The sequence below is a fragment of the Streptomyces erythrochromogenes genome, assembly GCF_040684695.1.
Classification (GTDB): Bacteria; Actinomycetota; Actinomycetes; order Streptomycetales; family Streptomycetaceae; genus Streptomyces; species Streptomyces erythrochromogenes_C.
In genome coordinates this window covers 283669-341339 of record NZ_JBFBGM010000003.1, presented here as the reverse complement: position 1 = coordinate 341339, position 57671 = coordinate 283669, and the positions used below count along the sequence as shown (strand labels likewise).

Here is a 57671-nt window from a genome sequence, read left to right as displayed (position 1 = left end):
CCGCCCCGCGGTCGCCGACGCCGACTACCGCACCCGGTCCGACCACTGGCGCAGCGGTCCGCAGGCCGACGCCGACCTGCGGGCATGGCGGGAGGGCCGCACCGGCTACCCCGTCGTCGACGCGGCCATGCGCCAGCTCGCCCACGAGGGCTGGATGCCGGGCCGCGGCCGGCTGCTCACCGCCTCGTTCCTGACCAAGACGCTCTACATCGACTGGCGCGCCGGAGCCCGCCACTTCCTCGACATGCTGGTCGACGGGGACGTCGCCAACAACCAGCTCAACTGGCAGTGGATGGCGGGCACCGGCACCGACAGCCGCCCCAACCGGGTCCTCAACCCGGTCATCCAGGCCAAGCGGTACGACCCCGAGGGCGCCTACGTACGCCGGTGGGTGCCCGAACTCGCCGCACTGCGCGGCCCGGAGATCCACGAGCCGTGGAAACTGGCCGGCCCCGGGGGCTCCCGGTTCGACGGCTATCCCGATCCGCTGATCGCACTCCCCGAGGGGCTGGCCCGCTTCCGCAGGGCCCGCGGTCAGGACTGAACCACGGCGGCGGGCCGTCCCGTATCCGCACCCGTACCCGCCGCCGTGTCGCACAGCCCCCGCAGCAGGGCCAGGGCCTCCCGCAGCCCGCGGGGCCGCAGAGTGCCCGGGGCGAGGGGCTGACCCGCCCAGCCCGGGCCCGCCGGCAGGACCGCCGGCCGGGCGCGGGCGCCCTTGACGCCCCACACGACCTCGGCGAGGTGCCGGGCCAGCGAGGGGTTCGCGGTGGCCCGGGCCTGGGACCACAGGACGACCGCGGCCGGGCCGGTGCGGCGTACGGCCTGCTCCAGGGCCTCGGGCGGCACGGCCGCGCCGAACATGAGCGCGGGCAGGCCGAGCCCGGCCAGCCCCGCGGCCAGCGCCTCCAGCGCGAGGGTGTGCTGCTCGCCCGGCACACAGGCGAGCAGGACCGGGGGCACGTCCGTCCCCGGCCCGCGGGCCGGGGGTGCGGCGGCCCGGCGCAGGGCGCTCGATACGTGCCAGGACAGCAGGTGTTCCACCTCGACGTACCGGTCGCCCGAGGTCTCCCACTTGCGGCCCACGGCGTGCAGGGTCGGCGCCATCACCTCCTCCCAGGCGGTGACCAGGCCGTACTCGGCGATCACCGCACCCAGCACCTCGTCCACGGTCTGCGCGTCGAGGCGTACCGCGGCCCGCCCGAGCCCGCGGCACTCCTGCCGTACGGCGCCCAGCGGCAGACCGTTGCCCGAACCGGGCCGGCGGGCCGGCCGGGGGAGGGGCTCCGGGTCGGTGGGCTTCGGTGCGGTGGGCTCCGGGGTGGTGGCAGGATCGGGCGCGACCGCCGGAGCGGGTCGAGCGGCACGAGCGGGGGGAGCGGCCGAGGTGGGCGGACCGGCCGGAGCGGGTGCCGGACCCGCCAGGGCGGCCCGCGCGGCCTCCGCGGGCGGGATCCCCGCCGAGGTCAGCCGGCACATCTCGTGCAGGACGGCGATGTCCCCGGGGGTCCACCGCCGGTGCCGGCCGTCCTCGCGGGCCGCAGGTCCGATGCCGTAGCGCCGGTCCCAGGTGCGCAGGGTCGTGGGGGCGACCCCGAGACGGCGGGCCACCGCCCCCGTGGTCAGGCCGTGTGCGGACTGCGTCATGGATCCATGATGCGACGCACAAACGATGCGAGTGGTGCCGAAGCGCACACGGGCCGGAATCTGGAGGAGCCCCCGCCCCGGCACACCACGGGGCGGGGCCCCGTCCGCAGACCGGCCGGTTCCGGTTCCGGTCCCGGCCCGAGGAGCAGCCGCCATGACCGCCCTGAGCGCCACCGCCCAGCCGTCCCGCGACACCGGGGACCGCCTCCTCGACCACGAGGTCGCCGAGGGCTTCGTGCGCGGCGACGAGCAGTGCCTGACCGCCGCCTACCGCCGCTGGGGCGGCCTCGTCCAAGCCCTGGCGGCCCGCACCCTCGGGGATCCCCGGGAGGCCGAGGACGTCAGCCAGCAGGTCTTCCTGGCCGCGTGGCGCGGCCGGGCCGGATACCGGCCGGAGCGCGGCGCCTTCCCCGGCTGGCTGGTGGGCATCACCCGGCGGAAGATCGCCGACGCGCTCACGGAACGCACCCGGCGCCTCGACCTGGTCACCGCGGCCGGCGCCGCCCTGACCCCGCCGGACGAGCCCGCGGAGGGCCCCGAAGCCGTCCTGGACCGGCTGATCGTCACCGGCGAGCTGGCCAGACTGCCCCGCCCGCAGCGGGAGGTGCTGGCCATGGCCTTCTACGGGGACCTCACCCAGACCCAGATCGCCGAGCGCACCGGCATGCCGCTCGGCACGGTCAAGAGCCACACCCGGCGCGGTCTGCACCGGATGCGCCACCGCTTCGCCGCCGCGGCCCCCGCGGGGGATCCCGCCGCGGCGGGATGCGCGTGAGCCCTGCCGGGAGTGCGAAAATGGCGGCGCTGCGCGGCGATGCGCGGCGATGCGCACGTGGAGGCGTACGGCGGAGGGAGCAGCGGTGGCGGAGGCGGACGACCGGGTGCCCGGCCCGGCGCCGGTACGGGTGGACGGCCGCACCGAGCGCGGACGCCGCACCCGGGACAAGATCGTGGACGCCCTGCTCGACCTGTTGGACGAGGGCGTCGTGGAGTTCCCGGCCGAGCGCGTCGCCGAGCGCGCGGGCGTCTCCCGCCGGCTGGTCTTCCACCACTTCGCCGACATGTCCGAGCTGGTGGACCTCGCCATCACCCGGCGGCTGGAGCAACTGGCCGAGCAGATCAGGCCGTTGCCCCGGACCGGACCGCGCCGGGTCCGGGTGGCGGCGCTCGCCGAACAGCGGGCGCGGATCCTGGAGTGGATGACCCCGGCGCGGCTGACGCTGATGCGGATCGACCACCCCTCGCCGCGCATCCAGCAAGTTACGGACGAGGCGTTCGCGGACGCCCGGCGCCGCGTCGCCGAGATCTTCGCGGAGGAGCTCGGCCGCCTGGACGAGGGCCGGGCGGCCGAACTCCTCGACGGTCTGGACGCCGTCACCACGTGGGGGGCCTGGAACCACTGGCGCTCCGGCGGCAAGAGCCCGCAGCAGGCCCGCGCGGCGATGGAGGCCACCGTGCTGAACCTGCTGGCGGCGTGCGACCACCCGCACGGCTGACCGCCGGGGTGCGTCCCGCCGGTCAGGCGGGGGTGACGTCCTCGGCCCGCGCGGTCACCGTCACGCCGTCCGCGCCCACCGAGACGCCCGACGGCCGCAGGCCGAGGGGCAGTTCGGGCAGGGTCCGGGTCTGCCGGGCGAGCGCCTGAGCGATGAGCGGGCTCGCCGGATCCATGGCCCGGCCGGCCACCGAGGCGGCCGTCGGGCGCAGCGAGACGACCCCGTCGTGGAGTTCGACCCCCGCGGTCAGGACCACGGGCGCGCCCAGCACGGTGCGCCGGATGAGCAGTTGGCCGTTGCCGGCGTCGGAGACCAGGGTGTCGCCGTCCGGCCCGCCGCCGAGCGAGGAGTACGGGGCGGTGAAGCGGGCGGACGCCGAATCCGCCCGGTAGCCGTCGCCCTCGCGGGAGACGTGGTCGAAGGTGACGTCGGCCTTGACCGGGCTGCCGCGGTCGGTCTTCGCGTCGGCCCGCACCCGCACCTCGGGGTAGGTCTCACGGGCGGCCCGGAGGAGGAACGGAAGCCCCTCGATGGAGACGTCCGGACGCCCCACGAGGTTCGTCTGCTTCAGCTCGATCCGGTCCGCGAGCCGTTCCTCGGCCAGTCGGCGGGCGACCGAGTCGGTGACGGGCAGCGCGAGGAGCAGGACGCCGGCCAGGCCGGCCGCGATCAGCGCGCGGCGGCGCCGGGGGCGGGCCGGGCGGGCGGCGGACCCGCCCGGGCGGCGGCCGGCGGTGTCGCCGGTGCGAGGGGTGCGTGGGGTGGTGCGGGGGGTGGTGCGCGGCGGCATGCGGAACCTCACCGGGTGGGAAGGGGGCTGGTGGCGGTGGTCGCGCCGGCCTCGGGCGCGGGCAGGTCCCCGGGTCCCGGAGCCGGCAGGGTGTGCGCGCTGCCCTCGATGTCGAGCTCGGGCAGGATCCGGTCCAGGCGGCGGGGCAGCCACCAGCCGCGGTCCCCGAGCAGGGCCATGGTGGTGGGGACCAGCAGGCCGCGCACGACGGTGACGTCGAGGGCGACGGCCGCGGCGAGTCCGGTGCCGAACATCTTCACCACGGGGTCGTCCGAGAGCAGGTAGGCGAGGAAGACGCTCACCATGATCAGCGCGGCGGAGGTGATGATCCGGCCGGTCGAGGCGAGGCCCGCGACCACCGCCCGGCGGCTGTCCCCGCTCGCGAGCCACTTCTCGCGCACCGAGGTCAGGAGGAACACCTCGTAGTCCATGGAGAGCCCGAACAGGACGGCGAACATCAGCAGGGGCACGTAGCCGGGCACGGGCACCGGCCCCTCCAGCCCGATGAGCCGCGCGCCCCAGCCCCACTGGAACACCGCGGTGAGCACCCCGTAGGCGGCGGCCACCGACAGCAGGTTGAGCACGGCGGCCTTCAGCGCGAGGAGCGGCGAGCGGAAGGCCGCCAGGAGCAGCAGTCCGGCGACCAGCACCACGGTCCCGATCACGGCGGGCAGCCGCTGCGCGAGACGGTCGTTGAGGTCGGTGACCGCGGCCGCGGCCCCGCCGACGTGGGCGCTTCCCGAGCCGCCGGCGGTGGCCGCGGGCAGGGTGTCGCCGCGCAGGGTGTCGACCAGCCGGGCGGTCGCGGGGTCGCCGGGGGCGGTGGAGGGCGTGACCTGCCAGCGGACGGTACGGCCGTCCGCGGTGAGCCGGGCCGGGCTCACCGAGGCCACACCGGGGGTGGCGGCCAGGGCGGCGCCGACCTTGGCGACGCGGGCGTCCTGCGGGCCGGCGGCGGGCGTCGCGAGGGTGTCGGTCACCTGTAGGGGGCCGTTGACGCCGGGGCCGAACGCGTCCGAGAGCTGCTCGTAGGCGGTGCGGCTGGCCGAGCCGGCCGGCTTGTCGCCCGCGTCGAGCTGCCCGAAGGACAGCTGGGTGGCGGGGGCGGCGAGCAGCAGGAGCAGGGCCAGACCGGCCAGCAGATGGCGCCAGGGGCGGTCCGTGACGCGCTCGGCGATCCGCTGCCAGCCGCGGCCCGCGGGCGTGGGCGCGTCCAGTCCGTCCTGCGCGGTGGCGCCCTCCTCCCGGGCCTCGCCGAGGAACCGGGCCAGCAGGCTCAGCAGGGCGGGCAGCAGGGTCAGGGTCGCGGCCACCGCGACGAGCACCGCGATCGCGGGCGCCAGCGCCAGGGCGCGCAGCAGCGGCAGTCCGCCCAGCGCGAGCCCGGCCAGCGCGGCGATGACGGCGCATCCGGCGAAGGCGGAGGCCTTCCCCGCGGTGGCCGTGGCCAGGGCGGCGGCCTCCGCGGCCGGCACGCCCCGGCCGCGGAACTCCCGGAACCGGGTGAGGCAGAAGAGCGTGTAGTCGATCCCCACGCCGAGGCCGATCATCGCGGCGATGGTGGTGCCGGAGGACGGCATGTCCATGAGGTGGCCGGCCAGGCCGATGGCGGCGAGCGACGCGATCAGCCCGGTGACGCCGATGACCAGGGGGAGCCCGGCCGCGGCCGCCTTCCGGAAGCCGATGAAGAGGATCACGGCGGCGGCCGCGAGTCCGATCAGCTCGCTGTGCCCGGTGTCCGGCCGGTCCACGGCCGCCGCCAGGTCGCCGCCCGGGGTGACCTGGATGCCGGCCGCCGAGGCCGGTCCGGCCGCGTCGGTGATCCGCTCCGACAGTTCGGGCGTGATGTCGCGGCCGGTGACGTCGAGGCCCACGGAGAGGTAGGCCGTGTGCCCGTCCCGGCTCATCGCGGCGGCGCCGGCCGGTTCGTAGGGCGAGGTGACGCTGACGACGTGCGGCACCTCGGCGATGGCGCGGGCGCTGCGCTCGACGGCGGCCCGGGCGCTCTCGCCGGTCAGGCCCGGGCCGCCGGCTCCGGTGTGCAGGACGAGCGGCTGGTTGCCGGAGGCGGGGCCGGGGAAGGCCGCCGCCGCCGTGTCGAGGGCGGCCTGGCTGTCACTGCCCGGGATGGTCACCGCCTCGCTGGTCACCCGTCCGTACGCCATGACGGCGCCGCCCAGTACGAGGAGCAGCAACAGCCAGGCCCCGATCACCCGTTTCGGCCGACGGGCGCACCAGCGCCCCATCGTCAGGAACATCCGGGCCCTCCGTGATCCGATGAAAACATATTGCACTCATCGTGCAGCTTTACGCTTGCACTTGGAGTGCAAGAATGTCAATCGGGGATGCGGCCCCGCGGGTATCGGTCCGTCCGGCGCCGCCGCGGACATCGCGGGGAGCCCGCCCGGTCCGGACGGCGGCGCCGCGGATTCCGGGACGTTCCGCCGCCCGCCGTCCTAGAGTGGCCCGTACGACCGGCTCCTCCCGGGGGAGGGGGCAAGGTCCTTGATTCCGGCCGGAGTTGCCCGGCCCGCGGCGTCGCGTGTCCGGCCCGTCCGGCGGCGCCGGCCGTCCCACCATCGACCCTGTGAGGCACTGTGGCACGTCGGCACCTTCTCGTCTTCCTTCCGGGCATCGGCGGCAGCGTGCTCGCGACCCACCCGCGGGGGGCGCACCCGCCGGAAACCCTGTGGACGGCGCGGATCCCCAACATCGCGAGCACGCTCCGCAGCCCGGACCGGCTCAGCGTCGAGGAGTCCCCGGACCTGGTGCCGACCGGACTGGTCCGCTCCACCACGGTGCTGCCCGGGCTGTCCATCCTGCCCGGCTACGAGAGGGTCGCCGCGAGGCTGGCGGCGCTGCCCGGCGCCGTGCCGGACGTCTGCCGCCCGGACCGCCCCCGGGTACCGGGCGCCAACGTGCTGATGTTCCCCTACGACTTCCGCCGGGGCGTCGCCCACGCCGCCGTGCGCCTGCGCGACGAGATCGACGCCCGGCTCCACGGGCTGAGCCGGTCCGAGCGGGCCGGCCGGGTCATCGTGGTCGGGCACTCCATGGGGGGCCTGGTCGCCCGGCACTGGCTCGGCCCGCTCGGTGGAGCACCCGACTGCCGGGCCCTGATCACGCTCGGCACCCCGCACCGCGGCGCACCCAAGGCGCTGGACGTCCTGGTGAACGGCGCACGGTGCGCGGGCCTGAACTTCCGCGGGACCACGGAGGTGATCCGCGGCTGGCAGGGCGTAGCGGACCTGCTGCCCCGCTACCGGATGATCCTCGACACGACCACCGGCCGCCCCCTGTACCCCCACGAACTGGCGGGCCTCGCCCCGCGCAGGCCGGGACCGCCCCCGGCCCCCGTACCGGGTCTCGGCCTCGCGGCATCGGCCCGGGACATGCACCGGGACATCGAGACCGGCTGGGCCCGGCTCGGAGCCGAGGGTCAGCCTCCGCGTCCCGAGGTCGTGGCCAGGATCGGGTTCGGCCACGCCACCGCCTCCGGAGCCGTCTGGGACGGCAGGGAACTCAAGGTCGACGACGTCCACCCGTACTGGCTGCCGGCCCCCGGCTGGGAGGAGGACCGCGGCGACCACACCGTGCCCGCCGTCTCCGCCCTGCCGCTGGAGCTCTCGGGCCACAGCCCCCAGGGATTACGGGTGTCCCAGCGCCACGGGCCCATGGGGGAGGCGAAGTTCATCACCGACCTGGTGGAGGCGTACGAACGGTACGGGTCCACGGAGTCGGTCCAGGGCACCGAGCGCCCCGACGCCCTCGGGCTGGACCTGCCCGACGCCCACGCCGTCGGCACCACCCTGCGCGTGACCGTCCGGCTGCCCGACGGCGCCCGCGACAGGGTGCTGGCCGACCCGGGCCTGCTGCCCGCCGCGTGGATCTGGATCGCTCCGGAACCGGAGCCGGGCGAACCGGCCGTCCCCACCGACCCCGTGCAGCTGACCTGGGATGCCGGCACCGGCACGTACGTCCACGACTGGAAGCCGGGCACGCCGGGCTACTACGGCGTCCGCATCCGCGCCCGGGCCGTCCCGGGCGCGGGGGACCTGTCCGTCCACGACGTACTGGCGGTGGTCGAGTGAACCAGTGGCCGCGCTGGCAGCGCAGCGCACCCGCCACCCTCGTCCAGTACGTCCTGCCCACCGAGGTGGCCGCACTCCTGACCGTGCCCGGCCGCTCGCAGGCCAGCCCCGTCGACCGGCTGCGCGCGGTGTACGAGGCCATGGCCCGGGCCGGTGTGAGGTACTCCCAGCCGCAAGCCAGTGACATGTCGGGCCGCCAGCGGATCGCGGAACCGTACGAGGTCCTGCACTCCCCGAAGCAGGGGACCTGCATCGACCTCGCCGTGGTGATGGCCGCCGCGGCCAGGCACGCCGGTCTGACCACCATGATCGTGGTGGCGGACGCACCCGGACCCGGCGCCGTGTCCCACGCCCTGCTCTGCGTCCACGTCGACACCGAGGAACCCTGGCCGTTCGATGCCGCCGCCGACCCCCGGTCCGCCGCCACCGGGGTGTGGCCCGACCCGCCACCGGGCCTGCGCCGTCTCATCGGCACCGACTCCCGCTCGCCCCACCCCCTGCTCGTGGTGGATCCCGTCGGCGTCTGCCTCCCGCTGTCGTCCTCGACCCCCGAAGCGGGACTCGCCGTGTCCTTCGACCGGGCCTGCGAGCAGGGGCGCCGCCATCTGGAGGACGGCGGCATGCGCTGGGCCTTCGGCGTGGACGTGGACGCCCTGTGGAGCGCGACGGACCAGCAGGAGCCCTACACCTCGGCGCGCCGGGCCGGGTTCGGCCGCGAACACGAAACGGCCCTCCTCATCGGCCTGATGCAGGCGGACCTCGCCGATGACACCGGGAAACAGGGCCTGCACCAGCCACTCGTGATGCGGGTCCACGAACCGGACCCGCACGAGGCACCAGGCGTCCCGGAGGGGCCCGGCCGCCCGCTGTCCGCCCTCCTCGACGAGGTGACCCGCTCGCCGCTGCCCCGGCTGGTGCTCACCGGCGCGGCGGGCAGCGGCAAGAGCACGGCCGCGCGCGAGCTGGCGCTGCGCCTGCTCGGCGTCCGCCAGACCGGCGGACCGGTCCCCGTCCTCGTCAACATGTCCACCTGGAACCCCGAGCGCGACCATCTGGACACCTTCATCGGCCGTCAGCTCGAACTCAACTACGCCTCGGGGAGCGGGGTGCGCAAGCGCCGGTGGCTGAGCCGGCTGCGCGGACACCCCCAGCCCACCGGATCCCTGGTCCGCGAGCTGGTCGAACAACGCCGGCTCCTGCCGCTCCTGGACGGACTCGACGAGCTCCCGCAGCAGCTGTGGCCGACCGCCCGCCGGGAACTGGCCCGCACACTCGGGGCGGCCGACCGCGCCTTCGTCCTCGTCTGCACCACCGAGTCCGCCGAAGAACTGATCCCGTGGGAACTCGCCGGACGCGAGGACGTCCGGGCCGTCCGGATGACCCCTGTGGCCCCGGTCTCCTCGATGGCCTTCCTCCGCGGCGCGTCGGGCGGCGGCGCCGCGCGCTGGGACGGCGTCGAGCAAGAGATCGCCGCGGACCCCGACGGCCCCCTCGCGGCCGCGCTCGGCACCCCGCTGATGATCGACCTCGCCCGCACCGTCTACGCCAAGGGCCCCGCCCGGCCCGACGAGCTGTGCGACCGGCAGGCGCTGGCCACGGAACAGGACGTGCGGCAGCGGCTGTTCGAGCGGTACCTGCCCACCGTGTACGCGTCGTGGACCGAGCGCCTCGACCAGCGGACGCCGACCCTGCGGCGCAAGCCCTACCCGCCGGCCGACGCCCAGCGCTGGCTCACCTTCCTGGCCCGCCAACTGGACCGGATGGAGGCGACCCAGCTGTTCTGGTGGCAGCTCGTGGCCACCACCAAGGTGGTGGAGCCGGTCAGGCCGACCAGGCTCACGACCCGGCCCCGCCCGCGCCCCTTGCTCATCGGCCTGCTGCTCACCGCCGCGGCGGTCCTGGTCTCGGCCCTGTGGGAGCGCCCGGCCCACGCCCGGTTCTCGACGGGTTTCCTCGCGTTCGAGTTCCGGACGAGCGCCCGTGAGCAGACCACTGTCTGGCGGCAGGGGGGACACCTGTGGGTCATCGTCACCTCCTCACCGGTCCTGACCCTCAGCATCGCCCTCGGCCTGACCGGCGCCCTACTGAGCTGGCTGATCGCGTCCAGGGAGCCTCCGGAGACGGTTAGGACGACGGCGTCCCCCGCCGAGGAACTCGCCCTGGACAAGAAGGCCTTCCTGACCCGGGTGCCCGTCGTCGCGGCCGTCGCGGCGGTGATCGGGGTCGTGGTCAGCCTCTCCACCGCCGCCCTGGGCATGTACCCGGACGGGGACGGGCTGACGCTCGCCGAGGCCCGGGCCCGGGCCGGGGCGCCCCCCTGGTGGCTGGGCGTCGAGGACACGGCCATGGCCGTGCTCTGCGGGGTGCTGCTGCTGTTCTTGTCCTCGGCCTGGTCACGTCTGTGGGCCACGGGGCTGCTGCTGAGCCTGAGCCGCCGCATGCCGCGCGATCCGCTGGCCTTCCTGGAGGACGCCCACGCGCGGGGCGTCCTGCGGCGCAACGGCAGCGCCTACGCCTTCCGCCACCGGCTGCTGCAGCGGCACCTGACCGCCCCGAACCGGCGGGCCCCGGCCCTGCCCGTACTGATCGAATCGGCCCGGCGGCGCGAGGAGGCCGGGGCGTACCGCCAGGCCGTGGCTCTGCTCCGGCCCCTGGCCCTCTACGAACCGGCGGCCCGCCGCGAGCTGGCCCTGCTCGCCGAACGCCAGTCGGTCCGCGTCGCCGGGGGCCGCTTCCTGCGCTACTACCGGTGGAAGAAGCTCTGCAACCGCGCCATCGCCTGGTGGAACACCGCGATCGCGGAGAACGACGAGGGCGCCCGGCAGGGGCTCGCCGGGCTGTACCGCCGGGAAGCCGCCAACACCTTCGGCTGGAAGGTGCTGGGCCCGCTCAAGGCCGCGACCGCGGCGGTACGGGAGGTGGAGTTCTGGGACGGGCAGGAAACCGCCGGGTTCCCGGGCGCCGAGGAGGAGGTGCTCCGCCTCCTGCTCGGCCGTGCGCAGGACGTCCGTCCCGGCCTGCGGCGGCAGACGCTCCGCGACGACGCGCGCAAGAGGCTCGACGCACGCGGAGTCGCCTGGCAGAACCCCGCACCCTCCACGCTCCCCGCGTCCCCGTACGGCCGGCCGGCCGCCGCGATCCACCTGGGCGACACGGTGCGCCGCACGCTCGACGCGGCGGCCCGCGCCGGCGGCGTCCTGCACACCGGCCGGGTCCTCGCCCTGCTCGCCGAGCAGGACGCGGCCTTCGGCGACTGGGACCGGCTGTGGCTGTACACCGGCGACCCGCCCGCCACCGGTCTGGCCGCCGCCACGGACACCGGCGACGGAGCAGGGTCGGCCCCGCCGGGGGAGGTTGCGGCCCGCGCCGCGGCCCTCGGGCTGTCCTGGCCCGGAGACACGGAAATGTCACCGGCCGTGTCGGAGAGCCTGCGGGTACTGCACCGCATGACCCAGACCTACCCGGTCGAGTCGGTGCCGCCGGGCTGGCTCGCGCTGGCACTCGTACGGTCCCCGGACTCGGGGGCGTCCCGGGCGCTGACCGGGCCCAGCGGCCTCACCCACGTCGCTCTGCTCCGGCACGTCATGGACGACATCCTGCTCGCCAGGCTCCCGTGCTTCCTGTCCTGGACCTCGGAGTCCCACCCCGGCACCGTGCCCGGGTGGGAGCCCGCCGAGCCGGAGGCCGTCGACACGCGATGACGGTGCCGTCCGCCCGCCGTTCAGCGCGGCAGGTCCACCGACACGTACGGAGCCAGCGCCCGCAGGAAGTCCGGCGCGTCGAACATCGCACCGGCCGAGGCGACCCCGGTGGCCCGCGTGCGCCCGGACAGCACGCGCTCAAGGGCCTCCACCACCAGGGGCGCGGTGACCGCGTAGATGTCCCGGCCGCGGGCCGTCGCACGGCGTTCGACCCCGCCCGAACTCACCACGGCGTCGACGACGAACGTCTGGTCCGACCGCCCCAGGGCGTCGGCCGGCTCCGGCGCCGGGGTGTCCTCGGCGGCCAGGTCCCTCGCGGCCTCGACGGTCATGTAGGTCCGCACCTCCGGCACCGCCACGTGGGTGGGCACGGTGACGGCGTCGGCCATGGTGAACTCCGCGATCACCGACCGCCGGCCCAGCGGTTCCGGGAAGAGCCACTCCTGCTCCGCCACCGGGTCGTCGTGGTACTGCAGCGCGCCCTCGGCGAACCGCACGCGGCGGCCCGCACGGCGCTCGTGGGACACCCGGCCCGCCGCCCGGGTGCCCGACGTGGGGTGCCAGCTGTTCAACCCGTACGCGACGTGCACCACTTCGGCGGAGGTCCAGTCGCCCATCGCGGCCGTCACCAGCAGGTCGCCCAGGCCGCCGAAGAACGCCATCGCGGGCACCACGGGGGTACCCGACGCCGCGGCCGGGCCCGTCCGGTCGGCGAACGTCGCGACGTTCGCCTCCAGTTCCGCGGCGACGTCCAGGTACGGCACGCCCGCCCGCAGGGCCGCCCCGACGACGGGCCCCGCCGTCACCGCGAAGGGCCCGGCGCAGTTGATCACGGCCGCCGCGCCGGCCAGGGCCCGGTCCAGCGCCGCCGCGTCGTCCACGGGGGCCGGGCGCACCTCCACGTCCCCGATCCCCGCGGCCAGCGCCTCCAGCCGGGACGCGTCCCGGCCCGAGAGGATCACGGCGAATCCGCGCCGCCGCAACTCGGCGACGACGAACCGCCCGGTGTGCCCCGTCGCCCCGTAGACCACCACTGCCGCCGTACCCATGGTTCCCCCTGCTCTCGACCTGCTGACGGGCCCAGTCTCGCCGCCTCCGCAGCCCCGCCGTGATGGTCCGGAACGACGCTGCCCGTACACTTTCGGACATGCCAACCGTCGTACTGCCGACCGCCGGTGACCTCCTGCACTTCGAACTGGCGGTGGCCTGTGAGATCTTCGGCAACCCGCCGCGCGAAGCGGCGGACGGCTGGTACGAGGTACTGCTCTGCGGACCCGGCCCGGTGCGGGTCGGCCCCTTCACGGTCGAACCGGACCACGGACTCGACCGGCTGGCCACCGCCGACACCGTGATCGTGCCCGCCTGCGCCGACGTGGACGTCCCGCCGCCGCCCGCGCTCGTCGAAGCCGTCCGCGCCGCCCACGACGCCGGAGCCCGCGTCGCCTCCCTGTGCACCGGGGCGTTCGTGCTCGGCGCCGCGGGCCTGCTCGACGGCCGCCGGGCCACCACCCACTGGGCCCACGCCGCGGAACTCGCGGCACGCCACCCGCTGGCCGTCGTCGACCCGGACGTGCTCTACACGGACAACGGCAGCGTGCTCACGGCGGCGGGCAAGGCCGCCGCCGTGGACCTCTGCCTGCACCTGGTCCACCTCGACCACGGCGCCGCCGTCGCCAACTCCGTCGCCCGCCGACTCGTCATGTCGCCGCACCGTCCGGGCGGCCAGGCCCAGTTCGTCGGCACTCCGGTCCCGACCCGCGGCGACCACCGGCTCGCCGACCTGCTCGCCTGGGCCCAGCAGCGCCTCGACCGGCCGCTGACCGTGACGGACATGGCGCGCGAGGCGCACACCAGCCCCCGCAACCTCGGCCGGCAGTTCCGGGCGGTGGTCGGCCAGACCCCGATGCAGTGGCTCCTCACCCAGCGCGTGCGCCGGGCCCAGGAACTGCTCGAAGCCACCGACGACAGCATCGAGACGGTCGCCGTCGCCACCGGCATGGGCACCGCGACCACCCTGCGCCGCCAGTTCAAACGCGTCGTCGGGATCCCGCCCGCCGCCTACCGGCACGCGTTCCGCAGCGACGGGTCCGCCTGACCCCCGCCCGGCGCCCCGCCGCAGGGCGGTGAAATCGGCCTCGGCCGGCCGACGGCCGTCCGGGACGTGCCTTTCTGGCGTGCACCTGCTGGGGCAAAATGCCTGGTGTCACTGGCAATTGCGAGCTTCGCGGCACATCCGTCCCCTCCGGCACACCCCGGGGGACCCCGCGCTGCCCGCGGCTTTGGGGAGGAGTGGTCCTGGCGTTGCAGTCCTTACCGTTACGCCGCATACGGGCGCTGCGCGGAACGACCTCGGTGGGGTCGGGGACGCACCGGGCCCAGTCCTTCCTGATCGTGGCCACCCTCCTCTACCGGGGCAGCCACCTCACGGTCGCCGTCATGGCCGTCGCCCACCGCCCGTGGCAGCTTCCCCTCCAACACCTCGGCCTCGCGGCGGCCCTGGGCCTCAGCGTGCTGACCTACGGCACCGCCCTGCGGCGGGGCCGGTTCGACCGCCGGCACATCTGGGCCGACGTCGTCGTGACCGGATGCGTGCTGCCGCTGGCCCTGTGCGCCTGGGGAGGCGTGCGCGAACCCCCCACCATCGCCTGGGCGATGCTGCTCGGAGGATCGGCGAGCGCCGCCGCCGCCATCGCCCTCGACCGCCTCCACGCCCTCGCCGTCGTGGCGCTCCTCGTCGTCACCCACTTCATCGGCTACCAGGCCGTCGGCGCGACCCCCGCCGTCGTCGTCGGCCACCTCAACTCGATCGTGTCGTCCGCCCTGATGACCTACGCCTTCCGCTGGTACCTGCTCCGCCAGGGCCGCCTCCTCGACGAGGCCAACGCCCGCGCGCTGGCCGCCGAAGGGCACAAGGCGCGCTACGCCGAACGCCTCGAACACCACCGCGCCCTGCACGACACCGTCCTCGCCACCCTGACCACCCTGGCGGCCGGCACCGTCGACGCCAACGCCCCCGAGGTACGGCAGCGGTGCGCCCGCGAGGCCGCCTACCTGCGCCGGCTGATCCAGCAGACCGCCGACGAGGTCCCCCACCGGGAGATCGGCGAGGCCCTGGAGGAAGCCGTCGGATCCGTGGAGAGCCTCGGACTGCGGGTCACCGCCCAGTACCACGCCCTGCCGCGGGTACCGCCCGAGGTCGCCGCCGCACTCGGCCACGCCGTGCGCGAAGCCCTCAACAACGTACGCAGGCACGCCGGCACCGGGCACGCCTACCTCACCGCCACCGGCGACCCGGACGGAAGCGGCGCGGCCGTCGTCACCGTGGTCGACCGGGGCCCCGGATTCGACCCGGCCCGGTGCGAGCCCGGCCTCGGCCTGCGCGGCTCGGTCCACGGCCGGATGACCGAGGCGGGCGGCCGCGCCACGGTGGACACCGCCCCCGGCGAAGGAGTACGCGTGGAGCTCAGATGGCCCGGGTGATCACGGTCGCGGTGGTCGACGACGACCGGATGCTCCGCGACGGGCTGCGGGCCTGGCTCGGCGACGTACCGGACCTGCGGCTCGTCGCGACGGCCGCCACCGTCGGCGAACTCCTCGCGGACCCCGGCCCCTACCGCGCCCACGGCCCCGGCGAGACGGTCCCGCCCCCGCCGGACGTCGTCCTCCTCGACCTCGTCCTGCGGGACGGCTCGGACCCCGCCGACAACATCCGCAGGGTGCTGCGCACCGGCAGCCGCGTCCTCATGATCAGCACCGTGCCGGACCGTTCCCGGATCCTGGAGGCGATCCGGGCCGGCGCCGACGGATACCTGACCAAGGACCACGACCTGCCCACCCTGGTCGCCGCCGTCAAGGACCTCGCGGAGGGCCGGGGCGCCCTCTCCACGGAACTCGCCTTCGCCTGCGCCTACGACGACAGCCCCGCCCGCCCCCGGCTCTCCCCCCGGGAACGGCAGATCCTGCTCGACTACGCGTCCGGCATGACCCTCAAGTCCGCCGCGCGGCGGGCCGGCATCACCGTGCACACGGCCAAGGACTACCTGGACCGCGTCAAGGCCAAGTACCAGCAGGCCGGCCGCCCCACCTACACCAAGCTCGACCTCGCCCTGCGGGTACGGGAGGACAGCCTCGACGGGGGCTGAGCCCGGCGCAAGCCCCCCAAACGGACGGCTACAGGGGGGCACCCGAACCCCCTTACCGTCGACCCGGCGGTGTCCGGGACGGCCCGCCGGGAAGGGGACGAGCCGGTGACCGCACTCAGGCCGGCACGGCCGGCACAGCCTGCACGGACTGCCGAAGACCGCACCGCCACCGCCACCGCCACCGCCACCGCCGCCAACGCCACCGCCGGCGCCACGCGTCACGCCTGCGGCCCGCACCGGGGGCGGGCAGCCCTGATCGGGCGGACCGCCGAGACGGAGCGGATCGCGGCCGCGCTGGCCGCCGCCGGGTCCGGGCGGGGCGGAGCCCTCTTCGTCACCGGCGAGCCCGGCATCGGCAAGACCCGCCTGGCCACCGCGGCCCTCGACACGGCCGCCGCGGCGGACATGGTCACCGTACGCGGGCGGGCCAGCACCGTCGGCCCGCCCGTCCCCTACCGGCCGCTGGTCGAGGCACTGCTCCTGCTCGCCCGCGCCGGCCTGCTGCCCGACCCGGACGAACTGGGCGCCTACGGCCCCGTCATGGCCCGCCTGCTGGGCGACGCCCCGGACGCCGACGGGCGCGCCGCCCCGCACATCGCGGTCGCCGAGACCGTGCTGCGCGTGCTCGCCGCCGTCGGCCGGCAGCGGGGCTGCCTGCTCGTCCTCGACGACCTGCACGACGCCGACGCCGGCACCCTGGCCGTCGTCGAGTACCTCCTCGACAACATCGGGCAACAGCCCGCCGTGATCCTGCTCGTCGCGGGCCCCACCCCCCGCGCCGCCACCGAACTGGCCCTGCGCGCCCGCCAGCGGGACGTGGCGCAGATCCTCGACCTGGCTCCCCTGACCCACTCCGACGTGCGCCTCCTCGCCGCGGCCGAGCTCGGCGTCCCGCCGGTGGCGGTCTGCCCCGACCTCCTCCACCGCGCGGTGACCGGCGGAGCCGGAATCCCCTTCGTCGTCAAGGAACTCGTCCACGACCACGCGGCCCGCGCCGCCCACCGCGGCGAGCGGACCCCGTCCGTACCCCCCACCGTCGCCGACGACGTCAGGCGCCGCACCGAAGCGCTCGGGCCCCTCGGCGCGCGGTTCCTGGGCACGGCAGCCCTGTTCGGCGGGCGCTTCCCCCTGCCCGTACTGGAGCACGCGATCGGCGCCGACCACCCGGCCCTGTCCGAGGTCCTGCGCGCCGCCCTCGCCTCCTGCCTGATCACGCCGGACGGGCCCGGCACCCAGTGGTACGCCTTCCGCCACCCGCTGGTCGGCGAGGCGCTCCTCGACGACCTCGGGCCGGGCGAACGCGCCCGGTACGCCCGGAGCGCCACGCAGGCACTCGCCCGCCTCCACCCGGGACTGCCCGGAACCTGGCGCGAGCACGCCGCCCGGCTGCACGAGCACTCCGGCGAAGCACACGAAGCCGTCCGCCTCTACTGCGAAGCCGCGCGGCGGGCGATGGACGAGGCCGTCCCGGAACGGCCCCTGGACCGCGCCCTGGAACTGCTCACCCGGGCCCGGGCCCTCCTCGAACCCGGCGCCGCGCCGCCCGAACTGCACGCCACGGTGCTGGAACTGCTGCTGGACACCGCCGCCCGCTCGGCCCGCCTCGACCTGCTGCCCGACCCGCCCGCCCCCGACCACGGCATCCCCGCCGCGCGACGGGCCGGGATCCACGCCCGACTCGGCGGCATCGCCACGCTCACCGGCCGCCCCGCCGAAGCCCTGCGCCACCTCGACACCGCCCGCTCGCTGCTCCCCGCCCACCCGGCCGACGGACACCCCGCCGAAGGCCACACCGCCCTGGTGGACCTCGCCGCCGCCCACGCCGAGCTGGGCCGGCTCGCCCCCGACCGGCTGCACACCGCCGGCCGGCTCGCCCGCAGGGCGCTGGACGCCGCCCTCGCCGACGACCTGCCGGAGGCGGCCTGCGGAGCCCTGCTGCTGCTCGGACAACTCGCCCGGCCCGAGGACGAGCCCGCGGCGACCGCCCACTTCGGGCGGGCCCGCGCGATCGCCCTCGCCCACCGGCTCCCCGGCCCCCGCACGGCGGCCGACGTACAACTGGCCATCACCGCGGCGGGCCACGACGAGCAGCCCACCCGCCTGGAACAGGTCCGGCAGGACGCCCGCCGCCGGGGCCTGCTGCCGCCGGCCCACGAGGCGGGCTTCGCGCTCGCCGTGGAGCGGATCCGGCGCTGCGCCTTCGACGAGGCCCGCGACGGGATCATCGAGGACGCGGCCGAGGCCTCCGCGCTCGGGCTGGGCCGCTCCCTCGCCCTGCTCCGGCTCGCCGACGCCGTACGGTACGCCCACCAGGGACGCCGCGCCGAGATGACCGGCGCGCTGGAACGCCTGGAACCGCTCCTCGACGCCGCCCCCGGCCTGCGCGCCATGGCGTACGGGTCGGCCCGGGCCTTCTGCTCGCTGCTGGAGGAGCGGCACGGGGCCGCGGAAGCCGAGCTCGCGCAGGCGCTCGCCCACGACACCGAGAACCCCTCCACCGAGGACTTCGGACGGCACGGCATCGCCGTGCTGCTCGGCGTCCTGGCCGGACGCATCGGCCGCCGGCACTGCCCCGACGCCGGGGCGGGCGCCGCCGGCACCCGCTGGAACCGCCAGTTCACGGGCCTCGCCCACGCCGTGCTGCTCGGCCGCGAGGGGCACCGCGAGCAGGCGACGGCCGTCGCCGCCGAGGCACTGGCAGCGGCCGGCCCGTACCCCGCGGCCCGCCGCCTGGGCATGCGGCTGGTGGCCCGGCCGGCGTACGAGGACGGCTGGGGCGCGCCGGTCGAGTGGCTGCGCGAGGCCGAGGAGTACTTCCACGGCGCCGGCCTCCACCCGGTCGCCGCCGCGGGCCGGGCCCTGCTGCGCGGCATGGGCGCGTCCGTGCGGCAGCGGCGCACGGGCACCGAGCAGGTCCCGCCGGACCTGCGCAGGTCCGGCATCACCGTCCGCGAGTTCGAGGTGGCCCGGCTGGTCGCGGAGCGGATCAGCAACAAGGACATCGCCGGCCGGCTCCACATCTCCCTGCGCACCGTCGAGAAGCACGTCGCGAACGTCCTCCACAAGACCGGCCACCCGAACCGCCGCGCTTTCGCCACCGCCTCCGGCGACCTCGTCGGCGCGGGCCACGGCCGTCCCGCCGGTCAGGGCGGCCCGATCTCGTCCAGCAGGAAGTCGGCCGTGCCGCCGGAGCCCGCACGGTGGAGCACCCGCAGCACACCCGCCGAGCCGGTCAGGTAGTCGGTGGAACAGCGCAGCAGGCCCTCACCGGGCACCCCCAGCAGGGGCCGCCCGTCCGCGTCGCGCAGACCGAAGCGTTCGGCCGGCTCGAAGAGGAACACCCGCCGGACGAAGTCGAGCTGCCGCAGCGCCGCGTCGCGGTAGGCGGGGTCGCCGGTGAACTGCGCCGCGTCCAGCAGCGTGTCGGCGATCCCGCACATCCCGGTCGCGTACCCGGGCCGCGGCGCGTACCGCAGGTCCAGGCCCCGCAGCAGCGCGCGGGCCGCGGTCAGGTCCCCGTAGCGCAGCAGGACCTTCGCCACGCCCGCCGCGCCCGCCTCGACGGACGGATCCGCCTCGACGGAGGGACCCGTGCCCGCCTCCTCGCCGTTCGCCCCCTCGCGGGCCGTCTCCCGGCGGGCCGTCTCCCGGCGGGCCGTCTCCCAGGCGAGTGCCTCCCGCCCGAGCGCCAGGTGGTGCTCCTCGCCCGAGATCTGGTGCAGCCGCAACAGGAACACCGCCACGCCCGCCTGTCCGGAGCCCAGCCCGGTCAGCGGCCCCCGCGCACCCGCGCCGGTCAGCCAGTACGCCTGGCCCTCGTCGCGCTGCGCCGTCTCGTGCAGTGCCCGGGCGCAGTGCTGCGCCGCGGCGAGGTCGCGCGGGTCGCGGCTGCGCAGGAAGAAGTGCAGGTTCGTCATGCCCACCCCGGCGAGCCCGTGGTGGAAGGTGTGGTCGCCCCTGTCCACCACGCGCCGGTTGGCCCGGTCGAGCAGTTCCCCGGCCGCTGCCCCGAGCCCGAGCGAGTCGGCGGCCCAGGCGATGCCGGCCAGGCCGTTCATGAGCCCGTCCGGGTACCGCGCCGGGTCGAGGCCCGCCAGCTCGGCGCGCAGCCGGTCGCGCCATTCGGGCCGGACGGGCACACCGCAGGAGTTGAGCGCCCACAGGACGCCGCTCGCACCGGATCCGAGCCCGAGAGGGTTGGTGACGTGCGCGAACGGGTCCACGGGGAAGAGCGTGTCCCGGCCGGTGTCGGCGGCGGCCCCGATGAACGCGGCCACCGCGGAGGCCGCGGCCACCGCCCCGGCCGGCCGCAACCGCTCCTCGGCGGCCGGGCGCGGCGGGGTCGTGGCGACCGGGCCGAGCGGCTCCGCCGCGTCCTCCAGCACGTCGAGCAGGCCGACGAGGCCGATCCGGCCGCGCGCCAGGTCCACGAGCAGCCGGTGCACCCGCTCCGGCCAGCCCAGACCCTCCACGACGGGGATCCGGTACAGGTCCAGGAAGTCCTCGCGCAGGTACGACATCGCCGTCACCGGGAGGACGAGGTCCGCCATCACGCGGGCGAGGGCGTACCGGTCCCCGGCCTCGGTCGCGCCGCCGCCGGTGGTGTTCTCGGACCCGGGGCCGGCCAGCCGGCAGGACTCCAGACCGACGATGCTCACCTCGTGGGTGTCCGGGTCGACGAGGACGTCCGAGGTGGTGAAGCCGCCGAGGAGAACGCCGCGGTCGTGCGCGGCCCGGACCGCGCGGGCGAGGCCGCGGAAGACGGTGAGGAACGTCCGCAGGTACTCCCGCGACCGCTCGGCGTCGAAGCCGGGCCGCGCGAGCGGGCTGCGGGCGAGCAGCAGCGGGCCGAGGCCGGTGCCCTCGACGAACTCCCTCGCGATGTAGTGGTGTTCGCCCTGCTGGAACTTGGCCACGGGAGCCGGGTAGGAGCCCGCCGCGGCCAGCAGGTTCAGGAACATCCACTCGCGGCCCAGGAGGTCGGCGGCGTCGTGGCGGGCCTCCTTGAGGAGCACCTTCCGGCCGTCGCGGGCGGTGTCCTCGGCGGTGTGGACGCCGCCGTCGTGGGAGGACCGCAGCGTGTCGGTCACCCGGAAGCGGCCCCCGAGCAGCCCGTCGCCCGCGTCCTCGTCGGCGGGCTTCCAGTCGTCGAACGGCCAGGGCGCCCAGTCGGGTGCGGGCGGCTGCGGGCGCCCGAGGACGTCGACGGTGCGGGCGTCGTGGAACGGGCCGTAGCGCAGGTACAGCGCCCCGCTGTCGCGGTAGCGCACGCCCGAGGGCACGCACGGGCCGTCCACCCCGTCCAGGAGGCGGGCGAGGCCGGCCAGGCAGCTCCTGAACTCCGCGACGTCGTGCGGGTAGACGGTGGCGAGCAGGCCGTCGGCCCGCAGGGCGAAGACGGTGGGGTCGAGGACGATCTCGAAGTCGGTGCCGCGGGCGGTCAGGTGCCCGACCACCGAGGCGGCGATCTCGCGCGCCTGCCGCTGCCCCGCCGAGACGTGGATCTTCCAGCCCTGCTCCGGCGGGGCCGGGTCGTGCCGGTGGCTCCAGCTCGGGCCGCGGCGGACGAACCGCGCGCGCGTCCGCGCGTCGAGCCCGGCGAGGAAGTGGTCGGCGTCCGGCTCGTGGTAGGCGTCGAGAGGGTCAAAGAACAGCGTGTCGTTCCACGTGAAGAGGGAGCGGTGGACCCATCGTCCGTTGCGCATCTGAGCTGTCAGCCTCTGTGATCGTCCGCGGGGCCGCCGCCGGCAGCGGCCGGCGGGAACGACGGGATCCGGGCGGGGGCACGGGGGAGCGCCCCCGCACGGATCCGTCGGGTCAGTTCGGGTATCCCGGGCCGCGCTGCGTCCTGCGGGCCTCCGTGTTCTGGGGCTTGAGTACGCTCACCCGGTTCACCTCCTAGAAGGGTCGAATGCGCGGGATGCGCGGCTGGAGTCGGACTGGCGCCGGCCGATCGGCACCTCCGACTCAACGCCATCCGCGCCCGGCGCGCATGGGCGCCGGCCGCCCGCATTCCGCGTGGGCACCACCCATGACCCCACCGCTCCACCGCGGTCGAAATGGTGGTGGTCCGCCCCCTGCCGCCACCGGCCGCGCTGTGGTAGCGCAGGCGGGCGGGGGCTTCTCCGCCGGGCGTCCGGGGGGACCACTGGATAGAATTCCTGCTGAGGAAGGGGGGCGCCGGATGGGCGCGGACCTGAGCCAGTACAGGGGCCGGCCCTCCGGGCTGGTCGGGCAGCGGATCGCCGGATACAAGATCGAGCGCATGATCGGCCGGGGTGGCATGGCCGTCGTCTACTGCGCCAAGGACCTGCGCCTGGACCGTACGGTCGCGATCAAGCTGATCGCCCCCGAACGGGCCCGCGACGACACCTTCCGGCGCCGCTTCACCCACGAGTCGAGGGTGGCCGCCTCGATCGAGCACCCGCACATCGTGCCGATCTTCGAGGCCGGCGAGACCGACGGCGTCCTCTACATCGCCATGCGGTACGTACCCGGGCTGGACCTGCGGGGACTGCTGGACCGGGAGGGCCCGCTGCCCGTCACGACGGCCCTGCGGATCGCCGCCCAGGTGGCGTCCGCCCTGGACGCCGCCCACGACCACGAGCTGGTGCACCGGGACGTCAAACCCGGGAACATCCTGGTCGCGGCGGGCCCCGACCGGGACCACCCGGAGCACATCTACCTCACGGACTTCGGCCTGACGAAGAAGTCCTTGTCGCTGAGCGGGTTCACCACGGCGGGGGAGTTCGTCGGCACGCTCGACTACATGGCGCCCGAGCAGATCTCCGGCCGGCCGGTGGACGGCAGGTGCGACCAGTACAGCCTGGCCTGCGTCGTCTACGAGACCCTCGCGGGCGGGCCGCCCTTCGTGCGGGAGGAGGACGCGGCACTGCTGTGGGCGCACCAGTACGATTCGCCGCCTCCGCTGACCGAGCGGCGGCCGGACATCGCCCCGGCCGCCGACGAGGTCTTCTCCAGGGCCCTGGCGAAGGTGCCCGAGGACCGGTACGGCTCCTGCCTGGAGTTCGTGGCGGCCCTGCGGGTCGCCACCGAGGACGGGCCCCGGACGGAGCAGAGGCCCCGGCGCAGCCAGGAGGAGACGGCCCCGCCCCCGGAACCCCCGCAGTGGGCCCTGCCGGTCTTCCGTACCCCGGCCGACCGGCCCTAGAAGCCGCCGCTCGGCCGCTCGGACCTAGAAGCCGAGGAGCGACTGCTCGGCCCAGATCGTCTTGCCGACCGGGGCGTGCCGGGTGCCCCAGCGCTGGGCGAGCTGCGCCACCAGCAGCAGACCCCGCCCGCCCTCGTCGAAGGTCCGGGCCCGCCGCATGTGCGGGGCGGTGCTGCTGGCGTCGGAGACCTCGCAGATCAGGGTGTCCTTCTCGTGGATCAGCCGCAGCTGGATGGGCGGCTCGCCGTACCGGATGGCATTGGTGACCAGCTCGCTGACCAGCAGCTCGGTGACGAACGAAGCCTCCTCCAGCCCCCACTGCGCCAGCTGGTCGGTGGTCCGCCGACGGGCCTGGGAGACGTCGGAGGGATCCGAGGTCAGGTCCCACACCACGACCTTGTCGGCGTGCAGGGCCCGCGTCCGCGCGACGAGCAGGGCCACGTCGTCGTCGGGGCGGTGCGTCAGCAGGGCCGTCAGCACGCGGTCGCAGACCGTGTCCAGGGTGGAGGCGGGCTGGGCGAGCGCGGAGAACATCGTGTCCAGCGCCTCGTCGATGTCCCGCTCGCGGGGCTGGAGCAGCCCGTCGGTGTAGAGGGTCAGCACACTGCCCTCGGGAAGGTCCACGTCCAGGGTCTCGAAGGGCAGGCCGCCCAGGCCCAGCGGCGGGCCGGCCGGGACGTCGAGGAGGTACACGGAACCCTCCGGGGAGACCACCGCCGGCGGCGGGTGCCCGGCCCGGGCGAGCGTGCAGTGCCGGGTGACGGGGTCGTAGACCACGTACAGGCAGGTGGTACCGATGCCCCCGGCGCTCTCGTCGACCGCCTCCCGGCCGCCCTCGTCCGCGGACAGGTGGATGATCAGGTCGTCGAGGTGGGTGAGCAGCTCATCGGGCGGCAGGTCGACGTCGGCCAGCGTGCGCACCGCGGTGCGCAGCCGGCCCATGGTCGCCGAGGCACGGATGCCGTGGCCGACGACATCGCCCACCACCAGGGCCACCCGGGCGCCCGACAGCGGGATCACGTCGAACCAGTCGCCGCCCACACCCGCCTCGGTACCGGCCGGCAGGTAGCGGGAGGCCGTCTCCAGCGCCGGGTGGTCCGGCAGCGTCTGCGGCAGCAGGCTCCGCTGCAGCGTCATCGTGCTGGTGTGCTCGCGGGCGGACCGGTGCGCGCCGTGGATGCTCGCCGCCGCCCGGCCCGCGAGCTCCTCGGCCAGGCTCAGGTCCTGCCGAAGGAACGGTTCCCGGCTCTGGCGACGGCCGAACACGGCCACGCCGAGGCTGACACCGTCGGCGTGCAGGGGCACCACCAGCATCGAATGCGTCCCGTGCGCCCCGAGCCAGGCGGCCGCCGGGTCCTGCGCCATCCACTGGGCGACGGCCGGGGCGGTCGTCGCGTACACGGCACCACGACCCGCGGCCAGGCACTCCGCGGGCGGCGACAGCGGCGGATAGACGGCCGTCTCGCCGACCGCGACCCGCCCCTCGGAACTCCCCTCGACGGCCGAGCGCACGGCCGTACGGCACACGGTGACCGGCCCCGACGGCGGTCCGGAGGCGTGGTCGTCGCCCCGCGGGAGCGGCTCGATCAGGTCGACGACCGCGAAGTCGGCGATCCGGGGGACGGCCACGTCGGCCAGCTCCTGCGCGGTGCGGGTGCTGTCCCCGGTGGTGCCGATCCGCGCGGCGGCGGCGTCCGGTACGAACATCTGCTGCGTCTCGACCTCGGCCCCGGTCCGGTCGTGCGCGGCGAGGCACACCGCCCGCACCCGGCCGTCCGGGTCCCGCAGCGGGGCCACCGAGGTCGCCCAGCCGTGCTCCGCGCTGACGCCCGTGGCACGGACGAAGGCCTCCATGTGCTGCGGCTCCCCGGACTCCAGCGCCAGGCGCATCCGGTGCTCGGTCTCCTCGCTCACCGGGTCCGGGGCGATCTCCGGCAGGCGCAGCCCGGCCATCTCGGATTCGGTGAGGGACAGCGTGCGCTCCATGCCCGCGTTCGCCCGTACCAGCCGCAGGTCCGCGTCGAAGATCGCCAGGAAACAGGGGGACTGGGAGAACGACCACTCGTGCAGCGGATCACCCCACGAGGAGCCGTCACCGCCCCGCCCGCCCGCCACCGCGGACACCACGTACCACTTGGTGGCGCCGCCGGTGGAGGTCCGGCGGTGCGCGAGCAGCCCCTGCTCCAGTCGGCTGCCGTCCCGGCGGCGCAGTGCCACCGTCCCGCTCCACCGTTCCTGTTCGGGCCGGATGCGGCGCGCCGCATCGCCCGCGGGATCGGCCAGCAGGAATTCGGCGGACCGCCCCACCACCTCCGCGGACGCGTATCCGAGCAGCCGGGCGGCACCCTCACCCCACTCGATGACGACGCCCTGCTCGTCCACGGCGGCCGTCGCCGTGTACGCGGGCTCCTGGGCGGCGTCGGTCGGCTCCGGCCGCTCACCGGGAGAGGTGGGAAGTTGCTCCATCGCCGCTCATCTCGCCCTCGCTAGATCCGTCGCTGCCGTCCCACGGGACCTGCACGGCCAGGGGCCCCACTGACAAGCATCATCCGGCGGGGCAAGGAGCACCAACGCAGTGCTGCCGGCGGGGGCGCACGACGCGGCGTACCGCGCCGGCCGGGGCCGTCCCACGCCCCCTCCGGCGGGACCGGTCACGGGTGTCAAGTCACGCGTTCACGTGGCGTGACGCCCGCAGGCGTGCCGGGTGTAGTGGACGTACGCCTTCACCGGGACGTCCCGGAGGCTCCTGCGCCGGGCGGAGAAACGGAGAACGGTCGTGTTCGAGCATTCCTGGATCGGCGGTGTCGTTCTGGCCGCGGTTTCCGTGGCCCTGGTGGGCAGCGGTATCGGCCTGCTGGCGACCTCGACGGGTACCCCTGCCACGGCCCCGCGGCCGGCCGTCCTGCTCCTTCCCCAGGACGCCGGGGGCGCGCTGCACACGGGCCGGTCCACCGTGACCGTGCAGAAGCCGGGGTTCGAGGAGCGGCTGAAGGGGAGCCCCGGGGCGAAGCCCTGAGGATGACGCTCCCCGGACTCGGGTAGAGGTGGCGACGCACGCCCAGAGGGCGGCTGCGCGGTCGCCGTCCATCCGATCGCGGGTCCGGTGTCGGCGGGTCCGGCACCCGCAGGTCCCACGGGGGCAGGCGGTTCACCGGAGCAGTTCTGCCGCCCGGACGCCGTCCGTGCCAGTGGATTGGGCGGCGGCGGCGAGGAGTTCACGCCGCTTGGCGCCTCCCGAGACGCGGTGCAGGCCGTACGAGCCCGGCTCGCGGGCCTCGCCGGCCAGGTGCTTGACGATGCCCTGGCAGACGAACTCCTTGAGCTTCGCGCCGGGGCGTCCGGCGATGTGGAACCGGACCGCCACATCGTGGCGGCGGGCGAACTGGAAGATGCCCGCGCGCCGGCCGAGGCTGATGCACTGGCCCGCGAACACCGCGCTGAGGGGCGCCGGCCGCTCGCCCGCGATCCGGCTCAGCACCGTGTCGGCGGCCCGCGCGCCCAGCGGAATCGCGGCCTGGCAGCTCATCCGCAGCGGCAGGCCCGAGGGGGCCGCCGCGTCGCCTGCGGCGACGATGCGGTCGTCGTCCACGCTGGTCAGCGTCTCGTCCGTCAGCAGGCGGCCCACGGGGTCGGTGCTCAGCCCGCTGCGTACGGCCAGGTCCGGCACACCGAAGCCGGCCGTCCAGACGGTCACCTCGCTGGGCAGTTCGCGGCCGTCCTCCAGACGCACGGCGTCACGGGACACGGCCGTCACCTTCGTGCCGGGGCCTTCCACCACGGTGACACCAAGCCCGGCCAGCCGCCGGGCGACCGAGCGCCGGCCCCGCGCGTGCAGGTACGGGCCGAGCGCCCCGCCGCAGACCAGGGTCACCGCCCGGCCCTGCTCCGCCAGTTCCGCGGCGGTCTCGATGCCGGTCGGACCGGCCCCGACCACCGTCACCGCCGCCGTCGCGGGCGCGGCCAGAAGCACCGGCCGCAGCCGCTGCGCCTCCTCCAGGCTGCCCACCGGGTAGGAGAACTCCGCCGCACCCGGCACACCCGGGTCGGCACTGGCGCTGCCCACGGCGTAGACGAGGTAGTCGTAGGCGGCCGTTCCGCCCGACGCCAGCCTCACGCGGCGCGCGGCCGCGTCGATCCCCGCCACGGTGTCGACCCGCAGGCGCACGCCCCGGCCCAGGACGTCCGCGTACGCGACGACCGCGTCGTCGGTGCCGCCGACCAGCTGGTGCAGGCGGATCCGTTCGACGAAGGAAGGGCGGGGGTTGATCAGCGTCACGGTCACACCGGCGTGCTGCGTCAGCCGGTTGGCGGCCATGACGCCCGCGTACCCTCCGCCGATCACGATGACTTCGGTGTTCTCGGTCATGGTGGGCTCCCCGTTCTCTCGTTGTCGGCTTCCGGGCACAAGACACCGGTGCCGCCACCGCTGTGACAGGGGGAGTCGCGTGACCTGCGCCACACCGGCCGCACGCCGTCGGCGGGCGCCCGAAGCCGCTCAGCGCAGGACGGCCGCCAGCAGGTCGGCGCCCAGCGCCGTCAGATCGGGCAGGTTGAGGGTGTAGCGGACGTAGCGGCCGCGCCGCCGGGCCGTGAGCAGGCCGGCGCGGCGCAGGACGGCGAGGTGGCGGGACACCTCCGGCGGTGACAGCTCCCAGGCGTGGGCCAGCTCCCGGGTGGTGTGCGGGCCGCGGGCCAGGGTGCGCAGCAGCCGCAGCCGTACCGGATGGGCCAGTGCCTCCAGCCTGAGCGTGACCGTCTCCAGCGACACCGGCTCCGGGGGATCCGGCTCGGCCACCGGGTACTGCACCACCGGCTGCCAGCCGGGGGCGTGCACCACCGCCAGGTGCGGGCCGCCGAAGACGCTGGGGATGAAGGTGACGCCGGTGCCCTGTGCGGTGGTCGCCTTGTCCGGGAGCTTGTCCACGACGATGTGGCCGCCGTCCGGAGCGAGGGAGACCGCGCCGGAGACCGCCGCGAGCGCCGCCCCGGTGCCGTGCCGCCTGAGCAGGTCGTTCTTCACGCGCAGGTCGGTGGCCAGCCGTACGGCGACGTCCGCCCAGGCGGTGTCGAAGAAGGCCTCGGCGCACTGTTCGAGGGTGTCGCGCACCCGCGCCCGTACGGCGGCCGGGTCCGCGAGCAGCCGTGCCGCGAATGCCTCCTGGCGCACCCCGCGGGCCTGCGCCAGGTCCAGCGCACGCTCCCGCGCGGCCGGGTCGGTCAGCGGCGAAGGCGCCCCGAAGCGGACCCGGTTGCTGCCGCAGGTGGTGACGAGCGCCGCCGTCACGTACTTCTCGTCGTCGATCCGGTCCACATCGTCCAACTCCTCGGCGAGGGTCGGCCGGGGCCGTGCCGGGAGCAGGAAGTCGGCCTGTGAGGAACGCCAGAGGAAATCCGCCTCCCGCAGGCCCTCGGCCAGGCCCTGCGGCATGCCGGCCCACACCTCACCGGCCCAGCCGGCGAGGTGCGGATGGTGGCCCGGCTCGGCCAGCACGTGCAGCACCGCGGTCAGTTCGGCCAGCGGCGAGGCGGCGAACCGCAGCCGTCCGGACGGCAGGCCGCCGATGTCGATCCTCAACGTCACCCGCCCAAGCATCCCCGACCGGAGGGCCCGCCCCGCCACCGGGTTGACGATGTCCGTCAACCCGCGTGCCCGGCCCGGCGGGCGAACACAGGGTGACGCCATGGAAACCACCACCAAGATCCGGCCCCGCGCCCTGGTCATGGCCTCCGGAGGCCCCCGCTACGCCGTCGCCCTGGTCGTGGACGCGCTCGGCACCGGCCTGCTGCGGCCCTTCCTGCTGCTCTACGGGGTGATGGTGCTGCGGCTGTCCGCTCCGGCGACCGGCATCGCCATGACGGCCGGCATCGTCGTCGGCCTGGTGTGCATGCCTGCCGTGGGCCGCTGGCTGGACCGGGGCGCACGCAGCACGGTCGTGGCGGCGTCGATGCTGGTGCGGGCCCTGGGGGTGGCGCTGCTGCTCGCCACCCCGGCGGGGCACGTCTGGCCGTTCGCGACGGCGGCGCTGTTCCTCGGCGTCGGCAACCAGGCCTGGCCCGCCGCCCACGCGGCCCTGGTCGCCACGGTCGCCCACGGCCGGGAACGCGACACCGCCCTCGCGGCGGGCCGCGCCCTGCGCAACGCGGGCCTGGGCGCGGGCGCGCTCCTCGCCACCGCCTGCCTGGCCGGCGGCGCCCCGGCCCTCCGGGCGATGGCGGCCGCCACCGGGATCGCCTACCTCGCCGCGGCGGCCCTGGCGTGGTCGGTGCACCTGCGCGCGCGTCCGGCCGGCGCCGCGGCCGAGCACGCCGCCGAGGACGCATCCGAGGGGCCCGTGCCCCGGCTGCGCGCACTGCGCGCCGCGAACGTGGTCTACGTCTTCTGCCTCAACGTCCCCGAGATCGCGCTCCCCCTGGTGCTGGTGACGCAACTGCACGCCTCCCCGGTGTGGCCGGCGGCCGTGTTCGTGGCCAACACGGTGCTCGTGGTCACCCTCCAGGTGCCGGTCACCGTGTGGCTGGCCCGCTTCCCCCGGCGGACCGCGCTGGCCCTCGGCGGGGTGGTGCTCGCCGCGTCCTACGCCGGGTTCCTCGCGGCCGCCTCACTGGGGGGCGGCTGGGGCGCCCCGGCCGTCGCCGCGGTGTCCGTGGTCTGCACGATCGGCGAGATCGTCTACGCCGGCAGCGCCACGGCGCTGGTCACCGCCGTGGCCCCGGCCCACGCCCTCGGCCGCGTCCTCGCCCGCTTCGAGCTCTCCACGGGCTTCGGTCTCGCCGTCTCCCCGGCGGCCATCACCGCCCTCGCACCCCACGGCCCGGCGGCCCTGTGGGGCAGCCTCGCCGGTGCGACCCTGCTCGCCGCCTCCGCCGTCGCCACCGACAAGGACGCCGCCGCAACCGGGCCCGGCATCCGCTGACTTGCCCCGGCGGACGACTGCGAGGTCGACGACTGCGCCCGGACCGAGGTGGCGCCGAGGCCGGGGGGCTCGGGTCTACCCGGCGGCACCTGCCGGGGAGAGGCGGGCCGACCGAGCCGCCGCCGGGCCGCCGCGGGCCCGATGGCGCAGGACGGAACGGGCCAGGAAGTGGCCGTCGGCGTCCTCGTACGCCTCCAGGTGCCAGCCGGCGCCTTCCAGGGCCGCGCGGAGGTTGCCCTCGGCCAAGAGGTCGGCGGGGTCGAGCGGGCGGCCGTGCCGGGCGGCGCGTTCGGCCCGGCCCGAGGGATGGAACAGCAGCAGGACCCCCTCCGGCGCGCTGACCCGGGCCCACTCGCGCAGGGCCGCGTACGGGTCCGGCAGGTGGTCGAGGAGGCCCGCCGAGAAGATGCCGTGCACGCAAGCGCCGGGCAGCGGGAGCCGGGTGCAGTCCGCCGCCAGCAGAGCGCCGTGGCGGGTGCGGCCGTACCGGGCGGCGGCCGCCAGCATGGCCGGGGTGACGTCGACCCCCAGCACCCGGCCCCCCGGCCCGACCTGCTGCCGCAGGGCGGGCATGGCCCGCCCGGTGCCGCAGCCGAGGTCCACGGCGACGCCGCCGGGCGCCAGGCACATCCGGGCGACGCCGGCCTCGTACGCGGGGGTCTGGTGGGCGAACCGCTCCTCCCAGGCCTCGGCCCGCCGGGTGAAGAACGCCCGCGCGGCGGTGTGTTCGGAGCGGGCGGTCACGAGGGCCGCGAACCGGCTCAGGAGATCGGCGGCCCAGGGGTCCGCGGCCCAGCGGTCCCCGGCGACGTCCTGCGCGAGGAACCGCACGCCCCAGGCGCTCGCGCCGATACGGAACGCCTGCTCGGGAAGGCCGTCGCAGGAGGCCAGTACGACGGCGTCGGCGGGCAGGCGCAGCGGGTCGCGGGCCGGCCGCAGACCCGGCGACGGCCGTGAGGCCCCCGCGAAGAGCGGGTCGGTGCCGGCGGCCGGGGTGAGCCGCACCGCCCGGTCCGCGCCGCCCGCGGCGGAAGCGGTGCGCGCGGCCGGGCCCGCGTCCGCGGCCAGCATGCGCGCTCCGGAGCCGAGGGCCAGTACGGGCACCTCGGCGGCCAGGGCTTCCCGCAGGAGCGCGGGCCCGCCGGGCGGCTCGCCGGATGCGCGCCCGCCCAGCACGATCAGACCCTCGACCCCGTCGAGATCGGCGGCCGGGCCCTCGGCGTCCGTGAGCGGCAGCGTGCGGGTGTCCACACCCGCGGCGGCGAGCACCCGGCTCACGGTGGACGGAGTCTCCCCGGCCGAGTGCTGCACGACGACGGCCATCCCGCTCTCCTTACGTTCGAGCCATCCTGGCTGGTTCGGATGGCATCTACGCAAGAATGCGGCAATCGGGGCCGCATATGCCAGACCGTCTCCGGGAGTGGGATCGGGGCGGGGGTGCGCGGGCGGGCCCCCGCACGCCGAACACCGCGATCGGCGTGCAGGGGCCTCCTGCCGGTGGTCCCCGAAGCGGTGAGAGCCGCTCGACCGTCGGGGGCCGGTGCGTGTCAGTCAACCAGGGGAGCCCCGCCGGGGCGACTGGATCGAGACACGGAAGCAGACCGGAGTGGCCTGCGTGACCACAGTGAATCATCCAAGAGGTGAAAGCGCCACATTCGTCTGCAGACGCGAGCCATTCACGGGATATGGCTCGCACATGCCGGTTGGAGTGTGCATTCCTCCGACGCGCCGCGTGCCCGAACTGGAGGTTCCCCAGAATCTTTCAGGAAGCCCTGGCAGATTCGATTTGTTCGATATCTTTCTCCCTGCATTTGCCACCTGATCGGGTCCTCTCAGGGTGCAGGAGCGGTGGCGCGGACCGACTCGCGCATCCGCCGCCACCCCGCGTCACGGCCCGCCGAGAGAGGAGTTCCGCCGTGAACCGTCGCACCCCGCTCCCCGCCCTCGCCGGCGTCGCAGCCGCGGTCCTGGTGCTCGCCGGCTGCGGCGACAGCACTCCCGAGGACGCCAAGGCCGCACCGGCGCAGTCGGCGCCCGTCGCGGGCACGGGCTCCTCGGCCGCGACCTCCCCCGCCCCGGCCCCCGCCCTGAAGCCCGGCGAGGTGCGCATCGCGGGCCAGGTCGACAAGCCGTCCACGGTGACCCTCGCCTCCCTGCGAGGCCTCCCGCAGACCTCGGTGGAGGTCGAGTACACCAGCGCCAAGGGGCAGCAGAAGCACACCTACCAGGGGGTCCTGCTGCACGACGTGCTCAAGGACGCCCAGCCGCGCTTCGACGCGTCGAAGAAGAACGGCCAGCTGCGCGGCATCGTCGCGGCGACCGGCGGAGGCGACTACCGGGCGGTCTTCGCCTGGGCCGAGCTCGATCCGGGCTTCGCCAAGTCCCAGGTCCTGCTGGCCGTCTCCGAGGACGGCAAGCCCTTCGACGACGCCGCCGGGCCGCGCCTCGTGGTCCCGCAGGACACCAAGGGCGGCCGCTACGTCTCCGAGCTGAACCAGCTGTGGGTCGGCACCGTGGACGCCACCGTCGACGGCGCCGGCGGAGCCCCCGGTGCCGGGAACTGACCGCGCTCCGGCCGTCCCGCAGGACCCCCCGGGACCGGGGCGCCGGCTCACCCGGCGGACGCTGCTCGGCACCGGTGGCCTCGCCGCGCTCGCCGCGGGAGGCGCGGCCGCCGCCGCAGTCCGCCGGGGCCGCGGCGAGGCGGCCGCCGCCCCCGCCGTTCCCTTCCACGGCCCCCAGCAGGCCGGCATCCTGACCCCCCGCCAGCACCACGTCCGACTGGCCGCCTTCGACCTCGGGACCCGCACCGACCGGGGCCGGGCCGCCGCCCTCCTGCTGCGCTGGACGACCGCCGCGGAGCACCTCACCCGCGGCGAGCCCGTACCCGCCGCCCTGGAACCGCCCGGCTCCCGGGCCGCCGACACCGGGGCCCTCGCCGACACCGGACCGGCCCGGCTCACCCTCACCTTCGGCCTCGGCCCGGCCTTCTTCGACCGCACCGGCCTGACCGCCGCCCGCCCCGAAGCCCTCGCCCCGCTGCCCGCCTTCCCCGAGGACCAGCTGGACCCGGCCCGCGGCGGAGGCGACCTGCTGGTGCAGATCGGCGCCGACGACGCCTTCGTCACCACGCACGTCCTGCGCACCCTCCAACGCCTGGCCCGCGGCGAGGCCCGGCTGCGGTGGGCCATGACCGGGTTCACCGCGGCCGACGGGCGACGCAACCTGATGGGCCAGGTCGACGGCACCAACAACCCGGATCCCGCCCGCGCCCTGGTGTCCGCGCCGGACGCGCCGGCGTGGCTCGCCGGAGGCTCGTACGTCGTGATCCGGCGCATCCGGATGCTCCTCGACCACTGGGACGCCCTCCCGCCCGCCCACCGCGAGCAGGCCCTCGGTCGGCGCACCTCCGACGGCGCCCCGCTGACCGGCGGCGGCGAACGCGCACCCGCCGACCTCGCAGCCGCCCGCCCCGACGGCGTTCCGGTGATCGCCACCAACGCCCACATCAGGCTGGCGGCCCCCGCCTCCAACAATGGCGCCTCCATGGTCCGCCGCAGCTGGTCCTACCACGACGGCCACCGCGCCGACGGCACCCCGGACGCCGGGCTCCTCTTCACCGCCTGGCAGCCCGACCCGCGCACCGGATTCGTACCCGTCCAGCAGCGGCTCGCCCGGGGCGACGCCCTCTCCCGCTACCTCGTGCACGAGGCGTCCGCGGTGTTCGCCGTCCCCGGCGGCATCCGTCCCGGTGCGTACGTGGCCCAGTCCCTGCTGGAGGCCTGACGCGGGGCGGCTCACACGGGTGGCACCCTTCCCGTGAGCGGTTCGGTGCGCCGCCGCAACCGGCCCGGAGGCGCCCCGAAACGCCGCGCGCCGACAGTCGTCCCATGCCTGCCGCAACCGCGACCGCGACCACCGTCACGCCCACCCCGCCCGTACCCGTACGGCACCGCGAACCGCACCGCGAACCGCCCTGGGAGCTGGCCCGGACCCTCGCCCACGCGGCGCCGCGCCCGTCGCCCTCCCGGACGGTGCCGCTCGCGGCCGCCGTCGGGCTCACGCTGGCCGAGACCCTGCGCACCCCGCAACCGCTGCCCTCGTTCGACACGGCCGCCATGGACGGCTACGCGGTGGCGGGCACCGGCCCCTGGCGGATCCGCGGTACCGTCCGGGCGGGCACGGTGTGGGAAGGCGCGCTCGGCGCGGGGGAGTGCGCGGAGATCTCCACCGGAGCGCAGGTTCCGGCGGGAGCGCACGCCGTACTCCCAGTGGAATCGGCCCTGTCCGGCGCCGACGGCCTGGTCGCCGGACCCGTGCCGCCGCCCGGCCGGCACATCCGACGGGCGGGCGAGGACGCCCCGGCCGGCAGCGGTCTCGTCCCGGCGGGCACCCGGATCGGCCCGGCGCTGCTCGGGCTCGCCGCGTCCTGCGGCCACGACGCCCTGCCGGTCCGGCCCGCGCCCCGGGTCCGGGTCCTGGTCACCGGAGACGAACTGGACCACGCGGGCCCGCCCGGTCCGGGACGGGTGCGCGACGCCCTCGGCCCCGCCCTGCCCGCCCTGGTCGCCGCACTGGGCGGCGAGAGCCGCGGGGTCCGCCACGTCGGCGACCGGCCGGGTGCACTGGACGCGGCCGTGCACGGCGCGCGGGACACCGAGGTCGTGGCGGTCACCGGCTCCACCTCCGCCGGCGCCACCGACCGGCTGCGCCGGCTGCTCGCCGGAGCCGGGGCCCGGATGGTGGTCGACACGGTCGCCTGCCGCCCCGGCCACCCTATGCTGCTCGCCGAACTCCCCTCCGGCCGCTGGGTGGTGGGGCTGCCCGGCAACCCGTACGCGGCCCTGGTCGCCGCCCACACCCTGCTCGGCCCGCTCCTCGCGGGCCTCTGCGGCCGGGCCCTCGACCCGCTGCCGCGCGTACCCGTGACGGGTCCCGTGCGGCCCGCCCCCGGACTGACCCGGCTGGTCCCCGTCACCTGGGACGGCACGGGCACCTGCGCCCGCGTCACCGCGGGCCACGGTGCGGCCTTCCTGCGGGGCGCCGCCGTCGGCGACGCCCTCGCAGCCCTCCCCCCGGACTGGACGGAGGGCGGCCCGGCACCCCTGCTCAGCGCGGGCTGAGCAGGCAGAACTCGTTGCCCTCCGGGTCGGCCAGGATCGACCAGGAGATCCCGGACTGGTCGATACCGGGATCGGTGGCGCCCAGGGCGCGCAGGCGCGCCGCCTCCGCCGCCGGGTCGTCACCGCGGTAGGGGCTGATGTCGAGGTGGACGCGGTTCCACACGGTCTTGGTGTCGGGCGTGCGGACGAACTCCAGGTAGGGGCCGACACCCTGGGAGGACCGCATGCTCGCCTGGTCGTCGCCGACCTCGTGCAGCTTCCAGTCCATCGCCTCGTCCCAGAACCGGGCCATCGCCCGCGGATCGGCGCAGTCGACCACCACCGCGGCGATGGGACCGGTGTCCCGGTAGAGCGGACGGGGCTCCAGGACGCAGAACTCGTTGCCCTCCGGGTCGGCCATGACCGTCCAGGGGACGTCGCCCTGACCGATGTCGGCGAGCGTCGCACCCAAGTCCCGCAGGCGCGCGACCAGTTCCGCCTGATGGGCCGCCGAGGTGGTGGCCAGGTCGATGTGTACCCGGTTCTTCACCGTCTTGGGCTCCGGACGGGCGATGAGGTCGATGCAGACGGCCGAGGGATCGGGGTACGCGAAGCCCACGGGTTCGAGGTTCGTCACCCCGGGCCCCTCGCTGTCGACACCCCACCCGAGGGCCTCCGCCCAGAACCGCCCGAGCGCGGAGTCGTCCTGGGCCTTCATGTTGATCTGTACAAGTCGTGTCGGCATGTCGAAGATCCTAAAGGCGCGTCGGAGCCCGCGCCCCGCGGCGATCGCCTCCCCTGCGACGTCGGTGGACGGTCAGCCGACGCGGCGGGCTCCCGCCGACGGCAGGGCCTCCAGCACGGCCGGGGCCGCGAAGCCCGCCGCCGCGAACGCCGCCGTCACGGCTCCGGCCACCGGCTCGGCCGCCGCGGCCGGGACCAGCGCGATCACCGAGCCGCCGAAGCCGCCGCCCGTCATCCGGGCGCCCAGGGCGCCCGCGCCGACGGCCGCCTCCACCGCGAGGTCGGTCTCCGGGCAGGAGACGCGGTAGTCGTCCCGCAGGGAGGCGTGTCCGGCCGTCAGCAGGGGCCCCAGCGCCTCCGGCTCGCCCGCCGTCAGCCGGTCGACGGCCCGCCCGACCCGGGCGTTCTCGGTGACCACGTGCCGGACCAGCGGCGCGAGCGTGCCGGGCAGCTCCGCGAGGGCTCCCGGCAGTTCCGCCTCGGAGAGGTCGCGCAGGGCGGGCAGGCCCAGCAGCCCCGCGGCCCGCTCGCACCCCGCGCGCAGGGCCGCGTACGCCCCGTCGGCGAGGTCGTGCGCGACGCGGGTGTCGAGCACCAGCAGGCGCAGACCGTGCCCGGAGAGGTCGAAGGGGACCTGCCGGACGTCGAGGCTGCGGCTGTCGAGGTGCAGGGCGCTGCCCTCGGCACAGCACACCGAGGCCATCTGGTCCATGACCCCGCACGGCACACCGGCGAAGGCGTTCTCGGCGAACTGCGCCACGCGCGCCAGCTCGGGCCGGGGGAGCCGCAGCGCGTAGAGCTCGTCGCAGGCGACGGCCACGGCGCACTCGAGCGCCGCGGAGGAGGACAGTCCGGCGCCCGTGGGCACGGTGCTGTCCAGGTGCACGTCGGCGCCGCCCACGGGCAGACCGCGCTCCCGCAGCGCCCAGACCACCCCGGCGGGGTAGCGGGCCCAGCCGCCGACCGCCCCGGGGACGAGGTCCGCCACCGCGAGTTCGGTGATCCGGCCGTCGCCCTGGGCGCTGTGCAGGCGCAGCAGCCCGTCCTCGCGGCGGCGGGCCGCCAGCACCGTGGTCTGCGGCAGCGCCATCGGGAGGGCGAAGCCGTCGTTGTAGTCGGTGTGCTCGCCGATGAGGTTGACCCGGCCCGGGGCGGCCCACACCCCTTCCGGGGCGTGGCCGTGGATCCGCTCGAACTCCCGGTGTACGGAGGCTGCTCGTGCAGAGGTGTCGGCCCCGCTCCCGGTCACAGGACCTCCCGCAGCCGCCGCGCCGCCGCCTCGGGCGCCACGTCGTTCATGAAGGCGTCCATGCCGGCTTCGGTCCCCGCCGTGTACTTGAGCTTGTCGGCGGTCCGCCGGACGGTGAACAGCTCCAGGTGCAGGGCGAGTTCCTCGCCCCCGGTGAGCGGGGCCTGGTGCCAGGCCGCGATGTAGGGGGTGGGCGCGGCCAGTCCGAAGAGCCGGTCGAAGCGGCGCAGCAGGTCCAGGTACAGGCCGGGGAACTCGGCGCGCTCGGCCTCGTCGAGCCGGGTCAGATCGGGGACCCTGCGGTGCGGGTGGAGGTGGACCTCGTAGGGCCAGCGCGCGGCGTAGGGGACGAAGGCCGTCCAGTGCTCTCCGGCCAGGACCACGCGTTCGGTCGCCGCGCGGGCCTCGGCGAGGATGTCCTCGAAGAGGTTGCGCCCGGTGCGGGCGCGGTGCGCGGACGCGGCGGCGAGGTGCTTGGCGGTGCGCGGGGTGGTGGTGGAGAAGGCGTAGATCTGGCCGTGCGGATGAGCCAGCGTGACGCCGATCTCCGCGCCGCGGTTCTCGAAGCAGTACACCTGCCGCACGCCGGGGCGGGCGGACAGTTCGGCGGTGCGGTCGGTCCAGGCGTCCAGGACCAGCCGGGCCCGCTCGGGCGTGAGGTCGGCGAAGCCGGCGTCGTGCTCGGGCGTGAAGCACACCACCTCGCAGCGGCCCGCCTCGCCGGCGAGGGACGGGAAGCGGTTCTCGAAGACGGCCACCTCGTAGTCGGCGGCCGGGATCTCGCTCTGCCGGCCGTCGCGGGACGGGCACAGGGGGCAGGCGTCCGCCGGCGGGTGGTAGGTGCGGGACTGCCGGTGGGCGGCGATGGTGACCCAGTCGCCGGTGGCCGGGTCCCGGCGGAGTTCCGGGGTGCTCTCGACCCGGTCCGGCGGGCGCCGGTCGGCGGCCCCGCGGTCCCGGCCGGGCTTGCTGTCGTAGTAGATGAGCTCGCGGCCGTCCGCGAGTTCGGTGACGGTCCTGTGCACGTGCACGTCCTCGCCTGTCTCGTCCGGGGGTGACGGCCGGGGCCGACGCGTCCCCGATCATACGGCGGCCCGCCCTGCCCCGACGGGGCAGGGCGGACCGCGCGCGGGCGGATCGGTGTCCGGGTCCGCCGGTAGGCGGCCCGGCGGCCGCCGGCTACAGGTACGGGTCGAAGGGGATGCCCGCCGGTTTGGCCTCCGCCAGGTGGGACGTGAAGGAGCCGTCCTTCAGGCCGAAGTGCGCACTGCCGAAGTCGGCCTGGCTGAGCTTGTCGCGGAGCGTCGCCGGGTAGCCCGACCAGCCGACGAGCGTCGGGTACTGCCAGGTGCCGCGGTGGTTCTCCGGCGGCTCGTCATTGGTGTTCGCGGCGCGGAAGCAGTGCGTGCCCACCCCGTCCTTGTGGTAGACGATCTTGGGGTGGGTGCCGTCCCAGCGGATCCGGTCGCGGGCGTGGATCACGAAGTCGCCGTGCGCGGAGGTGGCGACGTACTTCGCCTCGTTGTTCTGGATCCACACCACCACGTGTTCCCAGTCGTGGCGGTGGCCGCCGAGGCTGATGCCGGGGATGGCCTGGTCCTTCTCGAAGTAGAGCGCGTAGACCACGGCGCACCAGCCGTTGTTGCACTTCCAGCGCGAGTAGCCGTTGGTGTTGGCGAGGTCCGAGGCGTCCCGGCAGTTGCCGTCGAGGGCCCCGGTGGGCTTGAGCCCGCCGTTCAGGACCCCGGTCGGCCCGATGGCGGGTGTCGGGTAGCAGCCGTCGGTGTCGTAGTCGTAGGCGGGCTGGAAGGTCAGCTCGATCGCCTCGGCCTGGCCGGGCAGCGCCGGGGGCGGAGCCGCGAAGGCCACCTGGGGGACGCCGACGACGAGCGCGAGGGCGGCGCCCACGACGGCGAGGGATCTGCGGATGCGACGGTTGGTCCGCACAACTGGCACAACTGGCCTCCTGGCCGGACGGGTTCGAGGGTGGCGGGCCGATGACGGCCACCGTCGACCGACACGCCCGGAGCATCATTCGCGAACCGGGTCGCTGCGGCAAGGGTCCGCGCACCGCTGCTTCGCCCTGGCGGAGACCGAACTGCGCGTCAGATCAGGAGAGTTGAGGAAATGTCAGAAATGGCGGCACGGGATGCCGGCGGGGGCATGCGAAAGGTCCGCCCCCGGGAGCCGGGGGCGGACCGGAACCTCGGTCGGGCGCCGTCAGGCGGTCACAGGCCGACCGTGTTCATGAGGATGATGGCCGCGAGGTTCAGGAGGATGACGGTGACGACGATGCCGATCGCGATCCAGGCCTTGCGTGATTCGTCCATGGGCGCGGGTCACCTCCCGACGGGGACGCGCCGCGGCGCGGCGGTCCGCAGGCCCGGCGGGTCCCCGCCCGGCTCACTCCCATGCTGCCCCCGCGGCGTGCTGCGCGCAGGTCGGCCGCCCCGGACCCGGACCCGGCCCCGGCCCGCTCCCGGCCCCGGCCCGCTCCGGCCGGGGCCTGCGAAGCCGGGTCAGCCCACCCAGGTGCCCGTCATGCCGAGCACGGCCGAGCCGTCCTGGTCCGTCAGCTTGGTCGCGGTGAAGTCGCGCGCCCACTCGGAGGTCTGGATGCGGAAGGCGGGACGGTCGGCGGTCAGCGCCTCCATGACGGCCTCGGCCGCGCCGGCCGGGGTCTGGGCGGAGCCCTCCGTGAACTGGCTGACCGTGCGGTCGATGTAGGTGCGCAGCGCGTCGGCGTACGGTCCGGCCGCGGCGATCCGGGCCCCGAGGTCCAGCCCGATGTTGTTGACGAACTCGGTCGCCACCGCGCCCGGCTCGATGACGGACACGCTCACGCCGAGGGTGCTCGCGACGGGCGCCAGGCTCTCCATGTACCCCTCCACCGCGAACTTCGCGGCGCAGTAGGCCTCGTTGAAGGGCTGGCCGATGACGCCGCCGACGCTCGTGACGGTGATCAGGCGGCCGCCGGTGGCCCGGAGGTGGGGGAGCGCGGCCTTGGAGACGTTCAGCACGCCGAAGAAGTTGACCTCCATGACCTCGCGGACGTCGGCCACGGACTCCAGCTCCAGGGTGCCGAGGTGTCCGGCGCCGGCGTTGTTCACGACGGCGTCCAGCCGGCCGTAGTCGGCGATCACACCCTCCACGGCGGCGGTGACGGACTCCTCGTCGACGACGTCGAGGCGGCGGATGTCGATCTCCACCCCCGCCTCGGCGGCGGCCTCGCGCAGGGCGTCGGCCCGGCCGGTGTCGCGCAGCGTGGCCACCGTGCGCCACCCGGCGCGGGCGGCGGCCACGGCGGCGGCCAGGCCGATCCCGGAGGAGGTGCCGGTGATCAGGACGGTGCGGAGGGAGGCGTCGGCGGTGGTCGCGGCGGGGGCGGTGGGGAGCGTGGACATGGCGTACCTCTGGAAGATCGGATTTATGTGCGTGCACACACACTTTAAAGTTATGTGCGTGCACACGCAACCTCTAGACTGTGCGACATGCCGAAGAAGCTCACAGAAGCCGAGATGCCGGCGGCCGACTACGCCTTCTACGGGCTGGTCTGGGCCGGCACGACGATGACGGACCGCGTGGACAAAGCCCTGGTCAAGGCGCACGACCTGCCCGTGTCCTGGTTCGAGGTCATGCTGTGGCTGGCCTCCAGCCCCGAGCCGGTGCCCGCGTCCGTCCTCGGGAACAGCACCCTGCTCAGCCGCAGCCAGGTCTCCCGGGTCGTGGACGCCCTGCAGGGCCGGGGCCTGGTGACCCGTACGCCGTCGGCGCGCGACGCACGCTCCGTGGAGGTCTCGCTCACACCGGCCGGACGCGCCGTCTTCGCCGCGGCCGACGCCACCCGGCGCGAGGCGCTGGCGCCGGTCTTCACCGACCTCCTCGACCCGGAGGACCTGGAGGCCCTCGGCACGGTCTGGCGCAAGCTCAAGGCCGCCGCCAAGGCCGCGCAGGGCCAGTGACCGCCGCCCTCCGGCGGGCGTCCGCCGGAGCGCCGCGGGCTACCGGCCGCGTGCCCAGGCCGGGCGGCGGCGGGACGTACGGGGGCGGCGCGGCCTGCGGCCGGACGGGGCCGACGGGGCCAGCGCGAACGTCACGGTGATGTGCGCGCCGCCCAGCGGGCCGCGGGTGATGCGCATGGAGCCGCCCGTGGCGGTCGCCGCCCGCTGCGCGATGTCGAGGCCCAGCCCGGTGGAGCCGGTGCTGCTCCCGCGGGACAGGGCCCGGTCCGGTTCGGGGATGCCGGGGCCGCCGTCCTCCACGACCAGTTCCACGGCCTGGGCGGTGCGCACGACCTGGACGCCGAACGGGGTCCCCGGCGCGGTGTGCCGGAAGATGTTGCCGATCAGCGCGTCCACCACGGCGGCGATGTCGTCGTCGGAGAGGCTCACGGCCGTCGGTTCCTGGGTCAGGTCGAGGGTGCAGGACCGGTTCTGCTGTTCCGCCAGGACCGTCCAGAAGGCGGTGCGGCGGCTCACGACCTCGGCCGCCTCGCAGCGCGGACCGGACGCCCCCGCACCCGCCGCGACGTGGCCCGCGGCCGGTTCCGCACCGAGCAGGCCCTGGCCCATGGGGCCCACGGCGAGAGGGGTGCGCGCCGCGGCGATGATGGCCTGCAGCTCCGTCTCCAGCTCGCCGACCGCCGCCTCGACCCTGGCCGACTCCGGTGTGCCGGCCATCCGCTCCGACGCGAGGTGCAGGGCGGTCAGCGGCGTCCGCAGCCGGTGGGACAGGTCCGCGACGAGTTCGCGTTCGACGGCGAGCAGCTCGGTCATCCGGTGGGCCATCGCGTTGAAGGCGATGCCGGCGTCCCGCAGTTCCTTGGGGCCCATGGGGTCCACGCGGGTGTCCAGGTCGCCCTGGCCCAGCGCGTGGGACGCCTGCGACAGCCGCTTCGAGGACCGGACGACCTTCGCGCCCAGGCGGTCGGCGACCAGGACGGAACCGCCGACCAGCCCCACCGCGAGGAAGAGCATGACCGCCCACGATTCCTTGACGCCGCGGGTGAGTTCCGCTTCGGGGACGAAGTTCTCGATGACGGCCACCTGGTCGCCCGGGAGCACCACCGGCTGGAGGCAGATCCAGCCGTCGGGGATCTCCTGGGAGATGGACTCGCGTCCCTGCTGGGCCCGTTCGAGCAGCGCCGCCGGGGCCTTGGAGGTGCCGAGGGGCCCGGAGCCCGGCAGGTGCACCACCAGGTAGTCGGCCGCGTCCAGGCTCGCCGCGGACTCCCGCAGCGCGTTCGGGTCCGTCGTCAGCGTCAGGACGGGCGCCAGGGCGGCGGCGCGCTGCTCGGCGGCGTTGACGCCCTGCTCCTTGACCAGCGACATCACCAGCGCGGCGAGCGGTATGAGGAAGGAGAGGGCGACCATGGAGGTCACGGCGAGGGCCACACCGGCCAGTGAGCGCCTCACCGCGGGGCCACCAGCTTGATGCCCACGCCGCGGACGGTCAGCAGGTAGCGCGGGGCCGCCGCGCGTTCGCCGAGCTTGCGCCGCAGGGACGACAGGTGCACGTCGACCGTCTGGTCGTCCACGTACGGCTCCCGCCAGACCTCGGTCAGCAGACGGCGTTTGGAGACGACCTGCCCCGAGTGGTGGGCGAGGAAGGCCAGCAGGTCGAACTCGCGGCGGGTGAGGCGCAGCTCCCGCCCCGCCAGGTACGCGGTGCGCGCGCCCGGGTCCACCGCCAGCTCGCCCACGACGCAGGCCCGCAGTGGTTCGGCCGCCGCCGCGACGGGTGCGCCCGCGGCGCCGGCGGGCGGGACGTGGCTGGTGCGGCGCAGCACGGCTGACAGGCGCGCGACGAGCTGCCCCCCGGAGAAGGGCTTGACCAGGTAGTCGTCCGCGCCCGCGTTGAGGATCTTGATGATCTCCGACTCGTCGTCCCGGGCGGTGGCCACCAGGACGGGTACGGAGGATATGCCCCGGATCATGCGCAGGGCGTCCCCTCCGTCCAGGTCCGGCAGCCCCAGGTCGAGGACCACGGCGTCGACCGGCGTCTGCGTGACCTCGCGCAGGGCACTGAAACCGTCGGCGGCGCTGCGCACGGCATACCCGTGTTCCGACAGGACCTCGATCAGTGACTGGCGGATGCTGGGGTCGTCTTCCACGACCAGGACGCTCGGCATGCGGACACCTTAGGGGCAGGGCCGCCGGAGCTCACCACCAGTACTGCGGGTAGCGGGTTCCGGTGCGGCGGGTGCGCGAGAGGGCGCAGCCGGCGAGGACGATGAGCAGGGTCGCCCCGGCCAGCAGGGGGACGAAGGTACGCGGGTCCGGCGCCCGCAGGACGATGACGACGGCGGTGGCGCAGGCGGGGGAGTGAGGGGTACGGGCCAGGGTCATCACGGCGAGGGAGATCCCCGCCGCGACGGCCGCCACCCACGGCGAGCTGCCGAAGGCGGTGAGCCCCGCGTATCCGACGGCGGCGCAGAGCAGGTGGCCGCCGATCACGCTGCGGGGCTGGGCCAGCGGCAGGCCGGGCACGCTGTGCACGAGCGCCGCGGAGGCGGCCAGCGGGGGGATGAGGACGGGTTCGTGGAGGGCGGCGCCGATGGCCACCAGGACCAGCATGACGGCGGTGGCCCCGCTGACGCTGTGCAGGACGGTACCCGGCGCCGGAGCGGGAGCGCGTCCCACGAGGCGCGCCGGTATCCGGCCGCGCGCGGCCGCGGACGGCCGCGGGCGCGCGTGCTGCTGATCGGGCTCGCGGGTGATCTGGTCGGTGCTCAAGGGGGGATGCCGTCTTCGGGGCAGGGCGGGCGGGCGCGTGCCCGCCCGGCGGCGAACGGAGGGGCGGGCGGGAGCGCCGCGAACCCACCAGGATCATACGAAGCCGCCCGAACCGGACGTGCGCCGGGTCCGTTCCCCGCCGGTCCCCGCCGGAGGCCCCCCGTCAGGAAGCCTCGAAGGTCGGGCCGTCACCGGTGATGCGCAGCCGTACGGGGCGGTCGGACACCGGAATGGTGCAGCCGTCCTGCGTGCTGCAGCTCGCGTAGCCGACCAGCACCGTCGCGTCCCCGTTCCCGTCGGCGCGGACGGGCAGGGTCGTGGTGACCGGGCCGTCGGGGTAGACGGGGACCTGCGCGTCGACCCCGGGCACGCTGATCGACCGTACGTCCGCCGCCGCCTTCAGGCCGCCCTTCGCCTTCAGCGCTCCGGTGACCGTCACGGCGGTCGGCCGGCCGACCCCTTCTATGCCGGTGGCCGGCAGCTCGGTGCTGTAGAGGTGGAAGCCCTTCTTCTCCGGTGTGAAGACGGCGGTGAGGGTGCCTTCCGAGGCCTTCCAGTCGGCGACGGACAGCGTGACGCTGACCCCGTTCTCGGAGAAGCGCGTCGTGGGCGCGGCGGCGTCGGCGGCGTCCGCTGCGGGCTGTCCGCCGCAGGCCGACACCGCGGCCAGGGAGAGGAGGGCGGCCGCGACGCGGACCGTGCGGGAGTGCCGCACCTGCGTGGAAACGTTCATCTGAGCCTCTGCGTTGCGTTGCGTGAAGTGGATCGGATCGGGTGGACCGGGTCGGGTGGACCGGGTCGGAGCGGGTCGGACCGGTCGGGAGCTAGAGGGCCGTGGTGAAGTTCGCGCTCCACAGCTGCATGCTGTAGACGATGTCGTTCCACACCCCGGTGGCCAGCAGCGCCCCGACGAGGACGAGCATCCCCCCGCCGGTCCGCAGGACCCACGGGTAGTGGCGCTTGACCAGCCCGAAGGCACCCAGCGCCCGGCGGAAGGCGAGCGCGGCCAGGATGAACGGCAACCCCAGCCCCAGACAGTAGGCGGCCATCAGCAGGGCCCCGCGGACCGCACTCGCCTCGGTCCAGGCGAGCGCCTGCACGGCGGCCAGCGTCGGGCCGATGCACGGCGTCCAGCCGACCGCGAACACCGCCCCGAGGGCGGGGGCCCCGGCGAGCCCCAGCGCGGGACGCCGGTGGCTGCGCAGCTCGCGCTGGGTGAAGCCCGGCAGGAGTCCCATGAAGGACAGCCCCATGAGCACGGTGAGGACGCCGAGCACCTGGGTGACCGTCTCCTGGTGCGCCAGCAGGCTCCTGCCGAAGTAGCCGAACAGGGCCCCGCCCGAGACGAGGACCGCCGTGAAACCCAGGACGAACAGCAGCGCCCCCGCCGCCATCCGGCTGCGGCGCCCGCCGCGCGCGTCCGCCAGGTCGGCGACCGACAGGCTGGTCACGTAGCTGAGGTAACCCGGTACGAGGGGCAGCACGCACGGGGAGAGGAAGGAGACGAGCCCCGCGACGAACGCCACGGGCGCCGCGATCGCGAGGGTTCCGTTGACGAGGGAGGGGGCGTCCGCGAGGGCGAGCGTCCACTGCGCGCCGGCCGTCACGACTGCTCCTGCAGGACGCGTGCGAGCAGGGGCCGCAGCTGCTCGTCGGTGACGGCGCCCCCGATGGCGGCGGCGACGCGCCCGCGGCGGTCGATCACGAGCGTCGAGGGGATCGCCTGCGGGTTGACGAGGGAGGGCGGGAAGCGGAGGAGGAGTTCGCCCTCGGGGTCGTGGAGGCTGGGGAAGGTCAGGTCGTGGGCGCGGACGAAGGACCGGGCGGCGGCCCGGTCGCGGTCCCGGGTGTTGATCCCGAGGAAGCGGACCCCGTCGCCCCGGGTCTCCCGGCTGAGCCGCTCCAGGTCGTCCGCCTCCGCGCGGCAGGGGCCGCACCAGGAGCCCCAGGCGTTCAGGACGACGACCTCGCCCCGGAAGTCGCCGAGCGCGACCTGCCTGCCGTCCAGGTCGGCGCCTGCCAGGGCGGGCGCCTCCTGCCGGGTCCCGGGGTCCATGACGGTCGCCCCGGCCGCGGCGGCGATCGCGTTCGGCCGGCCGGCGCCGGTGCCGGCACCTGCCCCGGCACCGGCACCGGCGCCGTCGTCCGTCCAGAGGCCGGCGACGGCCAGCAGGCCCGCCACCGCGAGTCCGGTGGCGGCCGGGACGAGGACGGAGGCCCCTACCGGTCTTCTCATGCCGCCCACTTGCGCAGGAAGGCGTTGATGCCCTCCGCCGTCAGTGACGGGTTGCCCGTGACGTGGGTGTCCGTGCGCACCGTGCCGGACGGCGAGACGACCACCAGGACGGGCATCGTGTAGGTGCCGCCCGAGGGGCTGTACTTGCGCAGGAGCGCGGAATTGGCGGAGCTGTTGCCGCCGATGTCCACCTTGACCAGGTGGTACGAGGCCCCGAGGATCCCGGCGGTCTGCGACTGGGCGAACACCTTGTCGGCGGCCTTGCAGTTGCCGCACCAGTTCGCGCCGAAGTCGAGCAGGACCATCCGGCCGTCGGACTTGGCCGCGCGCAGCGCCGCGTCGATCTGCTTCTGCGCGTCGGCGGAGCTGTCGTAGCCGGGTCCGGGCACCTTGGCGGGCGCCGGTGCGGCGGACGTACGGGCCGGCTTGGCGGAGCCGCCGCCGGTCGGGGCGGAACCGGTCTGCGCCCGCGAGGGGGTCGGCGAGGAGGAGGCCGGGGCGGAGGCGGACGCGGACGGCGAGGCCGACGCGGTCGGGGACGCCTCGGCGGAGGCCGTCGCGGACGGCGACTCGGAGGGGAAGGCCTGCGAGGACTGGCCTGCCGGGGCCGCTGCGGCCGAGCCGGCAGGCTCGGAGGACGGGCCGCAGGCGGCGGTCAGGCCCGCCGCGACGACGGCCGCGGCGACCAGCGGCAGCCGCCGTCCCAGGGGCGCTGCGGAGCGGGGCGACGTCGTACGGCGGTCGGCGCGGACGGGTCGGAGCATGCGAGAACTCATGGCGAAGACACCCCAAGGCACGGTTCGGACTGCGGGAGGGGCGAAGCGCCTCCCGGCTCGGTGAAACCGGCGGCCCGACACTGCGCCGGGGTGTCGTTCCCCGGCGCCGACGGCCGCTCGGCTGACGCGAGCATAGGTCCGTGCCGGGCCCGCGGAACCGCCTCGGCGCGATCTTGAGCTTGCCCTAAGGAAGAGCTCACCTTCCGCTTCGCCGGAACCCGGTCCACGGGCGGACACAGGGTGTTGATCCCCGCGAAAAGGGACGAGGCGGCCGAGCGGGACTCAGAAGGACGATTCGCGGACGCTGGCCTTCGCGCTCGGATCGATCGTCGCCGTGACGACCGACTTGTGGTCGGAGCTCGTGAAGGTGACCGTCAGGGTGCTGTCCGAGGTCTGCGAGGTGGACGTCTTGAACCCGCGGCTGGGGACCGCCGAGATCAGGCACACGCCCCGGCTCCCGTACCGCACCGTCACCTTCCCGCCCTGCGCGGGGACGGTGTACAGGCCCGCCCCGCCCTCCTCGCAGTCGACCTTCCTGGGTGCGGGGGTCCGGGGCGCGCCCGAGGTGGCCTTGACGGGCGTGGGGGCGGCCGTGGTGGGGGAGGGGCTCTGCGACGCCGTGGGGGAGGGGCTGGCGGACGCGGACGGGGACGGCGTGTCCGCGGGCGGGCTGCCCGCCTGCCAGGCGGGAGGCGTGTCGATGACCGTCGGGGCGGACCGTGCGACCGGGGGCGTATGCCGGGTCGAGCCGACCACGAACTGGACCGTCGCGAGCACGGCGGTCACGCTGGCGGCCGTGCACGACAGCCATATGAGCAGGTAGCGCGGAGTTCGGGGCACGGCCCCATAGTGTCCGACGTTCCGGCCGGTCTGTCACCGGCTCCCCCCGAAACGGCGGCCGGCCGTGCCCCGGAGGGGCGGGTGTGGGGAACGCCGACGTCCTCCCACCCGCGTACGGGTGGGAGGACGTGGCTGTGGGGGGTGGTTCAGGATGGTTCAGGGTGGTCCATGGGCGCCTGGGGGCTTTCGCCCCGTAGAGCCGTCGTACGCGGGTGGGTTACCTCGGGGCGCCGAAGTTCTGCGTCCACCACGGGCCGCCGTCGCCCTTGTGGACGCCTATGCCGATCTCCTTGAAGGCGCAGTTGAGGATGTTGGCCCGGTGGCCGGAGCTGTTCATCCACGCCTTCATGACGGCGTCCGCGTCGGCCTGCCCGCGGGCTATGTTCTCGCCCAGGTTCGACCACTTGTAGCCGGCGGCCTCCACCCGGCTGGTCATGGTGGACCCGTCCGGTCCGGTGTGCGACATGACGCCGGCGCGGGCCATGGTGTCGCTGTACCCGCGGGCGGCGGCGCTCAGCTTCGGGTTGGAGGTCAGGGCGCCGCATCCGGCGGCCGCCCGCTCCTTGTTGACCAGGGCGAGCACGGCGGACTCGGCGTCCCCGTTGACGGTGCCCCCGCCCCCGCCCGTGCTGCCGCCCCCGCCGCCCCCGCCGGAGCCGCCCGTGCTGCCCGAGCCGCCGCCGGTGGTGGTGGCGGGCTTGCGCGGGGGCTTGGCGGCGGGGGAGGACTCCGACTTGGTCTCGGCGTCGTTCTCCGTCGCCGCCGGGGCCGTGGGCGTGGCGGACGCCGAGGCGGAGGCCTCGGGCGTCGCGGACGCGCTGGGGCTCGCCGGGGCCGCGGCGTCGGTGGTGGGCGAGGCGGCGTCCGGGGTGGGGGTCGCCGCCCCGGAGGACGTGCCGGCGGCGTCGGTGCGCCGGTCGGTACGCGCGTCATCGCCGGAGTCGGCCACCGCGACCCCCACCGCCACCACCGCGGCGGCCGTGGTGACGGACAGCACGATGCGGGTGCGCACCGTCTTCTTCCGTCGGGCCTCGACGCGGGTCTGCGTTTCGGGAGTTCGGCTGCGGCTCATGCCGGTAACACCTCGCAAGAGAAGGGGAGGAGGGGAGTCCGGCTGAGCCTAGGCCGGTGACCAGCGAAAAAGTCCCCCAGGAGGGGTTCTTCAAGTTCCCTTAAGGAAGCCCGCAGGGTCAACACAGGGACGAGTCGGGCAATCGCCTCAACTCGCCCTGGCGTGGCGGCCGATGGATGCCGGGCCCGGACGCGGGTCGTGCCCGTGCCGTGCCCGTGCCGTGCCCGTGCCGTGCCCGTGCCGTGCCCGTGCCGTGCCCGTGCCGTGCCCGCGCCCGGCACAAGGACGCGCCCCGGGGCGGGTGTTGCCCCGGGGCGCGTACGTGCGTGTCCTCGCGTGCCCCTGGTCCTACCCGCCGAAGTCGGGCAGGACCAGGGAGCCGTCCTCGGTCAGGGTGAATCCGGGGTTGTGGGCGATCTCCCAGGCATGGCCGTCGGGGTCGGTGAAGACGCCCGAGTAGAAGCCGATCGCATTGACGGCGGCCGGCCGGGTGACGGTCCCGCCGGCCGCGGCGGCCGCGTCGAGGACGGCGTCCACCTCGGCGTCGGTGCGCACGTTGTGGGCCAGCGCGATGCCGCCGAAGCCGGGCGCCGGGGCGTCCGGGAGGCCGCAGTCCGCGGCCAGCTTCCGGCGGTCCCACAGGACCAGGGCCAGGCCGCCCGCCTGATGGAAGACCGTCTCCTCGACCTCGGTGCCGCGCCAGCCGAGCGCCGTGTAGAAGCTCTTGGCGCGGGCGAGGTCCGCGACCCCGAGGGTGACCAGGCTGATGCGCTGTTCCATGCCGCCACCGTAGCGCCCGGACGGGGCCCGCTCAGGCGGCGGGCTTTCCCGGCTGGTCGTGTGTCGAGCAGTGGATGCCGCCGCCGCCCGAGGCGATCGTGTCGATGGCGACGGGCACGATGTCCCGCTGGGGGAAGTGCTCCTGGAGGATGGCGCGGGCCCGGTCGTCGGCCTTGCGGTCGCCGAACTTCGGAATGAAGACGGCGTCGTTCGCGATGTAGAAGTTGGCGTAGGTCGACACGAAGTCGTCGCCCTCGCCCGTGATCCTGTTCAGATCGGGCTGCGGCAGGTCGATGACCTCGAAGCGCCGCCCGCGGGCGTCCGTGGCCTTCGACAGGACGGACTTCGCCTGGTCGGCGGAGCGTGACCAGGAGTCGGCCGGGGTGCTGGGGTGCGCCCGGTCCAGCAGGACGACACCGGGCGCGACGAAGCGCACGAGGCTGTCCACGTGGGCGTCGGTGATGTCCTCGCCGCGGACGCCGGCCAGCCAGACGACCTTCTGGACACCCAGGGTCTGCTTGAGCTCCGCCTCGATCACGTCCCGGTTCTTGCCCCGGTTGCGGTTGTCGTTGACGATCGAGCTCTCGGTGACGAGCAGGGTGCCCTCGCCGTCCGTCTCGAAGGAGCCGCCCTCGGCGACCAGCGGGGCCTGCACCCGGGGGATGCCGTACTTCTGGAGCACCGCCCGGGCGACCGCCCCGTCGTTCTTGTGCTCCTGCTTGTTGCCCCAGCCGTTGAAGTTGAAGTCGACGCCGACGACCTTGCCGCCCTCCTCCACGAAGACGGGGACGGTGTCGCGGGCCCACAGGTCGTCCACCGCGAGCGGGATGACCTCCACGTCGTTGCCGCAGGCCCGCTGGGCCGCGGCCACCTGGTCGGGGCGGGCCATCATGACGACGGCCTCGTACTTCCCGACGGCGCGGGCGATCCGCGCGATGTCCTCGCGCACGTAGCGCAGGTCCTGCTCCCACACCCCGGCGGCCAGGGCCGGCCAGGCCATGAAGGTGCGGGTGTGGCTCTCCCACTCGGCGCCGAGGCGGCGTCCGTCGGCCGCGGGGGCGGATCCCTTCGTGGCCTCTGGCTGCACTCCGGCCGCCGAGGGGCCGCAGGCCGAGGCGCCCGCGACGATCGCGCCGATTCCGGCGAGGGTGCGAAGGACGGTCCGGCGGGTGGGGGGAAGGAAGGACACGGGGAACTCCGATCGTGGGCTGGCGGAAGGGGTGCATCCGGCCAGGGCGGGCGCGAGTGTCACGTAGGCCGACAAAACGGGCCCTACGGACAAGGGTGCGCGCTCCGCACCGCGAACGGCCGCTCTGCACGGTGAAGTGATGCGGCCTCGTGTCGCCACTGTGGCACTGACTGGAATTTCAGTCAATTCGAGACGGGTGGAGAAGGGCGGGGGAGTGGGGAGGGCGGGAAGCCAGGCGGTCCGCTTCCACCCCGATCGCCTCGCGCACCAGGCCGCGGGCGTGCCGGAGGGGGAGCAGGCCGCTGAGCCAGCGCACGCTCAGTCCCTCCAGCAGGGCCGTCAGCCGCTCCGCGGCCGCTGCGACGGCGCCCGGCGGAGCCGTCGGGCACAGCTCGGCGAGGTGCCCCGCGACCTCGGCCGCCCAGGCGGCGCCCGCGGCGGCGAGGTCCTCCCGCAGCTCGGGGTCGAAGACGGAGTGGGCCCGCAGCTCGCCCCAGGCCGTGCTGTTCTCGCGCACCTCGGGCAGGTCCTGGAACTCCAGCAGCAGGGTCCGCTCCAGCAGCTGCCGGGGCCCGGCGGGGGTGGCGTCCGGGTCCGCGTCCTCCCCCTCGGCGGTGTAGCGGTCCGCCCGGTCGCCGATGAACGCCAGGGCGTGGCGCAGGATGCCGGCGCGGTCCTTGAAGTGGTAGTAGATCAGGGCGGTGGACACGCCGGCCTCCGCCGCCAGATCCGCCACGCGCAGCCCCCGGACGCCCTGACGTGCGATGACGCGCGCGGCGCCGGTGAGGATCTCTGTTCTTCGGTCGGTCACTGTGTGTTCCCTCCTGGCCGAGTGCGTCTCGCATTGTCACACATTGACTGAAACTTTAGTTAGCGGCACGATGCGCGCAGGTCATTGCCGCATCGTTGAAAGAGCAACCGCATGTCCGAGCACCATCCCGGCGCGCAGCCCGCCCCCGCGGCGCTGGCCGCCGACGACCCGTACGAGATCGGTGGCTACCGCCTCCACGCCCGCCTCGGCTCCGGCGGGATGGGGGTGGTCTACCTGGCGTACACGCCCGGCGGCCGTCCCATCGCGCTGAAGGCCGTCCGCAGGGAGTTCGCCGCGGACCCCGAGTTCCGGGAGCGGTTCGCGCAGGAGGTGGCCAGCGCGCGCCGGATCCACGGCCTCTTCACGGCCCAGGTGGTGGACTCCGGAGTCGACCACCGCACCCCGTGGCTCGCCACCGCCTACGTGCCCGGCCCGTCGCTGCACGAGGTGGTACGACGGCACGGGCCGCTGCCGACGCGCACCGTACTGCTGCTCGTCGCGGGCATCGCCGAGGCGCTCCAGGCCATCCACCGGGCCGGCGTGGTCCACCGCGACCTCAAGCCCGCCAACGTGCTGGTCGCCGGGGACGGGCCGCGGGTGATCGACTTCGGAATCGCGAGGGCGGCCGACGCCGCCGCGCTCACCGGCACGGGGCTGCGGATCGGCACGGCCGCCTTCATGGCCCCCGAGCAGGCGCTGGGCCACCAGGTGGCGCCCGCCACCGACGTCTTCGCGCTCGGGGCGCTCGCCGGGTACGTGGCGGGCGGCGTGCCGCCCTTCGGGAACGGGCCCGAGTCCGGTGCGCTGTACCGGGTCGTCCACGAGCGCCCCGACCTCACCCGCGTACCCCCCGAGCTGCACGACCTGATCTCGTGGTGCCTGGCCAAGCGCCCGCAGGACCGCCCCACGACCGTCGAGCTGATCGCGTCCGTGCACGCGCACCCCGAGGTGGGGCCGCGGCCGGAGTTCACCGACGGGTGGCTGCCCGGTCCGGTCCGGGACGAGGTCGGCGGCCGGGCCGACGGCGCGCCGCCGCCCGCCCCGGTCCACGCCCTGGCGACGAGGCCGGCCCCCGCGGCCCGGGCCGACGGCGGGCCGCACCTGCCGACGCGCGCGGACACGGCCGCGCCGGGCCCCGCGCAGGCCGCCCCGCAGCCGCCCGTTCCGGCCGCCCCGGCGACACCTGCCGACCCGGCCGCTCTGCCCCGCGGGCCCGGTCCCGGTCGTCGTGCGCCGGGGCGCGGGCGGCGGCGCCTGCCGACGGCCGTCGCGGCGGCGGCCGTGACCCTGCTGGCCTGCGCCGGAGCCGTGTACTACCTGGACGGCCCCGCGGGGGACGGGGCGGGCCCGGACGGGGGCTCCACCGCCCCGTCCGCCCCGTCCGTCACGTCCGCCCCGACCGGCCCGTCCGCGGCCTCCCCGTCCGCCCCCGCCGCCGCGGCCTCCGGGTACGTGCCCGGCTATGCCCGGGCCGAGCTCACCGCCCCCGACTCCGGCTACGAGTTCGACCTGAAGGCCGGGAAGGTCGTCGCGGCGGAGACGGCCACCTGGTACCTGGCGCGCGACGGCCGGGCGTTCCTGCCGTCCGAGGACTCGGACGCCTTCGTGGCCGAGACCGGTGAGCTGACGGTGGCCGACTGCGTGCGCGGCATCGAGACCCGGCCGGCCGCCGCCCTGCCCTTCGGCGCGCTCGCCAAGGCGCGGCCGTTCTGCGTGCGCAGCCCGGACCGCGGTGAGATCGCGATCGTCCGCCTGGTCGAGGCGGCCCCCGACGGCTCCGTCACGATCGTCGCGGACCAGTACCGGCGGAGCTGAGCGCCCGGCACACGCCCGTCCTTACTTGACTGAATTTTCAGTTGACGCAAGGATGCCGAGTCATCCCGCCTCTTCCCCCTCAGGAGGACCCATGGACACGTCCCGCACCACCCGCCGCCGACTGCTCCAGTTCGGGGCGGCGGCCCTGCCGCTCGCCGCCCTCGGCTCGGCCCTCCCCACCGCGCACGCCGCTCCCGCCCCCGCCCCCGGCTCCGCGACCCTGCGGATGCCCGAGGAGAGCGAGCGCCACCTCCGTACCTACATGGCCTGGCCCGCTCTCACGGCGGTGTGGGCGGACCGGCTCGACGCGGTGCGCGGCGACATCGCCGACGTCGCGCACGAGATATCGCGCTTCGAGCCGGTCGTGATGCTGGCCCGCCCCGGCCAGGCCGCCGACGCCCGGTACCGCTGCGGCCGCGGCGCCCGGTACGCCATCGACGTCATCGAGATCGCCAACGACGACCTGTGGATCCGCGACTTCGGCCCCACCTTCGTCGTGGGGCCGGGCGCGATCGCCGGCGTGGACACCAACTTCAACGGCTGGGGCAAGACCGGCACCTCCTACGCCCAGCCGTTCGCCAACGACGCGGCGGCCGCCGGCATCCTCCTCGACGAGTACGGGGTGCGGCGGATCCGGGCCGGGTTCGTGGGCGAGGGCGGCTCGCTGGAGACCGACGGCGAGGGAACCCTCCTGGCCACGGTCAGTTCGCTGGTGAACCCCAACCGCAACCCGGGCATGAGCCAGGACCGGGTCGAGGAGGCGGTCAAGGCCGCCCTCGGGATCGACAAGGTCGTCTGGGTGCCGGGCCTCGCGGGCCAGGACATCACCGACTGCCACATCGACTGCCTGGCCCGGTTCACCGCCCCGGGGCGCGTCATCCTGGACAGGCCGGGGGTGGGCGCGGACCGCAAGTGGGTCGCCGTCTACGAGGAGACCAAGCGGATCCTGGAGGGCGCCACCGACGCCCGCGGCCGCCGCCTCGCCGTCACCGAGCTCCCCGGACCCGACCGCGCCCGCATCCGCGGCAAGGGGCCCGACTTCCTGTCCAGCTACACCAACTACTACACCGCGAACGACGCGGTCATCGCACCGCAGTTCGGCGACGGCCCCGCCGACGGCCTGGCGTACGACATCCTCCGGGCCGCCTACCCCGACCGGCAGGTCGTCCAGGTCAACATCGACAACATCGCCGCCGGCGGCGGCGGCATCCACTGCGCGACCCAGTCCCACCCGGCCGTTCCGCCCGCCCTCTGATGGCCGCCGCGCCCGCCCCGGCCCGCGGGACCCGTGCCGGGCCGCGTACGCCGCCGCCGGAACGCCCCGGTAAGGTGCGGTCCATGGCGTCTCGCAGCACTCAGATCCTGGAAGCGGCCGCCCGGGTGATCGCCCGGCGCGGGGTCCGCGGGCTGCGCGTGGAGGAACTCGCGGCCGAGGCGGGCGTGTCGACCGCCCTGATCTACTACCACTTCAAGGACCGTACGGGGGTCCTGCGCCAGACCCTCGAATTCATCAACGACCGCGCCGAGCGCTACACCACGGACCGCGACCCGGACGACCCGCCGCTCACCCCCCGGGAAGAGCTGGAGGAGACCCTGCTCCTGGAGCTCCAGGACACCGTGGAGGTGCGGGAGAACAGCTCGGCCTGGGGCGAACTGCGGGCGAGCGCCGTCTTCGACGAGGTGCTGCGCGAGGACCTGGCCCGGGCCACCCTGGTGTGGGTCCAGGAGGTCGCCGCGCTGCTGGGCCAGGTCCACCCGATGGCCCCCGCGTCATCGCTCGCCGCCGCGGCCGAGCGGCTCACCGCCCTGCTCGAAGGCCTCAGCATGCGCTGGCTGAGCGGCGGCATCAGGATCGGTCATGCGCGGGAGCTCATGAGCGGCGCCATCGACGCCGAACTGGCCGGTCTCCGCCAGGGCTGACCCGCCCGGCCGCCCCTCCGTTCACCGGCCCTTCGCCCACCCCCGGGTGGCCTGCGCTTTTCGCCGTCCCATCTATTGACTGAATTTTCAGTCAATGCCAGAGTGAAGCGAAGCCCGAGCCGCCGGCCCGCGACCGTTCGCCCGCCCCCTTCCGAGGGTGGCCCGCCGCGCACTTCTCCCCGCCCCTCGGCCGGCTCGCCCCGCGCCTCAGCCCTTGACTGAATTTTCAGTCCAGTGGAAGACTCTGCCAACGAAAGAAATGAGACACCTGATGTCCGAATACCGTATGCCCGCCGAGTGGTCCGAGCACGAGGGCTGTCTGATGGCCTGGCCGGTCCGCGAGGACCTGTGGGGGAGCGTGCTGGCCGAGGTGAAGGAGGAGTACGCGAACGTCGCCCGCGCCATCGCCGCCTTCGAGCCCGTGACGATGGTGGCCCCGCCCGGCCACGGCGACGACGCCCGCGCCCACTGCGGCACCGACACCGCCGGCCTCACCGTCATCGAGCTGCCGCTCGACGACTCCTGGTTCCGCGACTCCGCCCCGCTCTTCGTCCTCGACGGCGACGGCAACCGCGCGGGCGTCGACTTCCGATTCAACGCCTGGGGCGGCAAGCACCACCCGTTCGACGCCGACGACCGGATCAGCGCCCTGCTGCTGGACCACCTCGGGGTCGACCGCATCGCCTCCGACATGATCCTCGAAGGCGGAGCGATCACCGTCGACGGCGAGGGCACGCTGATCACCACGGAGCAGTGCCTCCTGCACCCCAACCGCAACCCCGGCCTCGGCCGCGAGGAGATCGAGGCCGAGCTGAAGGCCCGCCTCGGCGTCACCAAGGTCATCTGGCTCCCGTACGGCGGCCTCCTCGACACCGAGACCGACGGCCACGTCGACGGCGTGTGCGCGTTCGCCGCGCCCGGCACGGTCGTGGTCTCGCTGCCGTCCGACCCCACCCACCCCGACTACGCCCGGATGCGCGCCAACCGCGCGGTGCTGGAAGCCGCCACCGACGCCCGGGGCCGGCGTCTGGAGATCATCGACGTGCCGCAGACGGCCTTCGCCGACGTCGCCGACGGCCGGATCGAGGTCTCCTACCTGAACTACTACGTCGCCAACGGCGGCGTCGTCGTCCCCGTGGCCGGGCTGCACCAGGACGAGGACGCCCTCGCCGTCCTCGCCACCGCGTACCCCGGCCGCAAGGTCGTCGGCGTACGCGCGCTCGCGATCGCGTTCGGCGGCGGGGGCGTGCACTGCATCACCCAGCAGGTCCCCCTCGCGGCGAAGCGCGCGGCCGCCGCGGGCTGACCCGGACGCCGACCGTTCCCAGCGGACCGCTCCGGCGGTCCGCCCGCTCCTCCCCCCGCATCCCTCACGGCAAAGAGAGCGCGAGATGAACACCACCACACCCCGCACGAGCAGACGGTCCCACCGCCGGCCGGGCCGCCGTGCAGCGGCCCTCACCGCCGCCGTCCTGACCACCGTCTCCCTGCTCGCAGCCTGTTCGGGCCCGCCCAGGAACGAGGGCGGCGCCGTCACCGACGTCCACCTCTCCGCCACCACGCCGCCCGCGCGCGGCGAGATCGACTCCTTCAGCTGGGCCGTCTACGCCGAACCGCCCACCCTCGACTACACGGTCGCCTTCGACTACCCGCAGAACACCGTCCTGTCGAACGTGTGCGAGAGCCTCATGCGCTGGACCCCGGCCCTCACCACGGAACCCGGTCTCGCCCAGAAGGCCTCCAACCCCACACCCACCACCTGGGTCTACGACCTCCGTCCCGGCGTGCGCTTCCACGACGGCAAGGAGATGACCGCGGACGACGTGGTCTTCAGCCTCGGCCGCCAGACGGACCCCGACAACGCGGCCGCCTGGGCACAGGTCTTCCAGAACGTCGCCTCCGTGACGAAGACCGGACCCCTCCAGGTCACCGTCGAACTGAAGAAGCCCGACTCGCAGTTCCCGCAGTACATGGCCACCGCCGCCGGAGTCGTCGCCTCCAAGGCGGGAGTGGAGGCGGCCGGCAAGGACTACGGCACCACCGGAGGCCTCGCCTGCACCGGGCCCTTCACGCTCGGCACCTGGAACAAGGGCCAGTCGATCGAACTCGACCGCTTCGACGGCTACTGGGGCACCAAGGCCAAGGCGAAGAAGGCCGTCTTCCGCTTCATGACCGACCCGTCGGCCCGGACCAACGCCATGCTCAGCGGCGAGGTCGACGGCGGCTACCTGATCCCCACCGAGAGCTACGCCCGGCTCCGCAACGCCGGCATCGGCACCCTCTATTTCGGCGAGGGCCTCAGCACCGTCAACGTCAACATCACCGATATGAAGGGGCCCCTCGGCGACGTCCGCGTCCGCCGGGCCCTGTCCCTGGCCCTCGACCGCACCGGGTTCGTCAAGGCCGGACTCGGCGGCGCCGGCACCGTCACCAACTCCCTCACCACCCGGG

General features: G+C 75.2%; 47 protein-coding genes (2 of these 47 only partly in view). 21 read left to right on the top strand and 26 right to left on the bottom strand.

Annotation, left to right across the window (positions count from 1 at the left end; all coding sequences use genetic code 11):
* Nucleotides 1-544: the 3' portion of a cryptochrome/photolyase family protein gene (locus AB0O53_RS08735; protein ID WP_365194123.1), read on the top strand. The gene continues 833 nt to the left of window position 1, outside the view; only the last 544 of its 1377 coding nucleotides appear in the window; its start codon lies beyond the left edge, outside the window; it ends in the stop codon at nt 542-544.
* Here the strand turns inward: AB0O53_RS08735 and AB0O53_RS08730 are convergent.
* Nucleotides 535-1647 (bottom strand): MerR family transcriptional regulator, encoded by a 1113-nt coding sequence (locus tag AB0O53_RS08730; RefSeq protein ID WP_350990902.1) that lies wholly within the window; start codon nt 1645-1647, stop codon nt 535-537. The two genes, AB0O53_RS08735 and AB0O53_RS08730, sit on opposite strands and share 10 nt — an antisense overlap.
* Nucleotides 1648-1801: 154 nt before the next feature.
* On the opposite strand from AB0O53_RS08730, the gene AB0O53_RS08725 reads away from it, so the two are divergent.
* Nucleotides 1802-2422, top strand: coding sequence for a sigma-70 family RNA polymerase sigma factor (locus tag AB0O53_RS08725; RefSeq protein ID WP_350990904.1), 621 nt, complete (start codon nt 1802-1804; stop codon nt 2420-2422).
* Between the two features lie 85 nt (nt 2423-2507).
* On the top strand, nt 2508-3143 hold the full coding sequence (locus AB0O53_RS08720; protein ID WP_350990906.1) for a TetR/AcrR family transcriptional regulator: 636 nt from the start codon (nt 2508-2510) through the stop codon (nt 3141-3143).
* Between the two features lie 22 nt (nt 3144-3165).
* Here the strand turns inward: AB0O53_RS08720 and AB0O53_RS08715 are convergent, their stop codons facing one another.
* The gene (locus tag AB0O53_RS08715) at nt 3166-3933 is read right to left on the bottom strand and encodes an LmeA family phospholipid-binding protein (RefSeq protein WP_365194118.1); all 768 of its coding nucleotides are present in this window, start codon (nt 3931-3933) and stop codon (nt 3166-3168) included.
* A gap of 8 nt (nt 3934-3941) precedes the next feature.
* Nucleotides 3942-6191 carry an MMPL family transporter gene (locus AB0O53_RS08710; protein WP_365194116.1) on the bottom strand — a complete coding sequence of 750 codons (2250 nt, stop codon included), beginning with the start codon at nt 6189-6191 and terminating at the stop codon, nt 3942-3944.
* A 339-nt stretch (nt 6192-6530) separates the two neighbouring features.
* Between AB0O53_RS08710 and AB0O53_RS08705 the strand changes: the two genes are divergently transcribed.
* Both AB0O53_RS08705 and AB0O53_RS08700 read left to right on the top strand, forming a co-directional pair.
* Entirely contained in the window at nt 6531-8024 is a 1494-nt protein-coding gene (locus tag AB0O53_RS08705) for a PGAP1-like alpha/beta domain-containing protein (protein ID WP_365194113.1), read from the top strand.
* Nucleotides 8021-11725 carry an NACHT domain-containing protein gene (locus tag AB0O53_RS08700; protein ID WP_365194110.1) on the top strand — a complete coding sequence of 1235 codons (3705 nt, stop codon included), beginning with the start codon at nt 8021-8023 and terminating at the stop codon, nt 11723-11725. Before AB0O53_RS08705 ends, AB0O53_RS08700 begins: the two co-directional genes overlap by 4 nt.
* Before the next feature lie 20 nt (nt 11726-11745).
* On the opposite strand, the gene AB0O53_RS08695 is transcribed toward AB0O53_RS08700, so the two are convergent.
* Nucleotides 11746-12774 carry a saccharopine dehydrogenase NADP-binding domain-containing protein gene (locus AB0O53_RS08695; protein WP_350990914.1) on the bottom strand — a complete coding sequence of 343 codons (1029 nt, stop codon included), beginning with the start codon at nt 12772-12774 and terminating at the stop codon, nt 11746-11748.
* 98 nt (nt 12775-12872) lie between these two features.
* On the opposite strand from AB0O53_RS08695, the gene AB0O53_RS08690 reads away from it, so the two are divergent.
* The 4 genes from AB0O53_RS08690 to AB0O53_RS08675 all read left to right on the top strand — a co-directional run bounded on the left by AB0O53_RS08690 (nt 12873) and on the right by AB0O53_RS08675 (nt 19107).
* Nucleotides 12873-13820: a helix-turn-helix domain-containing protein gene (locus AB0O53_RS08690; protein ID WP_365194106.1), complete on the top strand. Its 948-nt coding sequence runs from the start codon at nt 12873-12875 to the stop codon at nt 13818-13820.
* Between the two features lie 206 nt (nt 13821-14026).
* Nucleotides 14027-15205 carry a sensor histidine kinase gene (locus AB0O53_RS08685; RefSeq protein ID WP_350990918.1) on the top strand — a complete coding sequence of 393 codons (1179 nt, stop codon included), beginning with the start codon at nt 14027-14029 and terminating at the stop codon, nt 15203-15205.
* Nucleotides 15193-15867 carry a response regulator gene (locus AB0O53_RS08680; protein ID WP_350990920.1) on the top strand — a complete coding sequence of 225 codons (675 nt, stop codon included), beginning with the start codon at nt 15193-15195 and terminating at the stop codon, nt 15865-15867. Before AB0O53_RS08685 ends, AB0O53_RS08680 begins: the two co-directional genes overlap by 13 nt.
* Before the next feature lie 105 nt (nt 15868-15972).
* Nucleotides 15973-19107, top strand: coding sequence for a helix-turn-helix transcriptional regulator (locus AB0O53_RS08675; protein ID WP_365194102.1), 3135 nt, complete (start codon nt 15973-15975; stop codon nt 19105-19107).
* Here the strand turns inward: AB0O53_RS08675 and AB0O53_RS08670 are convergent.
* Nucleotides 19011-21572, bottom strand: coding sequence for a class III lanthionine synthetase LanKC N-terminal domain-containing protein (locus tag AB0O53_RS08670; RefSeq protein WP_350990924.1), 2562 nt, complete (start codon nt 21570-21572; stop codon nt 19011-19013). The genes AB0O53_RS08675 and AB0O53_RS08670 overlap by 97 nt on opposite strands.
* Before the next feature lie 479 nt (nt 21573-22051).
* On the opposite strand from AB0O53_RS08670, the gene AB0O53_RS08665 reads away from it, so the two are divergent.
* The gene (locus tag AB0O53_RS08665; RefSeq protein WP_365194098.1) at nt 22052-23038 is read left to right on the top strand and encodes a serine/threonine-protein kinase; all 987 of its coding nucleotides are present in this window, start codon (nt 22052-22054) and stop codon (nt 23036-23038) included.
* Nucleotides 23039-23062: 24 nt separating this feature from the next.
* On the opposite strand, the gene AB0O53_RS08660 is transcribed toward AB0O53_RS08665, so the two are convergent.
* Nucleotides 23063-25504 (bottom strand): SpoIIE family protein phosphatase, encoded by a 2442-nt coding sequence (locus AB0O53_RS08660; protein ID WP_350990928.1) that lies wholly within the window; start codon nt 25502-25504, stop codon nt 23063-23065.
* 310 nt (nt 25505-25814) lie between these two features.
* On the opposite strand from AB0O53_RS08660, the gene AB0O53_RS08655 reads away from it, so the two are divergent.
* A complete protein-coding gene (locus AB0O53_RS08655; RefSeq protein ID WP_350990930.1) occupies nt 25815-26054 on the top strand; it encodes a hypothetical protein in 240 nt (79 codons plus the stop codon).
* A gap of 132 nt (nt 26055-26186) precedes the next feature.
* Here the strand turns inward: AB0O53_RS08655 and AB0O53_RS08650 are convergent, their stop codons facing one another.
* Both AB0O53_RS08650 and AB0O53_RS08645 read right to left on the bottom strand, forming a co-directional pair.
* A complete protein-coding gene (locus tag AB0O53_RS08650) occupies nt 26187-27404 on the bottom strand; it encodes an NAD(P)/FAD-dependent oxidoreductase (RefSeq protein ID WP_365194094.1) in 1218 nt (405 codons plus the stop codon).
* Between the two features lie 129 nt (nt 27405-27533).
* The gene (locus tag AB0O53_RS08645) at nt 27534-28619 is read right to left on the bottom strand and encodes a DUF5937 family protein (protein ID WP_350990934.1); all 1086 of its coding nucleotides are present in this window, start codon (nt 28617-28619) and stop codon (nt 27534-27536) included.
* A 100-nt stretch (nt 28620-28719) separates the two neighbouring features.
* On the opposite strand from AB0O53_RS08645, the gene AB0O53_RS08640 reads away from it, so the two are divergent.
* Nucleotides 28720-29952, top strand: a complete 1233-nt coding sequence (locus tag AB0O53_RS08640; RefSeq protein ID WP_350990936.1) for an MFS transporter — start codon at nt 28720-28722, stop codon at nt 29950-29952.
* 75 nt (nt 29953-30027) lie between these two features.
* Here the strand turns inward: AB0O53_RS08640 and AB0O53_RS08635 are convergent, their stop codons facing one another.
* Nucleotides 30028-31275 carry a methyltransferase domain-containing protein gene (locus AB0O53_RS08635; protein WP_365194091.1) on the bottom strand — a complete coding sequence of 416 codons (1248 nt, stop codon included), beginning with the start codon at nt 31273-31275 and terminating at the stop codon, nt 30028-30030.
* Between the two features lie 593 nt (nt 31276-31868).
* On the opposite strand from AB0O53_RS08635, the gene AB0O53_RS08630 reads away from it, so the two are divergent.
* The 3 genes from AB0O53_RS08630 to AB0O53_RS08620 all read left to right on the top strand — a co-directional run bounded on the left by AB0O53_RS08630 (nt 31869) and on the right by AB0O53_RS08620 (nt 35075).
* A complete protein-coding gene (locus tag AB0O53_RS08630) occupies nt 31869-32516 on the top strand; it encodes a molybdopterin-dependent oxidoreductase (RefSeq protein WP_350990940.1) in 648 nt (215 codons plus the stop codon).
* Nucleotides 32503-33738 (top strand): Dyp-type peroxidase, encoded by a 1236-nt coding sequence (locus AB0O53_RS08625; protein ID WP_365194088.1) that lies wholly within the window; start codon nt 32503-32505, stop codon nt 33736-33738. The genes AB0O53_RS08630 and AB0O53_RS08625 overlap by 14 nt, the downstream gene beginning before the upstream one ends.
* Before the next feature lie 104 nt (nt 33739-33842).
* A complete protein-coding gene (locus AB0O53_RS08620) occupies nt 33843-35075 on the top strand; it encodes a molybdopterin molybdotransferase MoeA (RefSeq protein WP_365194085.1) in 1233 nt (410 codons plus the stop codon).
* On the opposite strand, the gene AB0O53_RS08615 is transcribed toward AB0O53_RS08620, so the two are convergent.
* From AB0O53_RS08615 to AB0O53_RS08595, 5 genes are all read right to left on the bottom strand, one after another.
* Nucleotides 35062-35799, bottom strand: coding sequence for a VOC family protein (locus AB0O53_RS08615; protein ID WP_365194082.1), 738 nt, complete (start codon nt 35797-35799; stop codon nt 35062-35064). The genes AB0O53_RS08620 and AB0O53_RS08615 overlap by 14 nt on opposite strands.
* Before the next feature lie 72 nt (nt 35800-35871).
* The gene (gene galK / locus AB0O53_RS08610) at nt 35872-37047 is read right to left on the bottom strand and encodes a galactokinase (RefSeq protein ID WP_365194079.1); all 1176 of its coding nucleotides are present in this window, start codon (nt 37045-37047) and stop codon (nt 35872-35874) included.
* Nucleotides 37044-38072 carry a galactose-1-phosphate uridylyltransferase gene (galT, locus tag AB0O53_RS08605; protein WP_365194076.1) on the bottom strand — a complete coding sequence of 343 codons (1029 nt, stop codon included), beginning with the start codon at nt 38070-38072 and terminating at the stop codon, nt 37044-37046. The genes galK and galT overlap by 4 nt, the downstream gene beginning before the upstream one ends.
* A 154-nt stretch (nt 38073-38226) precedes the next feature.
* Nucleotides 38227-38994, bottom strand: coding sequence for an NPP1 family protein (locus tag AB0O53_RS08600; protein ID WP_365194189.1), 768 nt, complete (start codon nt 38992-38994; stop codon nt 38227-38229).
* A gap of 572 nt (nt 38995-39566) precedes the next feature.
* Nucleotides 39567-40451 (bottom strand): SDR family oxidoreductase, encoded by an 885-nt coding sequence (locus AB0O53_RS08595; RefSeq protein WP_350990952.1) that lies wholly within the window; start codon nt 40449-40451, stop codon nt 39567-39569.
* 87 nt (nt 40452-40538) lie between these two features.
* Between AB0O53_RS08595 and AB0O53_RS08590 the strand changes: the two genes are divergently transcribed.
* Nucleotides 40539-41009 carry a MarR family winged helix-turn-helix transcriptional regulator gene (locus AB0O53_RS08590; protein ID WP_350990954.1) on the top strand — a complete coding sequence of 157 codons (471 nt, stop codon included), beginning with the start codon at nt 40539-40541 and terminating at the stop codon, nt 41007-41009.
* A gap of 39 nt (nt 41010-41048) precedes the next feature.
* Here the strand turns inward: AB0O53_RS08590 and AB0O53_RS08585 are convergent, their stop codons facing one another.
* The 12 genes from AB0O53_RS08585 to AB0O53_RS08530 form a co-directional block, all read right to left on the bottom strand.
* Nucleotides 41049-42461, bottom strand: a complete 1413-nt coding sequence (locus tag AB0O53_RS08585) for a HAMP domain-containing sensor histidine kinase (RefSeq protein WP_350990956.1) — start codon at nt 42459-42461, stop codon at nt 41049-41051.
* Nucleotides 42458-43177, bottom strand: coding sequence for a response regulator transcription factor (locus tag AB0O53_RS08580; RefSeq protein WP_365194072.1), 720 nt, complete (start codon nt 43175-43177; stop codon nt 42458-42460). The genes AB0O53_RS08585 and AB0O53_RS08580 overlap by 4 nt, the downstream gene beginning before the upstream one ends.
* 31 nt (nt 43178-43208) lie before the next feature.
* Entirely contained in the window at nt 43209-43781 is a 573-nt protein-coding gene (locus AB0O53_RS08575; RefSeq protein WP_365194070.1) for an HPP family protein, read from the bottom strand.
* 163 nt (nt 43782-43944) lie between these two features.
* Nucleotides 43945-44514 carry a hypothetical protein gene (locus AB0O53_RS08570; RefSeq protein WP_365194067.1) on the bottom strand — a complete coding sequence of 190 codons (570 nt, stop codon included), beginning with the start codon at nt 44512-44514 and terminating at the stop codon, nt 43945-43947.
* A gap of 91 nt (nt 44515-44605) precedes the next feature.
* Nucleotides 44606-45388 (bottom strand): cytochrome c biogenesis CcdA family protein, encoded by a 783-nt coding sequence (locus tag AB0O53_RS08565; protein ID WP_365194065.1) that lies wholly within the window; start codon nt 45386-45388, stop codon nt 44606-44608.
* Entirely contained in the window at nt 45385-46017 is a 633-nt protein-coding gene (locus AB0O53_RS08560) for a TlpA family protein disulfide reductase (protein WP_365194062.1), read from the bottom strand. Before AB0O53_RS08560 ends, AB0O53_RS08565 begins: the two co-directional genes overlap by 4 nt.
* Nucleotides 46014-46781: a thioredoxin family protein gene (locus tag AB0O53_RS08555; RefSeq protein ID WP_365194059.1), complete on the bottom strand. Its 768-nt coding sequence runs from the start codon at nt 46779-46781 to the stop codon at nt 46014-46016. The genes AB0O53_RS08560 and AB0O53_RS08555 overlap by 4 nt, the downstream gene beginning before the upstream one ends.
* Nucleotides 46782-47075: 294 nt before the next feature.
* The gene (locus AB0O53_RS08550) at nt 47076-47633 is read right to left on the bottom strand and encodes a hypothetical protein (RefSeq protein ID WP_240804141.1); all 558 of its coding nucleotides are present in this window, start codon (nt 47631-47633) and stop codon (nt 47076-47078) included.
* 217 nt (nt 47634-47850) lie between these two features.
* Nucleotides 47851-48705, bottom strand: a complete 855-nt coding sequence (locus AB0O53_RS08545; protein WP_365194055.1) for a CAP domain-containing protein — start codon at nt 48703-48705, stop codon at nt 47851-47853.
* A gap of 348 nt (nt 48706-49053) precedes the next feature.
* Entirely contained in the window at nt 49054-49485 is a 432-nt protein-coding gene (locus AB0O53_RS08540; protein WP_350990972.1) for a VOC family protein, read from the bottom strand.
* Between the two features lie 31 nt (nt 49486-49516).
* Nucleotides 49517-50674, bottom strand: coding sequence for an agmatine deiminase family protein (locus AB0O53_RS08535; RefSeq protein WP_350990974.1), 1158 nt, complete (start codon nt 50672-50674; stop codon nt 49517-49519).
* Nucleotides 50675-50852: 178 nt separating this feature from the next.
* On the bottom strand, nt 50853-51485 hold the full coding sequence (locus AB0O53_RS08530; protein WP_365194051.1) for a TetR/AcrR family transcriptional regulator: 633 nt from the start codon (nt 51483-51485) through the stop codon (nt 50853-50855).
* A 111-nt stretch (nt 51486-51596) separates the two neighbouring features.
* Between AB0O53_RS08530 and AB0O53_RS08525 the strand changes: the two genes are divergently transcribed.
* The 5 genes from AB0O53_RS08525 to AB0O53_RS08505 all read left to right on the top strand — a co-directional run.
* A complete protein-coding gene (locus AB0O53_RS08525) occupies nt 51597-53300 on the top strand; it encodes a serine/threonine-protein kinase (RefSeq protein WP_365194048.1) in 1704 nt (567 codons plus the stop codon).
* A 91-nt stretch (nt 53301-53391) separates the two neighbouring features.
* Nucleotides 53392-54555, top strand: coding sequence for an agmatine deiminase family protein (locus tag AB0O53_RS08520; RefSeq protein ID WP_365194046.1), 1164 nt, complete (start codon nt 53392-53394; stop codon nt 54553-54555).
* An 83-nt stretch (nt 54556-54638) separates the two neighbouring features.
* Nucleotides 54639-55220, top strand: a complete 582-nt coding sequence (locus AB0O53_RS08515; RefSeq protein ID WP_206309965.1) for a TetR/AcrR family transcriptional regulator — start codon at nt 54639-54641, stop codon at nt 55218-55220.
* Between the two features lie 271 nt (nt 55221-55491).
* Complete coding sequence (locus AB0O53_RS08510) at nt 55492-56526, top strand: agmatine deiminase family protein (RefSeq protein ID WP_350990982.1); 1035 nt, start codon at nt 55492-55494, stop codon at nt 56524-56526.
* Nucleotides 56527-56611: 85 nt separating this feature from the next.
* Nucleotides 56612-57671 carry the 5' portion of an ABC transporter substrate-binding protein gene (locus tag AB0O53_RS08505; protein ID WP_365194043.1) on the top strand. Its footprint extends 608 nt past the window's final position, so the window shows 1060 of its 1668 coding nt (coding positions 1-1060); it begins with the start codon at nt 56612-56614; its stop codon lies off the right edge, out of view.

Coding starts and splice junctions, on each gene's coding strand:
- AB0O53_RS08730 (WP_350990902.1), bottom strand. CDS start 1,647: ATGACGCAGTCCGCACACGGCCTGACCACGGGGGCGGTGGCCCGCCGT.
- AB0O53_RS08725 (WP_350990904.1), top strand. CDS start 1,802: ATGACCGCCCTGAGCGCCACCGCCCAGCCGTCCCGCGACACCGGGGAC.
- AB0O53_RS08715 (WP_365194118.1), bottom strand. CDS start 3,933: ATGCCGCCGCGCACCACCCCCCGCACCACCCCACGCACCCCTCGCACC.
- AB0O53_RS08710 (WP_365194116.1), bottom strand. CDS start 6,191: ATGTTCCTGACGATGGGGCGCTGGTGCGCCCGTCGGCCGAAACGGGTG.
- AB0O53_RS08695 (WP_350990914.1), bottom strand. CDS start 12,774: ATGGGTACGGCGGCAGTGGTGGTCTACGGGGCGACGGGGCACACCGGG.
- AB0O53_RS08690 (WP_365194106.1), top strand. CDS start 12,873: ATGCCAACCGTCGTACTGCCGACCGCCGGTGACCTCCTGCACTTCGAA.
- AB0O53_RS08680 (WP_350990920.1), top strand. CDS start 15,193: ATGGCCCGGGTGATCACGGTCGCGGTGGTCGACGACGACCGGATGCTC.
- AB0O53_RS08670 (WP_350990924.1), bottom strand. CDS start 21,572: ATGCGCAACGGACGATGGGTCCACCGCTCCCTCTTCACGTGGAACGAC.
- AB0O53_RS08665 (WP_365194098.1), top strand. CDS start 22,052: ATGGGCGCGGACCTGAGCCAGTACAGGGGCCGGCCCTCCGGGCTGGTC.
- AB0O53_RS08660 (WP_350990928.1), bottom strand. CDS start 25,504: ATGGAGCAACTTCCCACCTCTCCCGGTGAGCGGCCGGAGCCGACCGAC.
- AB0O53_RS08650 (WP_365194094.1), bottom strand. CDS start 27,404: ATGACCGAGAACACCGAAGTCATCGTGATCGGCGGAGGGTACGCGGGC.
- AB0O53_RS08640 (WP_350990936.1), top strand. CDS start 28,720: ATGGAAACCACCACCAAGATCCGGCCCCGCGCCCTGGTCATGGCCTCC.
- AB0O53_RS08635 (WP_365194091.1), bottom strand. CDS start 31,275: ATGGCCGTCGTCGTGCAGCACTCGGCCGGGGAGACTCCGTCCACCGTG.
- AB0O53_RS08620 (WP_365194085.1), top strand. CDS start 33,843: ATGCCTGCCGCAACCGCGACCGCGACCACCGTCACGCCCACCCCGCCC.
- AB0O53_RS08615 (WP_365194082.1), bottom strand. CDS start 35,799: ATGCCGACACGACTTGTACAGATCAACATGAAGGCCCAGGACGACTCC.
- AB0O53_RS08595 (WP_350990952.1), bottom strand. CDS start 40,451: ATGTCCACGCTCCCCACCGCCCCCGCCGCGACCACCGCCGACGCCTCC.
- AB0O53_RS08590 (WP_350990954.1), top strand. CDS start 40,539: ATGCCGAAGAAGCTCACAGAAGCCGAGATGCCGGCGGCCGACTACGCC.
- AB0O53_RS08580 (WP_365194072.1), bottom strand. CDS start 43,177: ATGCCGAGCGTCCTGGTCGTGGAAGACGACCCCAGCATCCGCCAGTCA.
- AB0O53_RS08570 (WP_365194067.1), bottom strand. CDS start 44,514: ATGAACGTTTCCACGCAGGTGCGGCACTCCCGCACGGTCCGCGTCGCG.
- AB0O53_RS08560 (WP_365194062.1), bottom strand. CDS start 46,017: ATGAGAAGACCGGTAGGGGCCTCCGTCCTCGTCCCGGCCGCCACCGGA.
- AB0O53_RS08555 (WP_365194059.1), bottom strand. CDS start 46,781: ATGCTCCGACCCGTCCGCGCCGACCGCCGTACGACGTCGCCCCGCTCC.
- AB0O53_RS08545 (WP_365194055.1), bottom strand. CDS start 48,705: ATGAGCCGCAGCCGAACTCCCGAAACGCAGACCCGCGTCGAGGCCCGA.
- AB0O53_RS08540 (WP_350990972.1), bottom strand. CDS start 49,485: ATGGAACAGCGCATCAGCCTGGTCACCCTCGGGGTCGCGGACCTCGCC.
- AB0O53_RS08525 (WP_365194048.1), top strand. CDS start 51,597: ATGTCCGAGCACCATCCCGGCGCGCAGCCCGCCCCCGCGGCGCTGGCC.
- AB0O53_RS08520 (WP_365194046.1), top strand. CDS start 53,392: ATGGACACGTCCCGCACCACCCGCCGCCGACTGCTCCAGTTCGGGGCG.
- AB0O53_RS08515 (WP_206309965.1), top strand. CDS start 54,639: ATGGCGTCTCGCAGCACTCAGATCCTGGAAGCGGCCGCCCGGGTGATC.
- AB0O53_RS08510 (WP_350990982.1), top strand. CDS start 55,492: ATGTCCGAATACCGTATGCCCGCCGAGTGGTCCGAGCACGAGGGCTGT.